We start from the raw sequence: 55,782 nt of genomic DNA, 5'->3' as shown, positions 1-55,782 counted from the left end.
CAGAGCCCGACGATGTTCAGCGCGACCTGCGCAGCGGCATACTGGCCAAGGTCGAGGAAGAAATAGGGATAGATCCCGTCGCTTTGCCCACGCGCCAGCGCGTAAAGGCAATAGGCCAGCGGCCAGATCAGCCAGAAAGGCAGCATCCGCAAGCTCAGCGCCTTGCCGCCCCAGATCAGCCACCATAGCACGGCACCCAAGGGCACCAGTGTGTGATAGCCCAGATCGGTCCAGAAGTCGGGTCCGGTCAGGGGGGCGTCGGGGACCAGCAGCGTGTGATAGACGCCGCCGACCATGGCGATGGACAGCACGATCCCCGCCAGCCAGCCGTCACCGGGACGCCACCCCAGCGCGATCAGCGCGAAGGCGATGCCGGTCAACCCATTGGTCAGAATGGTAAAGAACCGCACCAGCACCCACAGGCGGGCCAGCACGCCGCCCAGTTCGGGCTGCGCGCCCATGATCAGAAGCTGCCCGTAGATCGAAGCGAAAGCGATCAGCGCAATCAACGCGGCGGCAGCACGGGCGATGGGCGGTGTCATGGGGGCCTCCGGTATGGCGCTAAAAGAATAGCGCCTTTTCGGAGGAAATCACGTCAGGATTGCACGGCTCCAAAGATCGCGACAGACTGCGGGCAGCGCAGGGAGGGTTTGCATGGATATGGTGTCGATTTCAGTGTTTGCGCTGGCCTTGATGGTGGCGGCGGGCACACCCGGTCCCAGCATTGGCGCGCTGGTGTCGCGGGTACTGGCGCGTGGCTGGCGCGATGTGCTGCCCTTCGTGGCCGCGATGTGGCTGGGCGAGGTGGCGTGGCTGCTCGCCGCATTGGCCGGGCTGAGCACACTGGCGCAGAGCTTTCATCTGGCCTTTGTGGTGCTCAAATGGGCCGGTGTCGCTTATCTGGTCTGGATGGCGGTGCAGATGTGGCGCGCGCCGGGGCAGACGGGTGAGGGCGCGCTGCCGCGTCGAGGGTCGGCGTGGTCGATGTTCGGGGCGGGGCTGGCGGTGACGCTGGGCAACCCCAAGATCATGGTCTTCTATCTGGCGCTGTTGCCGACACTGGTGGATGTGCACCAGACCGGCTGGGGTGAGGCGGCGGTGCTGGCCGGGGTGACGCTGGTCACGCTGGCCGTGGTGGATCTGGCGTGGATCGCGCTGGCACAGCGGGCGCGGGCATTGCTGCGCACCGCGCGGGCGGTCAGGTTGACGAACCGGGCCAGCGCGCTGGTGATGGGTGGCGCGGCGGCGGCGATTGCGGCCAAGGCCTGAGCGCAGAGGAAAAAGGGCAGCCCCGGCGGGCTGCCCCTGAGACCTGTCAGCCGCGACCGCGACGCCCGCCGCGACGGCCCGAGGCGGCGGCAGAGGCGGCAGCCGAGGCTTCGGCGAAACTCGCGCCCTCTTTCATCGCTTCCAGCACCTTGGCCAGACGGATCCATTCACCCCCGTTGGAATCGTGGTTCATCAGCAGGTTGGCGGCGCGGATCGCCTCCATTTCCTGACTGCGGATCGGGTTCATGATGGCCGAGGTCATGCCCGCGCCCATCGCCATCGGCAGGAAGGCCGCGTTGATCCCGTGGCGGTTGGGCAGGCCGAACGAGATGTTCGACGCACCGCAGGTGGTGTTCACGCCCAGCTCATCGCGCAGACGGCGCACCAGCGAGAACACCTGATGCCCGGCGGTCGCCATAGCGCCGATCGGCATGACCAGCGGGTCGACGACGATGTCATGCGCGGGGATGCCGAAATCGGCGGCGCGCTCGACGATCTTCTTGGCGACGGCAAAGCGCACGTCGGGGTCGGTGGAAATCCCCGTGTCGTCGTTCGAGATCGCCACAACCGGCACGTTGTATTTCTTGACCAGCGGGAGCACCATCTCAAGCCGGTCTTCCTCGCCCGTGACCGAGTTCAAGAGCGGGCGACCGTTGCAGGCTTTCAGACCGGCTTCCAGCGCGCCGGGGACCGAGCTGTCGATGCACAGCGGCACGTCGGTGATCGCCTGCACGCGCTCGATCAGCAGTTTCATCAGCGGCGGCTCGACAAAATTGTTGTCGGCATAGCGCGGGTCGCTGGCCATCTTGTTGGTGAACACGGCACCCGAGTTGATGTCGAGCACCGTCGCGCCGCAGATCACCTGCTCGATCGCGTCACGCTCGACGGTCGAGAAATCGTCCAGCTCCAGCTCGGCGGCCAGCTTTTTGCGGCCCGTGGGGTTGATGCGCTCGCCGATCACGCAGAAGGGCTCGTCAAAGCCGATGATGACGGTCTTGGTCGCGGATTCGAGGACGGTGCGGGTCAAGGGGTAACTCCTTCAAGGCTCGCCAGCAGCGGGGCCAGCGTGGGATCGGTGAAATCGGAAATCGTGTGGTGAGCACCGGCCGCCCGCAATGCGGCGTCGGAAAGGGTCGAGCGCAGGCCAATCACCTGCGCGCCGGCGGCACGGGCGGCGCGGATGCCCGAGGGGCTGTCCTCGAACGCAAGGCAATCGGCGGGGGCGACGCCCAAAAGGGTCATCGCCTGCGCGTAAGGGTCAGGATGCGGCTTGCCGCGTGCGCATTCCTCGCCGATGACCAGCACCTCGAAGCGCGCCCGCTGGCCAATCGCGGCCAGCATCGCCTCGGCGTTGAGCCGGTTGGCGTTGGTGACAACGGCCAGCCCGTGACCGGCGCGCTCGGCGTGATCCAGCACCGCGCCCAGTCCCGGCATGGCGGGGAAGGGGCGGGGCAGGCGGCGGCGGAACTCGGCTTCCTTGGCGTCGGACAGCGCCTGGGGGTCGGCTTCACTGGGCAGAAATTCGGCGAAGATGTCGACGTTCAGGCGACCGTGGACATGGGCCATATAAAACGCCTCGTCCACCGCCAGCCCGCGCTGCGCCATCAGATCGGCAAAGACCGCGATATGGATCGGATCGGTGTGCAGCATCGTGCCGTCCAGATCGAAGAGCAAAGCCGCGCGCCGCATCCGGTCAGGCCGCCGCGCTGACGGGGGTCTGGCCGTGACGGTGGGTCCATTCGGCGTTGGTCTTGATCCCGCCCAGCGGGAAGAAATGCACCGATTCAATGCCAAAGCCGGGGTTTGCGGCCTTGTGCTCGGCCAGCTGGATCAGCAGCTCGTCCGGCTCATAGGGCAGGAGCAGCTTGGACACGTCCATCGCGCGTTTCTGCAAGACCTTCAGCGACGGGCCGACACCGCAGGCAATGGCGAACTTGATCAGCGTCTGCAGCTTGGCCGGGCCCGCGATGCCGATATGTACCGGCAGATCCACGCCCGCCTTCTGCAGGCTGTTGACCCAGTCGATCACCGGGCCGGCGTCAAAGCAGAATTGCGTCGCCATGGCCATTTTCGCATCGGTGCGCTGCGCAAAGGCGGTCTTCCAACGCGCGGCTTCCATCACCATGCGGTCCGAACCGTCGGGGTCGATGTCCTTGTTGCCCTCGGGGTGACCGGCGACGTGCAGCCGCTCGAACCCGTCAAAGCAGCCCGATTCCAGCAGCTGCATGGACGAGTCATACTCGCCCAGCTGCTTTTGCGGGTTGCCCGCCAGGATCAGGCCCTGCTTGACGCCTGCCTCACCCTGATAGCGCGCCACCCAGTCGGCCAGCATCGCCTTGTCGGCGATGATGCGCGCGGGGAAATGCGGCATCGGCTCGTAGCCCTCAGCGCGCAGGCGGGCGGCGGTCGCGACCATTTCCTCGATCGGCGTGCCCTCGATATGGGCGATGTAGACGCGGGTGCCAGCGGGCAACAGCGTGCGGAAATCGGGGATCTTTTCGGCGGTGCGCGGCATCACCTCGATCGAGTAGCCGTTCAGAAACGCGGTCAGCGCGGCAGAGCCGGTCGGGGCAGAAGCGGCCTTGCGGCCAAAGGGGAACAGAGCCATGAGAGCCTCCCAGAGGTTAGCCACGCGCCGCCCACCCGTCATTGGCGATCAGCGCCTTGATTGCCTCTGCGTCGTAGTCCTGTTCCAGCTTGGCAGCCTCGGCGCGGGCGACCTGTTCCTGCTCGCCAGCGACATCGTAGGGGTCGGCTTTGCGCCATGCCGCCATGTAGCTGTCAGCGTCGCGTGCGCCCACTTTCATCGCGCAGCGGTCGATGGCCTGTTCGAAGCGCTCGGGCAGTTGCACCTTGGCGGCGCGGCGGCCTTTGCCGACGATGACCTGCGCGGGAATATCGCGCCAGAAGACGATGGTGACCGGCTGCATCGGGGCGTCTGACATAGGGACTCCTGTAGGGGCGTTACGGCGCACTCTGGCCGGAACCGTGCGCAGCGGGCGCGCCGTTTTCGACCTTGCCGCACCAGTAAGCGACCTGCCCGTGATAGCAGGTGCTGCGTGACAGGGGCCAGCCGTCGGGATGTGAAAAATCCTCAGCATCTTGATGCGGAAAACAGCAAAAGGCCCGCTCTCCTGTGCCGGAGAGCGGGCCCGTTGTCAGCGCTGAAGCGTCAGATCAGAAGCGGCGCACCAGAGAGAAGCGCACCAGATCCAGATCGCCGTCGACCGTGGTCGCGCCGAAGGTCTCGTCGCCATAGAAGTAATGCTCGTAGTCGCCGCGAACGGTCCAGTCGTTGGACAGGGCATGCTCATAGCCCAGACCCAGCATGGCACCGCCAAAGCGCGCGCCGTCGCCCGCAACGGTGACACCGGCGTTATCGACAACGACACTGCGCGAATCCGTGCCGTAGCCGGCGGTCATGAAGACCAGCGAGCGGTCCATGGCATAGCCCAGACGACCACGGATCGAGGCCTGATGGTCAGAGGCGCTTGTACAGGTCAGCGTACCGCCGACACCACAATCGTTGGTGCCGTCGCGGTTCGATACGTCAAGCGCGATTTCCGCACCATAGACCATGTTGCCGTTCTGCCAGTTGTAACCGGCGATCCCGCTCAGACCCGCGCCTTGCACGTCGGGGTAGTTCGGCGTGGCAACACCGGTGGACATATCGCCCCGACCGTAGGTCACGCCAAGACCTGCATACGCGCCGGACCAGTCATACGAGGCAACCGGAGCGATGGTGACAGGGGGTTCATAGACGGGAGCAACGGGGCCCGACGCCAGGGCAGCGGTGCCGACGACAGAGGTGAGGGCTGCGATGACAAAGGTTTTCATGGCTCATTCCAATCGTTTCTTGATGTGCTGACCAGACAACGCGGTCTGGCGCACTTGGTTCCATTTGTGCCCGTGCGCGGTGCATTTTCGTTGCATTTTGCAAAGGCGTGTCCCGGCAGGGACATAACCGGGCACGCCCCGGACGGGGCGTGCCACGGAATTCGGTGAGAGCGGTCTGGTTAGAAGCGGAAGTTCGCACCCAGTCGGACTTGTCCGTAGGCGACGTCGGTAAAGCAGTCGGCGGAACAGCCGCCGCCCGGCAACTCCAGACGGCCGAGATCGGTGTGAAGATACTCGAGGTTGACCGAGAACGAATTCGTCAGGGCATGTTCGACGCCCAGGCCCGCGACCCAGCCGTTCAGGCGATCGCTGCCGGCTGTCGCCGTCGCCGTGCCCGTGGCGGCGCCGCTGGCAAAGCCGAGTGTCCCATAGACCAGAGTCCGGTCAAAGGCCCGGCCAATGCGGCCCCGCAGATTGTAAACGTCGCTGACCTCGGTCGAACAGTCGTTGCTCAGGCTGCAGCCAAAGGTGCCGCTGGTTGTGCCATGCGCTTCCAGCGTCGAGCCGGAATAGTCAAACGCAGCGCCATAGACCATCGGCCCGCTCTGCATGTCGTAGCCAAAAGTCACACCCCAGGGGTGGCCGCTCCAGTCATCCGGGTTTGCGGTGCCACCGACGCTGCGCTCGGCCCAGAAATTGTCGCCCGTCGGGCTGGCGATCGTTACACCCACGTAAGCGCCGCCCCAGTCATAGGTCGCAATGGGCGCAGCAACCGTCATCGGCGGTTGATAGACGGGTTCCGTTGGCCCCGATGCGAGCGCCGCTCCGGCGGAGAAAACCGCCAAAAGGGCCGGGATGGCGATGCTGGATGGAATGAAACGCGTCATGGTATCGCTCTCCGTTGAAAAAGGGGTGCCCGGTTGAAAAGGCGGGCGTGCAGGTTGGGGGCAGGTGTCACGCGTCGTTGTTCGGGATGCCCGGGCGTTCGAATCACCCTGAGCCTCGGATTTCGTTAAGCTGAAATATCCGCCTGCTGCCGACCGAAAGCCAATCACGCCGCTGTGCGCCCAGGATGTGCGTCGATTTTCGGCGTCTTCCCGCTTGGCGATAAGTTGCCGACACCGCAGGGCGCTCCTGCAACCGCGAACCTCGGTTGCAGGACGGATGCAAACCGTGAACGCGCTTGCGTGGGTTTCCGCCGCACTCTAAAGTAGCGGTAACACGAAATGGAGGGCGTACATGACGCCCGAGCGTCCCGCAGGCGCGGCGGCGCATCCGCAATCGTCGAGGCCGCCCAATCGCGCGCGGACTCCGGCCGGAATCGAGCCAAAGCGCCAGTCTGGTCCCAGTGATGGGGGGCTTTATGCCGCCCTCGATCTGGGAACCAACTCTTGTCGCATGCTGATTGCACGCCCCAAAGGCGCGCAGTTTGAGGTTGTCGACAGTTTTTCCCGAGCGGTTGAGCTCGGCACCGGGCTGGAAAGCACCGGGCGGCTGGGGCATGTGCCGATGGCCCGTACCGTACAAGCCTTGCGCATCTGCCGCCGCAAGCTCGATGAACACGCCGTCATCCGCATGCGGCTGGTCGCGACCGAGGCCTGCCGCCGCGCGCGCAATTCTGCCGAATTCATCCGCAAGATCCAGCGTGAGACCGGCCTGCGGCTGGAAATCATCCCGGCTGAGGAGGAAGCGCGGCTGGCGGTGATCTCCTGCGCGCCGCTGGTGGCGGGGGAAACCGAGCAGCTTCTGGTCATCGACATCGGCGGCGGCTCGACCGAACTGGTCTGGATTGACCTGTCGGATGTGCCCCCGGCCGAGCGCCGCGCCTCCATCCTCACCGTCAAGCTGGGCTTCGCCGCGCAGGGGCTGGCAGCACCCCTGCCGGGGCAGGCGCGGGTGGTCGACTGGATCAGCGTGCCGCTGGGTGTGGCGACGCTGCGCGAGCAGTTCAACGATGTCGAGGATGACGCGGCACGCTTTGCCCTGATGAGCTGGCATTTCGAGGAACAGCTGCACAATTTCTCGCCCTACCAGAACCCGGCCCCGCGCGAGGGTTTCCAGATCATCGGCACCTCGGGCACGGTGACGACGGTCGCGGCCTCGTATCTGGGGCTGCGGCGCTATGACCGCAACAAGGTCGACGGGCTGACCATGACCTCGGCGCAGATCGACCGGGTGATCCGCGACTATCTCGCGCTTGGCCCCGAAGGCCGGCGCACCGACCCGCGCATCGGGCGCGAGCGGCACGGGCTGATCATGTCCGGCGCCGCGATCCTTCAGGCCCTGATGCGCGTCTGGCCAACCGATGTTATGTCGGTCGCCGACCGCGGCCTGCGCGAAGGGTTGCTTTATGCACAGATGAGCCACGACGGCGTGCTGGCGGGGCTGTGAAAGGAAAGACGATGGCGACACCGCCCGGAAAACCACCAAGTACCAAAACGCCAAGTGGCAAGAACACCTCGGGGCGCGGGCAACGCGACCTCAAGGTCAAGGTCAAGACGGCCAAGGGACGCAAATTGTCGTCCACGCGCTGGCTTGAGCGCCAGCTCAATGACCCCTACGTCAGCCGCGCACAACGCGAGGGCTATCGCGGCCGCGCGGCGTTCAAGATCCTGGAACTGGATGACAAGTTCCGCTTCCTTGTACCCGGCGCGCGGGTGGTCGATCTGGGCTGCGCGCCCGGCGGCTGGCTGCAGGTGGCCGTGCCGCGCGTGAACGCCTTGGGTGAGAAACAGGGTAAACGGGTGGGCACCCTGCTGGGCGTCGATCTGCAAGAAGTCGAGCCGATCGCCGGGGCCGAGGTCCATGTGCTCGACTTTCTGGCCGACGGCGCAGACGAGCAGGTCAAGGTCTGGCTTAACGGGCAGGCCGATGTGGTCATGTCCGACATGGCCGCGTCCGCTTCCGGTCACAAACAGACCGACCACAACCGTATCATGGCCTTGTGCGAACACGCCGCCTATTTCGCCTTCGACGTCCTGGCCCCGGGCGGTACCTTTGTCGCCAAAGTGCTGGCCGGCGGGGCCGAGGGCGAGCTGCAACAACTGCTCAAGCAGCGGTTTACCAAGGTGGTGAACGTCAAGCCGCCGGCAAGCCGTGCGGATTCGTCAGAGAAATACGTGGTCGCGACGGGTTTCCGCGATGCCCCGGCGGTAACCGAGAGCGACGACTGACGGCGCGTCGGGGGGCTGCTCGCCCCCCGAACCCCCTCGCCAAAAAGGGGGAGCACGCTCCCCCTTCTGGACTTCCCCCGTGGATATTTTCAGACAGAAAATGGGCTTGGTTAACAGATCCCTATTTTCTGTCTTGAAATATCCTCGGGGGTGAATTTGCGCAGCAAAGAGGGGGCAGAAAGCCCCTTCGCGCGCCGCGTCAGCGGCGCGCCCGGCCCAACGAGGCGAATGGATCTTTGATCCGTTAGCCGAGGAGGGAGCCCGCCGGTCCCCTGCTAGCTGTCGCCGCGTCGATACCCGCCGCGCGCTCTTGTTTCGTTTGCATCGACAGAGTGCGATCGATGATCTCGTCATCGCAATCGTCAACGCGCACATCATGCGTGTCCAGTATACGCATGGGAACGGTCAGTTCGGGTATGCAGGCAAAACAGCAGGAATGGACCGGAATGACCGTCGCGTGTCCGCGCGTTTGCGATGTCGCGCCAGTCAGAACCTCTAGGTACCCAGCAATGGCGTGGCGTTCAACGATCTGCTGCCGCCTTTTCGCAGCCCAGTTCGCTGCGGTGTCGTTCACGAGCAACGATACGTCCGTCAAGTGACCATCCCGATCGGTGCGAGCCATTATCCATGGCACCGACCATCCCCAGGCGCCGGACGTCAGCGATTTGCTCAACTGCCCCTCCCGCAGCCGTCGGAAAAACCGGGGCTGTTCTTCCTGGTCTCCATCCTCACAACCACACGCTGCGCTTCCCCGATCCGGGCGCGCTGGTAGCAGGGATCCTGAAAGCCGGGCGCGACTGACGGGATTGCACGCAAAGCAGAGTGCGAAACGGGCGTCGATATGGACAAATCGCGGCTGCTGGTTCAAGACAGCGGCCAACAGGAGCATATCATGACCGTCACCCGTTTCGCCCCGTCGCCCACCGGCTACCTGCACATCGGCAACCTGCGCACGGCGCTGTTCAACTACCTCATCGCCCGCAAGACCGGCGGCAAGTTCATCCTGCGTCTGGATGACACCGACCGCGAGCGCTCGAAGCAAGAGTACATCGACGGGATCAAGACCGATCTTGAGTGGCTGGGTCTGGAATGGGATCAGGTCGAGCGGCAGTCGGAAAGGCTGGACCGCTATGCCGAGGTTGCCGACCAGCTGCGCGCGGCGGGCAAGTTCTATGAGTGCTTCGAGACCCCGACTGAGCTGGATCTCAAGCGCAAGAAACAGCTCAACATGGGCAAGCCGCCGGTCTATGACCGCGCCTCGCTGGCGCTGGACGAGGCGGGTCGCGAGAAGCTGCGCGCCGAAGGGCGCGAGGGGTACTGGCGCTTCCAACTGGACCTCGAGCGCATCGAATGGACCGACGGTATTCTGGGCGACATCTCCATCGATGCCGCCTCGGTCAGTGACCCGGTGCTGATCCGTGCCGATGGGCAGGTGCTCTATACCTTCGCCTCGTCGGTAGATGACACCGATATGGGCGTCACGCATATCGTGCGCGGTGGCGACCATGTCACCAACACCGCGACGCAGATCCAGATCATCAAGGCGATCGGCGGCACCCCGCCCGATTTCGCCCACCACAGCCTGCTGACCGGTCCGCAGGGCGAGGCGCTGTCCAAACGTCTGGGTACGCTCAGCCTTCGCGACCTGCGCGCGCAGGGCGTCGAGCGCATGGCGCTGCTCTCGCTTATGGCCCGGCTCGGCTCGTCGCAGCCGGTTGAGCTGCGCGCCAACCTTGACGAAATCGCCGAGGGTTTCGATCTCAGCCAGTTCGGCGCCGCACCCACCAAATTCGACGCCGAAGACCTCTGGCCGCTGACCCGCCAGCACGTGCAGGCGCTGCCGTATGAAACCGTCGCCGATCACCTGACCGCCCGCGGCGTGCCCGCTGATATCGCCCCGGCCTTCTGGGACGTGGCCAAGGCCAATGTCACCACGCTGGCCGATGTCGACGCCTGGTGGGTGCTCTGCCGCGACGGCGCGCAGCCGTTGGTCGCCGAGGAAGACACGGACTTCATCGCCGAGGCCTTCACCCTGCTGCCGCCGCCGCCTTACGGCCCGACCAGCTGGTCCGACTGGACCGGCGCCGTCAAAGCCGCCACGGGCCGCAAGGGCAAGGGCCTGTTCATGCCCTTGCGCCGTGCCGTCACCGGCATGGACCACGGCCCTGACATGGCCTCGCTGATGCCCTTGTTGCAAAAAGCGCCCGGCCGCAGCTGACCCGGGCGCGCATCATCTGTCCCTAAATATCCACGGGGTTTCCAAAGGGGGCCGTGGCCCCCTTTGGCGAGGAGGCCCGGGGGGCGAGCAGCCCCCCGCTTCATTTACTTCCCGTCCGACGGTGCCGCAGCGCCCGCCGCCACGCTCAGGGGGACCCGCGCCAGAATCTGCCGGTTCATGCGCATATCCTCAGCCACAAACCGCAACTCGTAGCTGCCTGCCTCGGTCGGCGCATAGAGCGTGACCTGCGGGCTGGCCGGGTCGAGATAGGCATAGGTCAGCTCGCCCGAGAACTCGGCATTGCCCGGCATGACGATGTCGATCCAGCTGCGCGGGTTTGCCGGTCCTGTCCATTGCACGCTGAACTCCGCCCCCGGCGCGACCGTCGCGGGCGCAGTCAGGGTGACCATCGGCGGCGTGACGGTCAGTGGGCGGGTCATCGCAACCACCCGGCCCTCAGGGCCTTCGGCGATATAGCGGATCTCGTAGGCACCCGGTGTCAGCGGCAGGATCAGTGGCAGCGGGTTGGCGGTCAGGTAGTCATCCGCGGCCGCCGAGTTGGTCCGCGTAGCGCCCGCCTCGATCACGTCGATATAGTCGCCTTGCGCGTTGGGGCCGGTCCAGCCGATGCTCAGCATGCTGCCTGCCATCGCCATTTCGGGCGCGGTCAGGGCATAGGTCAGCTCGGTCACTTCCAGCGGTTGCGAGGCCAGAATGCGCGGTGCGCGCCCCTCGACTTCTTCGACATAGCGCAGGGTGTAGCGCCCCGGCGCGACCGGTACGCGGATCTGCGCGGGCAGGCCGTCGCGCAGATAGGTGTAGCTGGGCACCGCATTGGTGCGGGTGCCGCCCTCTTCGATAATGTCGATGTAATCCAGCGGGTTCAGCGGACCGGTCACCTCGACCGTCAGAATGCTCTGCGCCGGTGCGGTCAGCGAGGCCGACAGGCTGGCCGGGGGCAGGGGCAGGGGGGCGGGTGGGGCAGCTGCGGGTTCGACAACCGGCGCGGGCACCGGCTCGACCGCCGGTGCGGCGGCGGGGGCGGCCAGCGTTTGCGTCAGCGCCCGGGTGAGGGCGGCGGCGTCATCGGCCTGAAAGTACTGCCCGCCGGTTTCGTCAGCCAGACAGGCGACCTGCGCGCCTTCCTCGGCGCTCAGCCCAAAGCCGACCACATGCGCGGTGAAGTTGACGCCCGAGGCTTCCAGCTCGCGCCCCAGCGCACAGGGGTCAGCCTCGCAGGTTTCGATCCCGTCGGTAACCAGAACCACGGTCGCGGGGTCTTCGGAATAGCGCAGCGCCTCGGCGGCACGGCGGACCGCATCGGTCAGCGGCGTGCGGCCCTGAAAGCGCATGGCGTTGACGGCTTGCGAAATCTGTCCGGCGGTCCCGGCAGCGGGTTCAACCATCACTTCGATGTCCGAGCAATCGCCACGGCGACGGTGGCCATAGCCGATCAGACCCAGCGTCGCATCAGGGGCCATCCCGGCCAGCACCTCACCCACCACCGAGCGGGCGATTTCCAGCTTGGGCACGCCGTCAATCTGGCCCCACATCGAGCCCGAGCCATCCATGACGATCATTGTGCGGGGGGTGATGGGGGTGGTTTGGGCCTGCGCCGAAACCGCACAGGCAAGGGCCAGCGAAGAAGCCGCGAAACGCAGCAGGGTCTTGGACATATGAAGAATCCCGATCTTGAAACAACGACGCTGACGATACACAGCGTTTTTGTTAGTGCAACCAAGACGGGAAATCGTTCAAATATTTATGGCGAACTGAGCCGAAAACATCCGGGCCATCCTTTCGGGGGCCGATCCGCCACGCGGACAGATCAGGCGATGCGGCGGAATGTCGAGTCAGCGCCCGAGTTGTCAAAGAACGGCACGCTGTCCTGACGCTGTTCGCGCAGGATCGCCTCGGCTTCAGCCAGCACAACCTCGGTGATGAACGGCAGGTCGAGTGAGCGCGCCTCGGACAGGGCGATCCAGTGCAGGTGGCTCAATTCATCCGTCGCGCGCGAGAAATCGTCGGGGTCGCCCGCGATATCCTCGGCCCGGGCCAGAAAGAAGCGCGCGTCAAAGCGGCGCGGCCGGCCCGGCGGCGTCACCGCGCGAAACAGGAACCGCAACGCATCGCCCGACGGGCGCAGCCCGGCGGCGGCGAACTCGGCCCAATCGGCGGGCACGTCGCCCTCCCATGTGCCGGGACGCCCCAGCATCAGACCGGCCTCTTCCCACAGCTCGCGGATCGCGGCGGCGGTCATCGCCTCAGGCGCCGGGGCGGTCGCGGTGACGGGCCGGTCGGCCAGTCGCGCGCGTTCAACCTCGGCCAACGGAGCGGGCAGGGCAACCAGCCGGTCATCGGCATCGACCGCACCGCCCGGAAACACATATTTCGACGGCATGAAGGCCGCAGCCGACCCGCGCTGCCCCATCAACACGCGGGGCGTCGCCGTGTCGGCATCGCGCACCAGAACGATGGTGGCAGCGTCCCGTATCGGGGGCGAGGCGACGGCGGCCAGCGTCATGCGTCGCTGCCAAAGCCATGCATGCGCCGTGACCATTGCAGCGCAACCAGTGCCCCCTTGAACCGGGGCAGCAGATACAGCGCCAGCGCCAAGGCCAGCGTCCAGCACAGGGTGATCATCACCCAGGGCGAGGGGCCCCAGGCCAGATACACCGCCAGATACAGCGCCATGATGGATTTGCCGACCACCAGAATTGTCAGATAGGCCGGGCCGTCATCGGCGCGCTGGTGATGCAGGTCTTCACCGCAATTGGGGCATTCGTCGACCACCTTCAGATAGCCGCGCATGATCTTGCCGGTGCCACAGGCCGGGCAACGCCCCGACCAGCCCTTGCGCAGCGCAGGCTTCAACGGGCGGTCGTCAACCATTTCGATGGGTTGGGCGATCATGGTCATGGCGGAACCTCTCTGCCGCGTCGCGGCGATGAAAGAAAGTCGTGTGCGGGGTCTTCTGGCACCGCAGCGATGTCGGAAGGGACGGACCGAGCCTTCGACGCGGGGGGCATCAAAGCCAGTTGATCCGTGTTGCCCTCAAGATGGTGCATGCAAAGAAACAGGTCAAGTTCAGGATAACGCGAAACGCTGCGACGGAATGTCCGACGCCCGCCGTTAGAGAGGTATCAACGCGCCAAAGGATGCCTCCGGCGGCGCACGATAGGAGAGAACCATGAACACCAAGACCCTCACCGCTATCGCCCTGCTGATCGCCGCCGTTCCGGCAGCAAGCTTTGCCCAGAGTGGCCCGATGGCTGGCATGACGCCGCCGACGCTCGATTTCGCGGCTGCGGATGCCGATGGCAGCGGCGGCATCTCGGCTGAAGAATGGACCGCCTACAGCGCAACGCTGCACAGCGAAATGCGCGCTCAGCGGACCGCCACCCGCGTCGATGCGCTGATTGCTGCGGCGGATGCTGACGGCGACGGCGCGCTGACCCGTGACGAGCTGATCACCGGCATGACCGCGATGGGCGACACCCGCCGTGAGAGCCGCGGCGGCATGCGGGGCGGCCATGGTGAGCGTCACGGCATGCGCGGCGACCACGGCGGCTGGGGCGGCCACCACATGCGCGGCGACGACGACCACGGTCGGCGGGGCGAGATGCGCGACGGGCAGCGTGGCGGCCAGCGCGGCGAGATGCGCGGTGAGCGCGGCGGCGACATGGCCTCGCGCAGCTTTGCCCGCATGGACCGCAACGACGATGGCAGCATCGACGCCACCGAACTGGGGCAGGCGCAGGAGTTCCTGAACTGGATGGCACAGCGCCCGCGCTTCAACTGAGATCCGTTGATCTGAGTTGCTAACCGGCGGGCCGGGCGTTACCCCTCAGCGGGAACCCGGCCCGTTCACCGCCCTCTCACGGCCCCGACGCGCCAGACGGATCCATGCCAAGGGACACCGCCCTCACGATGACCGCAGCCGAGACCGACAGCGATGACGCGCTGCTCGCCCGTTATGCAACGGGCGATGCACTGGCGGCGCGGCTGTTGGTGGACCGGCTGTCGCCGCGGGTCTTTCGGCTGGCGCAGCGCTTGTTGCAGGATCAGGCCGAGGCCGAGGATGTAACGCAAGAAGCCTTGCTGCGGCTGTGGAAGATCGCGCCGAAATGGGAACCGGGCGTCGCGCAACCGTCGACATGGTTGCACCGGGTGACCGTCAATCTGGCCACCGACCGGCTGCGGCGCAGGCGGGGGGTGGGGCTGGATACCATCGACGAGCCCGACGATCCTTCGCCCGGTGCTGTCGAAACGATGATCGACGACGACCGCAAGCGCGCGCTGGACGAGGCACTGGCGCTGTTGCCCGAACGCCAGCGTGTGGCGGTGGTGCTGCGCCATCTGGAAGGGATGACCAATCCCGACATCGGCGTGAGTATGGGACTTGGGGTCGAGGCTGTCGAAAGCCTGACCGCGCGCGGAAAACGGCGTCTTGCCCAGCTGTTGGCGGGCCGACGCGATGAACTGGGGTATGACCGATGAGCACTGACCGTTCAGACGATCCATTTGACGACACCGCCCTGGACGCCCTGTTTGCTCAGGCGCGCGCTGCGCCGCCTGCTGCCCTGTCCGAGGCCTTCACAGCCCGCCTCGTTGCGGCATCGCTTGACGCGCAGAGCGCCCTCGTGCTGCCGAAACCCGGTTGGCTGGCCCGCTTGCGCAGCGCGTTGGCGGAATTCGGCGGGGCGCCGTCGCTGGCGGGTGTCGGCGCTGCCGGGTTGGCGGGGGTCTGGATCGGCTTTGCCGCGCCCGGATCGACCGGTGATCTGATCAGTACCGTGCTGCAAACTGCCGCCAGTGTCAGCCCCACCGCGACGGAATGGGACGGAACCGAGACGTATGTATTGGCGACCTCGGCCAGCGACCTTCTGGCGCTGATCGACGGCGATATCGAATGAGGCGATCATGAGCGATCTGACACCCCCCCCTGCGACCCCGCGCCTGCGCAAACCCGGACGCGGTCTGCGCATCGCGCTTGTGCTGTCGTTGATGGTTAACCTGCTGGTTGTCGGCGTGCTGGTCGGCGGGGCGATGCGCGCCTCACGGATGGATGGCTTTGTGCCGGGCCAACCCGATATGCGCGCGCTCTGGTGGGCACTGCCCGATGACTCGCGCGATGCGCTGCGCGCCTCGGTCAACCAGCGGGGGATGCCGGGCGATCATGGCCATCGACCCAGCCGCGAAGAGCGCCGCGCCCGCAACGCCGAGCTGAACGCCCGCATGCTCGCCGGTCTGCGCGCTGATCCGTTCGATCCGCAGGCTTTTGCCACCGTGATGGCCGGGGATCGCGACGAGCGCGCGCGTCGGCTGGACGCCGTGCATGCAGACTTTGCAGCGCAGGTTGCACAGTTGACGCCAGAGCAACGCCGCGCGATGGCGGACCGGTTCGAAGAAGGTTTGCAGCGCCACGGGCGGTGAGTTCTGCTCAGGTCGGTGTGAGCGGGGCCTGTCGGGCCCCGTTTCGCTGTTCCGGTTCAGTTGCTTTGGGTCTGCGGGAAAAACTGGCGATGTCGCTCCCCGATTGACAGGCGTAACGGCTAAGGCCGCACAACCCTATTCGGCTGAAGCGGCTGCGCTCCCCCTTCACTGCGGTCTCTTTTGCACCCCGCCCCAGTCGGTCCGGCGATAGGTCCGGTCAGCCCGCAACCCTGCAAAGCCCCAAAGGTCGCGGTCCTGCGGTTGCCCGGATCCTGCGCCGTTCACGCCCCTTAGTCACGCCGCGCTATTGATGGTCACCTGATTGCGCCCGTCGGTTTTGGACCCCATCAGTGCTGCATCCGCCCGCGCAAGCGCCTCGCGCGCGGCGGACCGCGTCGGTGTGGGCGGCGGATTGGAGCACATCGCCAGCCCGACCGAGATGGTCACGGTGATGTTGCCACGTCCATCGGGCAGCGAGATCGGCGCGCCCCCGATCGCCTGGCACAGCGTTTCGGCGGTATGGCGAGCGTCGGCAAGGGTTGCCGTGGGGATCACCACCAGAAACTCCTCTCCGCCGATCCGGGCGAGCAGCGTGCCGGGGTCCAGCGCCCCGCTCAATCGGCGTGCGACGGTTTCCAGCACGGCGTCACCCGTGGCATGGCCATAGGTATCGTTGATCGCTTTGAACCGGTCCAGATCCAGCACCATCACGGCAAAGCGCCGCCCGGTTTCGCGCGACTCGGCGGCGATGCGGTCCAGATGCGCCAGTGCATAGCGACGGTTGTAGAGCCCGGTCAGCGGGTCAGTGATCGCCATTTTCAGCCCTGTGCTGACCGCACTGCGCAACCCGTCGGCGCGGCGCTTGCGCTGCACATGCAGGCTGATGCGCAGCGCGGTTTCCTGCGGATCCATCGGCATGGTGAACAGATCGCTTGCGCCGACATCCAGCGCCATCGCCGCCGTTTCCGGATCGGCCTGCGTCAGCACCAGTGCAATCGCCGAATGCCGGCTTGTCGTCCGTGACCGCAGATCCGAGACCAGCCGCTGGCCCGATCCATAGCGGCCCAGATCACTGGCAATCATATAGAAATCGGGTGCGGCGCCCGGCGGGGTGTCGGCCAGCGCTGCGGCCGGAGACAGCACCATCAGCCGTTCTCTCAGATAGGGGGACAGGGCGCTGCGCCACACCATCGAGATCGCCGTTTCCGCCGCGATCAGCCCGATCCGCCCCGGCAGCGCGAACACCGTCTCTCCCTCGGCCAGATCCATCCCGCCCCAGGTTTCCGACCGCAGCCGCAATTCGGTCTCGGTCTGATGCGCGCGCAGAAGGCTGCGGATCCGCGCCAGCAAGATCACCTCATTGAGCGGCTTGGCGAGAAATTCATCCACCCCGGCCTCAAGCGCCTGCAACCGGCTGGCCCGGTCGTTGATGCCGGTCACGATGACCACGGGGATATGCTGCGTGGCGGGAGACGCGCGCAGGCGGCGACATACATCGATGCCCGACATGTCAGGCAGTTGCATGTCCATCAAGATCAGCTTGGGCTGTTGGGCATGCGCGATTTCAAGCGCCTCGGCCCCTGTAGCGGCAAGCAACGTTTCGTGGCATGCAGCGTTCAGTTTCACTTTCAGAATGATCCGGTTGGTGGCCAGATCGTCAACGATGAGAATCCTACCGGTCATCACCCTATACCTTGCGCGGCCAGTCCATGGCACGTTACCCTTGAACCTGTTTGGTCGCGGACGTTGTTCATCTTACGCCCCAAATAGTTAATGAATTCTTTCCACTTCCCCGAAGGCACTCACAGCCATGGCCATGACGCGGCAATCCGCCGAAACCTTTGCCGCTCAGGTTCTAGCCTGGCTGGCTGATGATAACGCCCGGATCACCGGCTTTCTCAGCTGGTCTGGTGAAAGCCCCTCGACGCTGGCCGGGCGCCTGACCGATCCGGGCTTTTTGCTGGCGGTGATCGAGTTTCTGATGACAGACGAAGCTTTGCTGATCGATGCTTGCGCCGCTCTCGATTACCCGCCCGAAACGCCCCTGCAGGCGCGCTCAGCGCTGCCGGGCGGGGCCGATTTTCACTGGACCTGACAGATGCAGACAATTCGCGGTATTCTTTTCGACAAGGACGGCACGCTGTTCGATTTCCAGGCAACCTGGGGCGCCTGGGCGCGCGCGCTGATTGCCGAGCTTGCGCAGGGGGATCCGGTGCGCGAGCGGGCGATGGCACAGGCGATGGCCTTTGACCTTGAGTCCGGTCGGTTTCTGCCCGAGTCGCCGGTGATCGCGGGTACCGGGCGCGAGGTGGCTGAACTGCTCGCGCCGATCCTCGCGGTCTCTGCCGACACGCTCGAGGCGCGGATCGCCTCGGCAGCGGCCAGCGCGCCTCTGGCGCAGGCGGTGCCGCTGCGGCCCTTGCTCCAACGCCTGCGCGACGCGGGTTTGCAGCTCGGCGTAGCGACGAATGATTTCGAAGCCGTGGCGCGAAGCCATTTGCACGATGTGCTTGATCTCTTTGATTTTGTGGCCGGATTCGACAGCGGTCACGGCGGAAAGCCGGCGCCGGGCATGCTGCTGGCCTTTGCCCGCGCCTGCAATCTGGACCCGCAGACGGTGCTGATGGTGGGCGATTCGCGCCATGATTTGCAGGCCGGTCGCGCTGCGGGCATGGCCACGCTGGCGGTACTGACCGGGGTTGCCACGGCGGCGGATCTGGCCGATCTGGCCGATGCGGTGCGGCCTGACATCGGCCATCTGCCAGAGCTTCTGGCGCTGCTTTGAACGCGTTTGCACTTTCTTAGGGAGTTTGCCGCAATGTCGCCGCTGTGACCTCAAAGGGGCGGCGATGCACGGTCTTATCAACAAGGCGCTGCAGGCGTTCATCTGCGATGCATTCGGCGCGGATGCATGGGAAGAAATCCTCCACCGATCAGGTGCCGACGCTGTGCTGGGCAGCGACGGATTCGAGGCGATGCAGCTCTATGACGACGGCCTGACAGTGACCGTGCTGGCAACGGCCGCCCAGTTGCTGCGACGGTCCCGCGATGCGTTGCTTGAAGACTTGGGCACCTATCTGATTTCCGGTGAACGGCAGGAACCCCTGCGCCGCCTGCTGCGCTTTGGCGGCGTCAGTTTCACCGATTTTCTGTTTTCGCTCGATGACTTGCAGGGCCGCAGCCATCTGGCTGTGCCCGAACTGGGCCTGCCGGAACTGTCGATCAGTGAAGTTGAAACCGGTGGTTTCTCGCTGGCATGTCGCGACGGCTGGCCGGGGTTTGGCCATGTTCTGGTCGGCGCTCTCAGGGCACTGGCCGATGACTATGGGGCGCTGGTGGTGCTTGAGCACCATGGCACCGGTTCGGGCACGGAGGAGGTGATCGCCATCGAGGTTCATGATCCGGCCTATTACGCCGGGCGCCGTTTTGACCTTGCCGTCGAGGGGCGGTGATGCACGACGCTGCGCGCCAGCCCGGCTACGCGTTCAGCGACGCGACGTTGGGCGATCTGATGCCCCTGTTCCTGTGGCTGGACAGCGATTGCCTGATCCGGGGTGCCGGGCCGACGCTGCGCAAACTGCTGGGCGACGGGGTGATCGGGCAGGATCTTGAGAGCGTGTTCACGCTGCGCCGACCGCGCCGGTCGGGGGGCGCTTTGCGTCTGGTTCAGGCACAACGCGTGTCGATGACGCTGCGCGCGCCGCCGGGGACCCGTTTCAAGGGCGTCGCTGTGCCGCTTCAAGGTCAAGACGGGGCCTTGGTCAATCTGTCGTTCGGCTACGCGGTGCGCGATGCCGTGCGCGATCACGGGCTGTCGGCCACCGATTTCGCCGCCACCGATCTGGCGATCGAGCTGCTCTATTTGGCTGAGGCCAAGGCCGCGGTCATGGGTGAGGTGACCAAGATGGCAGCGCGGCTGAAAGGCGCGAAAGCCCGGGCCGAGGAAGAGGCGTTGACCGATGTCCTGACGGGCCTCGGCAACCGGCGCGCGCTTGAGGCGAGGATGGAGCGGTATCTGAATGCGGGGCAGGGGTTCGCGCTGCTGCATATTGACCTCGATCATTTCAAACAGGTCAATGACACCTTGGGCCACGCGGCTGGTGACCATGTTCTGGCCGAAATTGCGGTGAAACTCCGGGCCAGCGCACGGATCGGGGATCTGGTCGCGCGCATCGGCGGAGATGAGTTCGTCGTGCTTCTGGCCGGTGTGCAGGATCTTGGGCCGGTCCAGCGCGTCGGTGAGCGGATCTTCCACGAGATGCGCGATCCCATCCACTATCATGGCACGCCCTGTCGGATCAGCCTCTCCATCGGTGCCGTTTTCGCCGATCCGACCCACCCCTGTGCGCCAGCGTCGGTTCTGGCGATGGCCGACCGCGCACTCTATGCCTCAAAGGGCGCAGGGCGCGCGCGGATGACCTTGTTCAGCGAATCCGGTGTCGTGCAAGAGGTGCTCAGCGTGGCGCGCGTGGGGTAAGGCGCGCTCTACCCTTTGACGAACAGCGTTCCCGGCAGGGTGCACAGTTGCTCGACACCGCTGTCGGTGATCAGGATCGGCTCGGTGATTTCGATCCCGCCATCGTCCAGCCAAAGCGCGGGCATGAAATGGAACACCATGCCGGGCCGCAACTCGGTCGTGTCGCCCCGGCGCAGCGACAGGGTGCGCTCACCCCAGTCCGGCGGGTAGCTCAGCCCGATGGAATAGCCGACGCGGCTGTCCTTGTGAAACCCGCGCGCGTTGAGCGTGCTGTTGAACGCCTCGGCGACGTCCTCACACAGCGCACCCGGGCGTGCGACGGCCAGCGCGGCGCTTGTCGCCTCCTGCACCGCTTCTTCTGCGCGCCGGTAGGTCGCGGGCGGCTCGCCGAAGAACAAGGTGCGCGATTGCGGGCAGTGATAGCGCCGGTAAACCCCGGCGATCTCAAAGAAATGCGCCTCGCCGCGCTGCATCGGCCGGTCGTCCCAGGTCAGATGCGGTGCGGTGGCGTCCATGCCGGACGGGGTCATCGGCACGATCGCCGGGTAATCGCCCCAATGCCCGTCCGCGCCGATCGCCCCGGCGTGCAGGATCTCGGCGACTAGCTTGTGCTTGGCCAGCCCCGGCTCGGCAACCTCGACGATGCGGTGGTGCATCGCTTCGACGATCCGGGCAGCGCGGCGCAGCCGGGTGATCTCGGCCGGGGACTTCACCGCGCGCTGCCAGTTGACCAACCCGGTTGCATCACTCAGGCGCAGGGACTGCGCCAGCACGGCATGGGCTTTGGCGGAATAGTAATAGTTGTCCATCTCGACACCCACGCGGCCTGCCGCCCAGCCAAGATCGGCCAGCAGCGCGCAAAGCGTTTCCATCGGATGCTTGGCCGGGTTCTGGACATAGGTGTCGTCGTAGCCGTGGATCCGGTCGGCCTCCATCCACACCGTCCGCCGCGCCCCGGCGGTGTCCATGCTGCGGCCCCACCAGAGCGGCGGGCCGTCGGGGCCGATGATCACCGCCTGGTGGACATAGAAGGACCAGCCATCATAGCCGGTCAGCCAGGCCATGTTGGACGGGTCTGACACGATCAGCGAGTCGAGCCCGGCCTTCGCCATGGCAGCGCGGGTCTGGGCGAGCCGGGCGTCGTATTCGGTGCGGGTGAAATCACTGTCGTCCATCGGGCCCTCCTGTCGATGTGCCAAGCATGGCACGGCAGCGAAACAGACGCAAAGGCGCGATGTCCCCCGATGGGACAACAGGGTTTTCTCAAGAGATCCAACGCCCTACCTGTCCGAGGTAACCTTGTGTTAACCGTGGCGCGGACGGCTGGCCTCTCTTTGCTCGCCAAATATCCCTGGGGGTCCGGGGGGCAGCCCCCCCCGGCGGGTCGCCCGAGGAGCCTGCGCGTCAGCGCGGGGGACGAGGGCGAAACACCCCCCCGCTTTACAGATCCAGCCAGATCGTCATTGGCCCGTCGTTGACCAGCGCTAACTGCATCTCGGCGCCAAACTCCCCGCGCCCCACCACGATGCCCTGCGCACTGAGATTGTCGGCGAAAAGCTCATACAGTGCGCGCCCTTCATCCGGCGGCGCGGCCGCGGAAAACCCCGGCCGGTTCCCGCGTGAGGTATCCGCCGCCAGCGTGAACTGGCTGACCACCAGCGCCCCGCCGCCCACATCCGCCAGCGAGCGGTTGGTCTTGCCCGCCTCGTCGCGGAAAATGCGCAGTTTCAGGATCTTGTCGGCTAGCGCGCGGGCCTTGTCAGGCCCGTCGCCCTGCATCGCGCAGATCAGGATCATCAACCCCGGCCCGCAGGCCCCGACCACCGACCCGTCGACCGACACCGACGCCTCGGTCACCCGTTGTACAAGCGCGCGCATCAGCGGTTCTGCGTCACGTAGAAGATGACGCCCGCGACGATGATCGCGACGATCACCGCGCCGGTAATCTTCCAGGCGGACCACGGGCGTTCGCCCTGCACCTTGCCGGTCTGGCCGTTCACCACGAACCGATAGGATTTACCGCGATAGCGATAGGCCGCCATCCAGATCGGCAAGAGGACGTGCTTGAACCGCTCGTCCTGATGGTCGGTGTCGACGGAATGCACCCGCTGCTCGTCGCCGCCGATGTCGCGGCGCACGTCCTGACGGATCACCTCATCCATGCGCCCGACCGCCAGAACATGCCCGTCGGGCAGTTGCACCGTGTACCCCTCGGCGCGGAAACCGGACAGGAACTGCGGCGAATAGGGCGCCAGTTCGCCCAGCATCCACGGCTCAAGCGCGCGGACGTATTTGCGTGGCAGCGATTGCGAAGCCATGATCAGCATATCGTGGAAATGCCGCGCGACCCGACCTGACACGCGGTGCCAGCGGATCTTGCGCACCTGCTCGGTTTCCATCTTGCCGTTACGGTTCACCGTGCGGGTTTCGTAATAGGCGTCGCCCCGTTCGCCGGTATAGCGCGAGCGGGTGTCGCTGTCGAAGGACCAATAGGGCACATAGAGCCCGTCCAGCCGCGAGCCGTCCGAGCGCGCGTATTCCTTGAGCTTGTTGGGCGCGAACCACAGCCGCCCCAGCCATGACTTCATCGCGTCATGGGCCTCGCGCTCGGCCAGCTTGAAGGGCAGGACGGCGGCGGGTTTGATCTGGCGTTGGGTGCCGGTGTCCGTCACCACCGGCGAGCCGCAGAACGGGCATTGCGCAGCGTGCTGCGCGGGGTCGAAATCGACCTGCGCGCCGCAGTTCGAGCAGCTGAGGATGCGGTGTTCCTCGATCGCGTCGGCGGGCAGGTGATTGGCCAGTGCCTCGCGCAGATCCATGGTCTCGAGCGCGATATCGCGCTCGGCCTCGGAATGCGGGATGTCCTGTTCGTGGCCGCAATACTGGCAGGTGAGCCGTCGCTGGCCGGGCGAAAACCGCAGCTGCGCGCCGCAATTTTCGCACGGAAAACGGTGTTCATCACCCGCAACGGGCGGGGCGGGGGGGCTTGCGTCGCTCATGGCCCGTTACCCCGCGGGCGGCGGCGGGGGCGGCGGCATGGAGGCGAACACCTGTGCCAGCGCCGGCACGGCCCCGGCCTTTTCCCAGCCGGCCATGCCCTGCGTCCAGACCATCGTGTCACGGGTCAGCTGACCCTGTGCCAGCATCTGCTGCAGCTGCGCGGTGCCGAAGGGCCCGGTCGTCTGGCCATTCACCGCGACGTGGAACTGCGCGGCGGCGGGGGGCGGCGGCGGCGGGGGCGGCGCAGCGGCGGCAGGCTGGCTGTTGCCCTGATTGTTTCCGGCCATCGCATTGGCCATGGATTGCGCCATGCCCATGCCCATCCCCATGCCCATACCGGCACCCATCGCGTTGTCGCCCCCGGCCGAGGCCGCCTGCTGCATCGCCTGAGCCGCCGAAAACTGGGTGTATTTGTTCAGATCGCCCACGATCCCCATCGACGAGCGCTGGTCGAGCACCTTCTCGACTTCCGGCGGCAGCGAGATGTTTTCGATGTAGAGTTCCGGCATCGACAGGCCGTATTCGGTCAGCGTCGGCTCGATCGCTTCGCCGACGATCTTGGACAGATCTTGCGTGTTCGCCGCCATGTCCAGCGCCGGAATCCCCGAGGCCGCCAGCGATTGCGAGACCTTCTGCACAACGATATTGCGGATCTGCCCCGAGATTTCGTCCTGGGTGAATTCGCCATCAGTGCCGACGATCTCGGTCATGAACTTGGACGGATCGGTCACGCGGATCGTATAGCTGCCAAAGGCCCGCAGGCGCAGCGCGCCGAATTCCGGGTCGCGCAGCATGATCGGGTTCTGCGTGCCCCATTTCAGGCCCGGAAAGCGCCGGGTGTTGACGAAATACACCTCGGACTTGAAGGGCGAGTTGAAGCCGTGGCTCCAGCTGCGCAGCGCCGTCATGATCGGCATGTTGTTGGTTTCCAGCTCATAAAGGCCGGGACCAAAGATGTCGGCCATCTGGCCTTCGTGGATGAACACGGCCGCCTGTCCTTCACGGACCGTCAGCTTGGCGCCCATCATGATGTTGTTGCCGTAGCGTTCAAATCGGTAAACGAGTGTATCGCGGCTGTCGTCCAGCCATTCGATGACGTCGATGAACTGGCCCTTGAGGAAATTGAATACCATGGGTCACTCCTTAAGAAATCTAATCAAAAGATGGGGTCAACTTGCACCCGCCACAAGCTCGGAGGCAATTGAAAAAATCGTTCGGCGAGCCCGGGCCTCGGTCATGCCGGGGGTCAGGCGCGGGTCGTAGTGGATGCGCAGCAAGAGCAGATCCTGCTCGGTCAGCAGCGCGAATTCCTGATCATCGTTGAAAATCGACGGCCGCGCACCGTCGGAATCCGCCGCCAGCCCCAGCCCTTGGGTCAGTTCTTCGTGATAGCAGGCGAGGCGGGTCAGGTCGGGGTGTTCGGCGCGGATGATGGCGACGGCTTCGGTATAATTGGCCGACCCGTCGCGGGCAAAGGCCAGCACCATGCAGAAGGTCTCGCGCGGCATGTCGGTGATCAGGCGCACGGCGCCGTCGTCAATGCCGGGGATTAGGGCGCGCAGCCGGTCGCCTGCCCCCTGCCGTTCGCTTTCGGACAGGATCAGCACGTGGAAATTGCCGTCAGTCTGGCCCAGTGGGGTAACGCTGATCGGGTGGTCCGAGGCCGCCGCCAGCCGGGAGGCAAGCGCGCGGATGTGCTGGTAATCGGCCGCGCGGGTGGCCCTGCTGGTGGTTGCGCCGAACTCCAGCGAATAGCGCACCGGCACGGCCCAGCGACGCAGCACGCTGGAGCGGCCCGAGGCCGCGCCGCGCTCGGAATGCTCGTCACGCAGGGCGACGTCGATATAGGTTTCAGCCAGCCGACCGGCGGTCAGCCGCAGGTCGTCGGTGCCGGGATCGGTGCGCATCATCCGGTTCGAGACGCGCTGTGTCTCGATTTCGGTGTAATAGCGGCGCAGGTCGGCCGATTGCGGGTCGATGGCCAGCACCTCGGCGGGCCGGGCCGGCGCGGGGGCGGCCATCGGATTGGGCGCACTGCCGCCGAGCGACGTGCAACCAGCCGTCAGCGCGGCGCTGAACCCCAGCGCCGCGAGGGAGCGGACCGAAAGGTCGCCCGGTATGCGCATGTCAGGCCTGAGCGCCGTTTTCGCGCGCTTTGGCAGCCGAGAGCGAATCGCGCAGCTCGATCTCCATCTTGCGCAGTTCCTCTTCGGCGGCGGCGCGCTTGGCCTTGCCTTCGTCGGCGATCTGCAGGCTGTCCTGAATGGTCGCAACCAGCTGATCGTTGGCGTGCTTGACGGCCTCGATATCGAAGACGCCGCGCTCCATCTGCTCGCGCACCGTGCGGTTGGTTTCGCGCAGGTTGTCGGCGTTCTTGGTCAGCAGTTCGTTGGTCAGGTCATTGGCCGCCTTGATCGATTCCGCCGCCTCGCGCGAACGCTGGATGGTCAGCGCCTGCGCCAGCTGGGTTTCCCACAGCGGCACGGTGTTGACCAAGGTCGAGTTGATCTTGGTGACCAGCGACTTGTCGTTTTCCTGCACCAGACGGATTGAGGGCAGCGACTGCATGGTGACCTGACGGGTCAGCTTGAGGTCATGCACCCGGCGTTCCAGATCGTCGCGCGCGGCGCGCAGATCGCGCAACTCCTGCGCCATGATGATCTTCTGATCTTCGGGCGCGGCCTCGACCACGGCCTCCTGAGCCGGGATCGTGGTGGCGTCGAGTTCCTTCAGCTTTTCTTCACCAGCGGCGATGTAGAGTGCCAGCTCGTTGTAAAAATCGAGGGTCTTTTCATAGAGCACATCCAGCGACTTGATGTCTTTGAGCAGAACGGTCTCATGGCTGAGCAGGTTCTCCGTGATCTTGTCGATCTGGCCCTGCACGGTCTCATAACGGGCCATGAAATTGGCCAGCGGTGCGGCCTTGCCGGTCAGACGCTCCCACCAGCTGCGCTCGCGGCGGGTGTCGAGTTCGCTGACGGAAAAGCCACGGATGGTGGTGACGATCTGGCGCAGGCTGTCGCCGGCGGGACCAACATCCTTGTTGCGCACGTCGTTCAGCATGGCCTGGCTGATGGTCTGCAGCTCGACCTGCGCGCGGGCACCGAACCCGATGATGGAGGAGGTTTCCGCCATGTCGATTTCATTCATCCGGCTGCGGATCGCATCGGCGACGGGGGCCTCGGCCTGCTCCAGCGGGACAAGCTCGCCGACCGGCTCGGGCAGTCTCGTCAGCGCCGTTTCTTCAACGGCGGTCGCAAGTTGCGTGGCCTGCTGGCGGATCTCGTCGGACATCGGGGCTTCCTTTCAAGGGATAAGGTGCTGAAAACAGGGTCAACGGGGTTGCGGGTCGGGGATGCTGTCGGGGCCGGGAATACGCGGGCGCAGGCCCTCGCGTTCCAGCCGCTCGCGCAGCACGTCGATTTCGATGTCCAGCGCCTGACGGTCGTTGTCGCGCAGGGTTTCGGTGCGCAGCATGAAGTTTTGCTCAAGATCGTCCAGCAGGGCCACGTAATCGCTGCGCGCCTCGGCGTTGCGATCGCGCTCATAAATCTCGACAAACTTGACCGTCGCATCGCGCGCGCCTTCGAGGTAGACACTCAGATAGCGGCGCGCAGCGGTCAGGTTTTGCGGATCATCCTCGACCGCGCGCAACAGCTCGCGGACATGGGACTGAAAATCGGTCAGGCGGCTTTCCAGCGTGCGGTCGCGGGCGCGCAGCATCGCGTCGGTCATTGCGGCCAGATACGCCTCGGCAGTGTCGATGGCGCGGGCGACGCGGTCGGTCTGGAACTCGTCGATCCCCTCCATCCCCTTGTCGCGCAAGGGGTCGGGGCCGAAAGCGAAGAAATGCAGGCCCGCGCCGAACAGGCCGAAAATCACCGGACCGGCCATGCCATAGGCGCTGCCCAGCCCCGCCAGACCAAGGCCAAGACCCATCACCACCGAGCCGAAGATCTTGCGCGGGATGGCCGGGCGGCGGGCGACGCGGCGCTGCGCGTAGGCGTCCTGAGCGATCACGCCTTCGCGCGTCAGCCAGGCCGAGAGCATCAGCACCGCAAAAACGCCCAGATGCTGCGCCAACCCGGCGGGGTCGCGGAAGAACGCGCTGAACGCCCAGAGGAAAGGCAGCATAAACAGGATGTTGACCCGCGCGCCCACCGGGTTCACCCGTTTACGCCTGGTCTTCTTGCCGCGCTTGGGGCCGGTGCTGACCGCGTTCGAACTGCGTTCCGCGTCCGAGCGGGGATCGCCACCGGGGCTGTATTCGCCGCCGTATCGCCGTGCCATGCCTCAGCCCCCCACGAACCAGACGTAGACGATCAAGGCTACCAACAGCAGGTAGGAGGTCTTTTGCAGGCCCGTGGTGCTCACGTCACAATTCCCCGTCGCGTGCCCCAAGGCCGGGGCTTTGTGTCTTGCCCCCCCCAATAGCGGGAGAGTTCCCTCGATATAGGAGAGATTTATGAAACTATAAGACAGGTCCGGCGGGATTGGAAAGCACCGATGGGGTCCGTGCCGGGCTCAGCCGCGCGGTTTGGGGCGGCGGGGTGGCGCGCCGTCCTTGCTGCCGCTGGGGCTGGCCGATTTCTGGCCCCATGAGCGTGGCTTGACGGTTTCGCCATCCGGCCCCTTGCGCGGCCCGCCATGCGATTTGGCCCCCCAGGATTTGCGCCCGGTCATCTCGTCGGGCGCGATGGTGCCGGGTTTCGCAGGGCGCACCGGGCGCTTGGTAGCGGGCTTGCCGGTGGTGGGCTTGCCGGTGGCGGGTTTCCCGCCCATGGGCTTGCCCCCGGCGGGCGCGGGTTTTTCGGTCGGTCTGGACGGCGCGGCGCGGCCCGAGGCGACGTCATCGGCCCCAAGCCCCAATTGGTCGCGCAGCACGCGCGGACGCAGTTCCTCGACCGCTCCATCGGCCAGATCGCCCAGCTGGAACGGGCCATAAGCGGTGCGGATCAGGCGGTTGACGGTCAGGCCGACGGATTCCAGTGCGCGGCGGATCTCGCGGTTGCGGCCCTCACGGATGCCGACGCTCAGCCAGGCGTTCGCGCCTTGCTGGCGGTCAATCGAGACCATCATCGGCTGGAAGCGCTCGCCGTCGATGGTCACGCCCGCCTTGAGCGGGGCCAGCGTGGCGTCGGTCGGTCGACCGTTCACCCGGACGCGGTACTTGCGCAGCCACCCGGTCGAGGGCAGTTCGAGCCGGCGCTTGAGCTCGCCGTCGTTGGTGAGCAGCAGCAGGCCTTCCGAGTTCAGGTCAAGCCGGCCGATGGAGAGCACGCGCGGCATGTCCTCGGGCAGTTCGTCAAACACCGTGCGACGGCCTTTTTCGTCGCGCTCTGACGTCACCAGACCCAGCGGCTTGTTATAAAGCCAGACGCGCGTCGGCTCTTTGGACCCCAGGGGCACGCCATCGACGATGATCTTGTCGCGGTCGGTGACGTTCAGGGCGGGGCTATCGATCACCTCACCGTTCACGCGGACGCGGCCCTCGGCGATCATCGTCTCGGCAACGCGGCGCGAGGCGACGCCCAGCCGGGCCAGCACTTTGGCGATGCGGTCGCCGTCACGGACGGCACCGGTCTCCAGGGCTGTGGCTTTGGGGCGTTTCGGGGTCGAGGGTTTGGTCATCAGGTCAACGCGGGGCAGGGGAGGGGGACGGGCGGTTTTCCCGCGAAAACCCGGTGTGGCGACGCCAACCCATGCGGGCAGGCTTGCGCGGTCGGGCGGGGACGGGCATCTAGGCCCCATGAACCCGTTCCCGAGCCCCATGTCAATCAAGCCGATGGAGATCGCGCTGGACGAAGCCCGCGCCGCCGCCGCGCGCGGCGAGGTGCCGGTGGGAGCGGTGATCACCAATCCGCAGGGCGTTGTCGTGGCCCGCGCGGGCAACCGCACGCGCGAGTTGAGCGACCCTACCGCCCATGCCGAGATGCTGGCCCTGCGCGCGGCCTGTGCGGCGGCGGGCAGCGAGCGGCTGCCGGGCCACGCGCTATGGGTGACGCTGGAGCCCTGTCCGATGTGCGCCGCCGCGATCGGTTTTGCCCGGATCGCCCGGCTGTACTACGGCGCCAGCGATCCGAAATCGGGCGGCGTGGCGCAGGCGCCGCGGGTTTTTACCCATCCTCAATGTCATCATGCCCCTGAGGTTTACGACGGGATTGCCGAAGAGCCCGCCGCCGACCTGCTGCGCAGCTTCTTTTCCTCACTTCGGCGATAATCGCTGAAGAACCGCATTATTGTTGCCAAAAATAGGGGCGACGGGGGTGAATTGTGGCCACTCGCCCCGGCAATGTCACGGAAATGCCCGGTCTGAATCGCAGTCTGAGAAAGTGGATTGCGTGATTCGGACGAATTTCGTAAAGTTATCAGCAAAGAAAAACCGAGGCAGTGGCAGAAATTCGGTCAAAACGGGCGGTTGATCTGGGCGGTACAGCCCGGAAAACTGCGTCTGACCCGAGGCCTGTTGGTGTCGACGGCACAAACGGCAGAGCAGGCACCATGATCAATTCAGTCCAGGGACTTGTCCCTCAACGCTCCATTGCGTCCGTTGCACAGCGGATTTTCGCGGCACGCTCGACCATGGGTCGGGCTTTTCTGGCTCTGACGGCGTCGGTTGCGGTGCTCGCCGGTTGCTCGGAACAGGCCGGCAACCAGGCGGCCGGCGGCGTTTACGGGTTCTTCAACTCAAGCCGCAGCCCGGCCATGGAAACGCTGGAAAACACCGTTGAATTTGCCGTCGTCGCGCCCAACCGGGCGATGGTGAACGCGCCCGAGGCGCTGGTCGTGTTCGAGCGCAACCTTGGCGGCGCGATCGAGCAGCGGATCATCCTGCCCAACGCAACCGCGATGCGCGGCGACAACGCTATCCATATCCGGGCGCAGACCTCGGGCAGCGCCGATCTGAACCGGCTCGATTTCGCCCAGATGTCGGCGCGGTTCGGCGGCATGCCGTCGCCCTTCGAGACCGTTCAGGCCAGCAGCATGCAGACCGGCACGGATTCGCTGGGTGCGTATCTGTACGCAACGCAGAACGTCGGTACGGGCGGGGTTTGCGTTTTGGTGTTGCGCCGTCTTGGTGTCGGCGCGCGCCCCTTGCCGCGCGGCACGCAGGCCCTGGATGTGGTCATGCGCAACTGTGTGAACGGCTCGCTCGAGCAGGCTCTGGCCCCGATGAGCGGCGGTGCAATGGGTGTTGGCGGTGCGCAGGGCACGATTTACACGCTGTCTCCCCACGCGGCGCCACGTGGATAAGATCAATGATTTTCATAGACTTTATCGGGATGTACGAGTGATGCGGGGAAGTTTGCAATGAGGATCATCGGGACAAGGGCGCTGTCGCTTGGCGACAAGACGAACCTGTTGTTATGGATCGGTGTGATGGTCCTGGTTGCGGGCCTGGTCAGCGTGCCGACCTCCATTCAGGTGCAGGCGACGCTCGGCATTGCCTCGGTGATCGTGGTGGCCGTTCTCAAGCCGGTGGCGATGCAGAGCATGGTCGCGCGCTTTGCCATGATGGCCGTCGCCTCGACGCTGGTGATGCGCTACTGGGCCTGGCGGGTCACCGAAACGCTGCCGCCGCCCAGCGATATTGTCTCGTTCATCCCGGCGATTGTTCTGTTTATCGTGGAAACCTACGCCATTGGCGTGTTTTTCCTGTCGGCCTTCATGACCGCAGACCCCGCCACGCGCGACCTGCCGCCGCGGGTGGCAGCCAAGGATCTGCCGACCGTCGATATTCTGGTGCCCTCTTACAACGAGCCGGTCGAAATGCTGGCCGTCACGCTGTCGGCCGCCAAGAACATGCACTACCCGGTCGACAAGCGTACGGTTGTTCTGTGCGACGACGGCGGCACCGATCAGCGGTGCAACTCGGATGACCCCGAGCTGGCGGCCAAATCGCGCAAACGTCGGCGCGAGCTGATCCAGCTGTGCAGTGAGCTGGGCGTCATGTATTCGACCCGCGCGCGCAACGAGCACGCCAAAGCCGGCAACATGTCGGCGGCGCTGGAAAAACTGGACGGCGAGATCGTGGTCGTCTTCGACGCCGACCACGTCCCCAGCCGCGATTTTCTGGCCCGCACGATTGGGTACTTCGTTGAAGACCCCAAGCTTTTTCTGGTGCAGACGCCGCACTTCTTCCTGAACCCCGATCCCATCGACCGGAACGTCGGTCTGCGCAAGGATTGCCCGCCCGAGAACGAGATGTTCTATCACCTGTCGCACCGCGGTCTTGACCGGTGGGGCGGGGCGTTTTTCTGCGGCTCGGCGGCACTGCTGCGCCGCAAGGCGCTGGACGAGGCGGGCGGTTTCGCCGGTGACACCATCACCGAGGACGCCGAAACCGCGCTGGGGATTCACGCGCGGGGCTGGAAGTCGCTCTATGTCGATCACGCGATGATCGCCGGTCTGCAGCCTGAGACCTTCGTGTCCTTCATCGAACAGCGGGGCCGCTGGGCGACGGGGATGATGCAGCTGCTGATCCTGAAGAACCCGTTGAAATACGGCGGTCTCAGCATCACGCAAAAGCTGTGCTACCTGAACTCGATGACCTTCTGGCTGTTCCCGCTGGTGCGGATGACCTTCATCCTTGCGCCGCTGATGTATCTGTTCTTCGGCTTGCAGATCTTCGTGGCGACCATCGAGGAAGTCGCGGTTTACATGACCAGCTACATGGTCGTTAACCTTATGATCCAGAACGCCTTGTACGGCAAAGTGCGCTGGCCGCTGATTTCCGAGATCTATGAGACGGCGCAGGCGCCCTATCTGTCGGCGGCGATCTTCAAGACCTTCTGGAACCCGCGCGGCGCCAAGTTCAACGTGACCGCCAAGGACGAGGTTCTGATCGAGGATTTCGTCTCGCCGATCTACAAGCCGATGGTGTTCATCTTCACGCTGACCCTGCTGGGCGTCGTGGCGGCGGCGGCGCGTTGGGTCATGTTCCCGGGCGATCACAACATCATCATGGTTGTCGGCGGCTGGGCTGTTTACAACTTCCTGCTGGTCGGGGCCGCGCTGCGGGCTGTCGCCGAGCGTCAGCAGCGCCGGTCGGTGCCGCGGGTGCCGGTCAATGTGCCCGCAACGGTGGCCATCGGGGTCGACAACCCGTCGTTCCAGTCGGCCACGGTGGTTGATGCCTCGACCTCGGGTTGCCGGATCGTGCTGCGCACGCGGACCAACGCCGACGGCTCGTCCGCGCCGCTGCCGGTCAAGGGCGAGGCGTTCTACTTCACGCCCGAATTCCCCAAGTCGCCGCATCTGGAAAACGCTGTGCGCGCGCAGGTTCAGTCGGTCACGCGCGAAGGCGAAACCGTGGCGCTGGGGGTCCGGTTTGACCCCGATCAGCCGATGATCGTGCGCGAAACGGTGGCGCATATGATCTTTGGCGACTCGGCCTCGTGGGAAGCCGTGCGCGCCAGCCGTCACAAGCAGATGGGACTGGTACGCGGCATGGCCTATGTGCTGTCGCTGTCGTTTCAGGGCATTTACCACACACTGCGCGCCCTTGCGAACGAACCGGCCCGCCAAAAGCGCGCCCGTATCCGCGAGCGCACCGAAGAGATCAACGAGGCAACGCCGGCGCATCTGCTCGCCTTTGGCGAGGCTTTCGATCCTGCGGCACCGTCGCGTCCGGTCTCTCTGTTGCAGGCTGCGATCTCGCAGAATGCGGCGCGCGGCGCGGATGGACGCTCGCCCGATCTGCAAGGGGGGACGATCTGATGCTGATGCGTCGCGTCACCCTGCTGGCCGCGCTTGCGCTGGCCATGCCGGTCGGGATCGCCCCGGCCTTTGCCCAGTCCGACGGTATCATCCCGCTGCCCAGCACCGATGACGCGCTGATCGGCGGTATGTCCGAAGGCGATCTGGACCGCCTGAATGAGGAACGCTTCGACGCCGAGGCGCACCGCGGCAACTTTGTCGAGCCGGTGGCCTATGATCCGTCTGTGGTCAGCCCGCTGCGCCCGGTCGAGGCCCGCGGTCGTCCGGCGGGCAGCGCCATCCGTTTCGACGGTGAGCGGCGCACGTTGCAGTTCGCGCTGTTCGTGCCGCGCCCGGATCAGGTGCGCGCGATGCGCATCTCGACCCTGTCGTCGATCAACGTGCTGCCCGAGCGCTCGCATTACCGCGTTTTCGTCAACGACACGCTGGTGGGCGAGGGGCGGCTGGAGAATTTCACCGAATTCGGGGCGGTTGATTTCCCGATGGGGGCAGCCGTGGTGCTGGCCGGACAAAATAACGTGCGCATCGAGCTGATGCAGTATCACCGCATCTATTGCGGCCCCGATGCCAGTTTTGCCCTGTGGTCGGACATTGATCTGGCCAATTCGGGTGCGGTGCTGTCGTCGTCCGAGGGGATTTCGGGGCAAGAGGGTTTCCTGATGGGGCTCGCCGCCGCGTCGGCGACCGGCTCGGGCATCGAGATCCGCGGGGCCGACGGGCTGGGGGCCTATCAGGACGAGTGGGTCTCGACCATCACGCAGCGCATCAGCGCGGCGCTGGGGGGCGATCCGATTCCGTTCCGCTTTACGCCGTATTGGAGCGTGCAGAGCACGGGCCGTTCGGCCTCGCGCATCACGTTCCTGCCGTCGGCGGTCAACCGGCTGAGCTTTCGTGCGGCGGGTGACGGCGCGCAGGTGATGGTGGTGGAATACGTCCCCGATTCGCGCCCCGGCTCCTTGCCCGAGTTCGAGAACATCCTGCCCCGCGTCGCTGAACGCGCCGCGCCGACCCTGATCGACACCCAGCGCCCGGTGGCATTCTCGGAGTTCGGCTTCCGCACGACCGAAGTTTACGACCGCTATGCGCGCATCGATGCACGCTTTCGCTTGCCCGACGATTACGTGGTGCTGACCAACGCCAAGGCCGAGATCGCGCTGGACTACATCTATGTCGACGGTCTGCCCGAAGGCGCGGCGCTGCTGGTCAATGTCAACGGCACCAACATTCGCCTGTTGCCGCTGCGCGGCGAGGGCGGTCAGTTGATCGAGCAATTCCCGCTGCGGTTCGAGGCGCGCTACCTGCGCTCGGGCATCAACACCGTGAGCTTCGAGGCGATGATCCCCGGCTCGCCGCCCGATATGCCATGCCCGTTCACCGAAACGCCGTTTCTGGCGATCGGCCAAAGCTCGACCCTGACGATGCCCTACAGCCCGTCGATGTATCTGCCCGACATGCAAATCGGCTTTGCCGGTCTGACCCCGGCCAGCGTCCATGTGAACGAGATGTCCTCGCGGTCGTTCGACGCCAATGACGTGGTGACCCTGCGTGCCGCTCTCAGCGGTGGCGAGCGCAGCGATGCGGCGGCGCTGAACACACGGCTGACGCTGTTGTCGCTGGATGATCTTGGCTCGGTGCCGATGGGGGGCTATCAGCTGAGCCGCCGGTCGCTTGAGGCGGCCATGACAGACTACCCGTCGACGCTGACAGGCGCGCCCGCCGAGCAGCCCGCGCATGCGTTGCTGCGCGTGCAGGACCGTACCGACAGCACCGCTGCGCTGGCGCGGGGCTGGGACTGGATCCAGAACGGGTTCAGCACGGCGCTGCAATGGTTGCAGCCGCGGTCGGGTATGTTGCTGGAGCAATGGCTTGAACAACAGCACGCGCAGGCGGTGTTGATCCAGCTGGACGCGACGCATCCCAACAACCTGTGGATGGTGCGCGCGCCGGATTCGGACATCAGCGCGATCGCCTCGGCCATCGTCGCCGCCCGGACCAATGCCGAAGGCCCGCGCGGTCAGGTTTCGGTTCTGGATCAGGACGGCCAGTGGCAAAGCTGGGTCGCGCCTGACCGCCAGCCGGTGCTGCTGGAGGCCGTGACGCTGGGCAACGTCCGCCATGTGGTCGGCAATTTCGTGTCGGCCATGCCGATCCGTTACGTGGCCGGCCTGTTCTTCCTCGCCCTTATTTCGGCACTTTTCGCCCTCAGATTGGTGATTGCCACGCGGGAGCATGAGAAATGAATCGTCGCAATTTCCTGACGTTGCTGGGTGCCGCACCGGCTTTTGCCGCGGCTGGCGGTGCCTCGGCGCAGGGCTATCTGGCCACCGCCGATCTGTCGGTCAGCGCCGCCCCGGTGTGGGAAGCGTGGAAAGAGGCGTATCTGCGTGCCGATGGCCGGGTCGTGGACGGGCTGCAGCACAATGCCAGCCACTCTGAAGGGCAGGGGTACGGGGCGCTGCTGGCGACCGAGTTCAACGATCTGGACGCCTTCGCGCGCATCGTCGAGTGGAGCGAGATGAACCTTGCCGTGCGTGGCGACGGGTTGCTGGCCTGGCGCTATCTGCCCGAAGAAAGCAACCGGGTGCCGGATCTGAACAACGCCTCGGACGGCGATCTGTTCTATGCCTGGGCCATGGTGCGCGCCGCGACGCGGTTTGACGACCGCAGCTATCTGGGCCGCGCGCAGATCACGGCTGCGGCGCTGGTTGATCGCTGCGTTGTCGACAGCATGGCCAATCCCGCCGAGAAGATTTTCCTGCCCGCCGCGCAGGGCTTTGTTCATGCCGACCGGCAAGTGTTCAACCCGTGCTACATCATGCCACTGGCGCTGCGCGAGCTGGCGGCGGCGACCGGTGTTGTCGAGCTGGCGCAGGTGGCGCAGCACGCCGAAGCGATCATGCAGCGGGTGGCCGTATCCGGCCCGGTGCCCGACTGGTTGCAGGTAACCGCCAGCGGGATCGGACCGGCTGACGGGTTCTCGACCGCCGCCGGCTACGAGGCGATGCGCATTCCGCTGTATCTGATCTGGTCGGGGCTCAAGTCGCATCCGGCGGTGACGCAGATGATGCGCGTCTACGAGCAGACGGTTCTGCCCGGTGCCCCGGTGCCAACCCGGATCGAGCCGAGCACCGGCGCGGTGCTCGAGGCGTCCAACGATCCCGGCTACCGCGCCCTTGCCGCGCTGATCAATTGTACGGGCAATCCCGGCTCTGTCGGTTCCGATATGCCCGCGTTTGATCCCACCCAACCCTATTACCCGGCGACCTTGCAAATGTTCGCGATGATCGCTGCCAATCAGGTGAGTCCCGAATGCGTCCCGATTTGATCCAATCCGCCCTTCGCGCGTCCGCTGCCAGCTTCGGGCTGGCGCTGGCGCTGACTTTGGCGATGCCCGCTCCGGCGATGGCGCAGGCCCCCGGTGCCGAGGATCTGCGCGCGCTGATCTACTACCTCGACCATGACGATCAGCGAGCCGTGCAGGCCGAGATGCGCCGCCTGCGCTCGGCCTTTCCGCGCTGGACGCCGCCGACGGATGTGAACGACCTGCGCGCGCAGGCCTCGACCACCGGCGCATCGGTCGATGTTCAGCCGATCTGGGCGCGTATCCAGCGCAACGATTATGTCGGAGCGCGGGCGCTGATCGACGAAGCGCGCGCGCGTGTGCCGGGCTGGTCGCCCGATGCCGAGATGCTGCGCGTGCTGGAAACCAGCGAGTCGCAGATTGCCTTTGATGAGGCTTACGCCCGCCGCGACGCTGCTGCGGCGATTGCCGCCGTGCGCCGCACCCCGGCGCTGATGCGCTGCGACCGGATCAACAATGCGTGGCGTCTGGCCGAGCTTTATCAGGCGGCGGGGCAGAACGGCAACGCCGTGACCACCTATCGCGGCGTGGTGTCGTCGTGCACGCGGATCAGCGAAGTGACCCCGACGCTGGAAAAGGCCAATGACGTCACCACGCTGGAAGAACTGGCCGCACTGTTTGACGTCGCCCGTCAGGCCGCACCGGGCAACACCAACAGCCTGAACGAGCTGGAAACGCGGCTGCGCGCCGGTCGCGGGGGTGCTGCGCGCACGCCCGCGCGCACGGCGGCTCCGGCCGCTGCGGTGGCAGCCGCACCAAGCGCCGCCGCGCCGGTGGTCACGGGTGGTGCCGCGCCGGCAGCGCCGCAGGTTGCAACTGCGCCGGGCCGTCTGCCGCTGCGCGGCGACAACCGCGCCAGTCAGGTGCGCGGGCTGAAAGATCAGGGCAACTGGGCCGGCTGCCTTGCCGCATCGGCCAACCCGCGCTCGATCGAGGTGCTTTATGAGCGGTCGTGGTGCGCCTATAACCTCGACCGCGCCGGTGAGGCGCTGGCCGGGTTCACCGCCGCCTCGCAATCGGGCAGCGCCTTGGGCGGCGATGTGCCGCGTGATTCGCGCTTTGGCATGATCCTGTCCTATCTGTCGATGAACATGACGGAAGAGGGGGCACGACTGGCCGCCTCGACGCCGTTGACGCAAGAGCAGCGCGTGACGGTGGAATCGTCGATTCTGGATCAGCGCGGCGTGCGGGCCTATCATTCGGGCGATTTCGGCCAGTCGATTGCCTATCTCACCGCGCTGGAACAGTTGAGCGGCTCGCTGCGCCGCGATCTGGCGATGCTGCGCGGCTATGCCTATCTCAACAATGACCAGCCGCGCGAGGCCGTGGCCGAGTTCACCCGGCTGAATGACCAGCTGTCCACCGAAGAAACCCGTGGCGCGCTGCAATCGGCCCGGGGCATCATGAGCGGGGGTTAAAGACCCGTTGATGCATCTGGTCCTTCATATCGGCGCGCATGGCACCGACGGGGGCCAGATCGCCGACTGGATCGCGGGCAATCGCGGGGCGCTGAACGCCCAAGGCATCTGCGCCCCGCCGCCGCGCTTGTTTCTGACCCGGATCTCTGAGGCGCTGGATGCCGGGCGCGACACCGACCCGCAACAGCGCGAAGAGACCCTGTTGCGGGGTCTTGGGGCCTCGGGCGAGCAGCGGCGGATGGTGGTCAGCGCACCGGGACTGCTGGGGTCCACCGCCGATGTGCTGGATGCCGACGGTTTCTATGTGCATGACGTGTCGCGCAGGCTGTATGCGCTTCACACACTGTTTCCCCGCACCCGCCTGACCGTCCTGATGGCCGTGCGCACAGCCAGCGGCGTGATCCCGATGCTGTTGCCAGATGAGCCGGGCGCGGCCGAGGCGCTGCTGCCGTTGATCCCCGATGATACATTGCCGTGGTCGCGGCTTGGTGCCGCGATCCGCCGCCATTTGCCGCGCGCCGCGCTGGTGGCATGGCGGCACGAGGATCTGGGCACCGTCTGGCCGCGTGTGCTGGGGCAGGTTGTCGGTCCCGACGCGGTGCTGCCGCCCAATGGTCTGCTGGATTTCGCCCTGAATGGTCTCAGCGCCGAGGCCCGCCTGCGGGCGCAGCGCTACCTGACTGGCAAGCCGCTGGTCAGCACTGCCCAGCTGCGTCACGTCGCCCATGCCTTTGCCGAGCGCTTCGGGCGCGCCCCAGTGGCCGATCTGACCGCTCCGCTGCCGGGCTGGGTCCGCAACCGGCTGGCCGAGCTGGATGCTGGCTACACCACCGAATGGGCCGATCTGGCCGGGCTGGACGGCGTACAGGTTCTGATGCCGCGCTAAGGTTCGGCCGCCGCGATCCCGCTGAAACGCGCCGATGCGCGATTCCCCCTTGGACCATGCGGCGGAATTCCTCTAAATGTCGCGCGACACGCGTTTCACCTCAGGCAAGGGCCCCTTTCGCCGATGGCAAGCCTCAACGATATCCGCTCGACCTTCCTCGATTATTTCCGCCGCCAGGGTCATGCCGTGGTCGACAGCTCTCCGCTGGTGCCGCGCAATGATCCGACGCTGATGTTCACCAACTCGGGCATGGTCCAGTTCAAGAACGTCTTCACCGGGCTGGAGCACCGCGACTATTCGCGCGCCACCACCTCGCAGAAATGCGTGCGCGCGGGCGGCAAGCACAATGACCTCGACAACGTCGGCTACACGGCGCGCCACCACACGTTCTTTGAGATGCTGGGCAACTTCAGCTTTGGCGACTACTTCAAGTCCGACGCGATCCCGTTTGCATGGGAACTGCTGACCAAGGATTTCGGCATCGACAAAAGCCGGCTCCTGGTCACCGTTTACCACACCGACGACGAAGCGGCGAACATGTGGAAGAAGGTCGCCGGTCTGTCCGACGACCGCATCATCCGCATTCCGACCGATGACAACTTCTGGCGCATGGGGCCGACCGGGCCGTGTGGCCCCTGCACCGAGATCTTCTATGACCATGGCGATCACATCTGGGGCGGCCCTCCGGGCTCCAAGGATGAAGACGGCGACCGGTTCATCGAGATCTGGAACCTTGTGTTCATGCAGAATGAACAGCTGGAAAACGGCGATCTGATCGACCTGCCGCGTCAGTCGATCGACACCGGCATGGGGCTGGAGCGGATCGGCGCGCTGCTGCAAGGCAAGCACGACAACTACGACACCGACCTGATGCGCGGCCTGATCGAGGCCTCGGCCAACGTCACCGACGGCGCACCGGACGGGCCGGGCAAAACCCACCACCGGGTGATCGCGGATCACCTGCGTTCGACCTCGTTCCTGATCGCCGATGGCGTGATGCCGTCGAACGAGGGGCGCGGCTATGTGCTGCGCCGCATTATGCGCCGCGCCATGCGCCACGCGCATATGCTGGGCGCGCAAGACCCGGTGATGCACAAGCTGGTCCCGGCGCTGGTGCGCGCGATGGGTGGGCATTACACCGAGCTGAAACAGGCCGAGGCGCTGATCACCGAGACGCTGCGGCTGGAAGAGACCCGTTTCCGCACCACGCTGGACCGCGGGCTGAAGCTGCTGGATGCCGAGCTGGACAAGATCAGCGACGACAGCAACCTGCCGGGCGAAGCGGCGTTCAAACTGTATGACACCTACGGCTTCCCGCTCGATCTGACGCAGGACGCGCTGCGCGAGCGCGGGCGTGCAGTGGATGTCGCGGGCTTCGAGGCCGCGATGGGCGAGCAAAAAGCCAAGGCGCGCGCCAGCTGGTCGGGTTCGGGTGAGGCCGCCAATCTGGCGATCTGGTTCGAGCTGGCCGATGCCCATGGCGGCACCGAGTTCCTGGGCTATGACACCGAGACCGCCGAAGGGCAGGTGCTGGCGCTGGTTTCCGGCGACGCGTCGGTCAAGACGGCGACGGGCGAGGTTTCGGTCGTGGTCAACCAGACGCCGTTCTATGGCGAATCCGGCGGTCAGGTCGGCGATACCGGCTGGCTGCGCTGGGACGGCGGCGAGGCCGTGGTGCGCGACACCCGCAAGATAAACGGCGTCTTCGTGCATGTGGCCGAGGTCACGCAGGGCGCGCTGCGCGTCGGTCAGCCGGTGAAGCTGGAGGTGGATCATACCCGCCGCAGCGCGATCCGCGCCAACCACTCGGCGACGCACCTGCTGCACGAGGCTCTGCGCCGCGCTCTGGGCGACCATGTCGCGCAGCGCGGCTCGCTGAATGCGCCCGACCGGCTGCGGTTCGACTTCAGCCATGGCGCGGCGCTGAGTGCTGCGGATGTGGCGGGGGTTGAGGCCGAGGTGAACGCCTTCATCCGTCAGAACGCCCCCGTTGATACGCGGATCATGACGCCCGACGACGCGCGCGCTCTGGGTGCGCAGGCGCTGTTTGGCGAGAAATACGGCGACGAAGTGCGCGTGGTGTCGATGGGCCGCCTGCTGGATTCCGGCAAGGGGTCCGAGGGTAACACCTATTCGCTGGAGCTCTGCGGCGGCACGCATGTAGCGCGCACCGGCGACATCGGCGCCTTTGTGCTCCTGGGTGACAGCGCATCCTCGTCCGGCGTGCGCCGGATCGAGGCCCTGACCGGCGAGGCGGCGCTCAGCCACCTGCGCGCGCAGGACGCCCGGCTGGTCGAGGTGGCGGCGGTGCTGAAAACCTCGATGGCCGATGTGGTCGAGCGGGTGAAAGCGCTGGCAGATGAACGCCGGTCCCTGTCCAACGAGGTCGCACAATTGAAACGCGATCTGGCGATGGGCGGCACGGGCGGCGGCGGGGTTGACGCCGTGGACGTCAACGGCGTCAAGTTCATCGGCCAGGTGCTGAGCGGCGTCTCGGGCAAGGATCTGCCCGCGATGGTCGACGCGATGAAGGAAAAGCTCGGCTCGGGCGTGGTGCTGCTGATCGCGGATACCGGCGGCAAACCGGCGGTTTGCGCGGGCGTCACCGACGATCTGACGGCACAGCTGTCGGCGGTCGACGTGCTCAAGGCTGCGGTCGCGGCACTGGGCGGCAAGGGCGGCGGCGGCCGCGCGGCGCTGGCGCAGGGCGGCGGCGCGGATATGGCCGGGGCGGACGCAGCCCTCAAAGCGGCGCAAGCCGTCATCGGAGGATAACATGCCCAAAGCTCTGTGGATCGCCCATGTCGAAGTGACCGACGCCGAGGCGTATGGCCGCTATGCCAAGCTCGCTGGCCCGGCAATCGCTGCGTTCAACGGCAAGTTCATCGCCCGCGGTGGTCGCTATGAGACGCTCGAAGGCGCCGACCGTGCGCGGCACGTCGTGGCGGTTTTCCCCTCGCTGGAAGAAGGCGCGGCCTGCTACCGCTCGGAGGCGTATCAACAAGCGCTGAGCCACGCGCGCGGCGCGTCGGTGCGCGATCTGGTGGTGGTTGAACTGGTCGACGACGCGGAGCTCTGAAAAGCGAGGGGCTGCTCGCCCCTCGCGCTCCCCCGCCAAAGGGGGGAGCACGCTCCCCCCTTTGGAAACCCCCCGTGGATATTTTCAGACAGAAAATGGGGCGTGGTTAACGAAACCTTATCATCTGTCCTTAAATATCCTGGGGGGTGAATGCGCGGTACGCGCAGAGGGGGGCTAGCCCCCCTTGCCCGGCCTCACAGGGGCAGGGCGGTGGTGTCTTTCAGCTCTTCCATTACAAAGCTCGCCGAGACATCCGCCAAGTCCACCCGCCGGGTCAGTTGCTGATAGAGTGCGTCATAGGCTTTCACATCAGCCACGCGCGCGCGGATCAGGTAATCCAGATCGCCGGTCATCCGATAGGCCCCCAGGATCTCGGGCATGTCGCGGGTTGCCTTGGCGAAGCGGGCCAGCCAGTCGGGCCGGTGATCGTTGGTGCGCACCATCAGGAAGACGGTCAGGCCCAGACCCAGTTTCTCGGCATCCAGCAGCGCGACACGGGCGCGGATCACGCCCGCCTCTTCCAGCAGCCTGATCCGCCGCCACACCGCATTGCGCGACAGGTTCACGGCAGCGCCGATGTCATCCAGCGGCAACGAGGTGTCGCGTTGCAGAACGGCGAGGATGCGGCGGTCGGTGTCGTCCAGAATCATCGCATTAGACCAATTCTTGGGAAGCAGTCACGCGATCTTGGCATATCAGCCGAAGTTTTGCGACCCTTTCCCACCAGTCCCACGCTAAACTGTCTCTACCCCCAAACCGGAGACCCGTCATGATCCAGCGCCTGTTCCTTGATCACCCCGCCGCCGTCGACGAGAGCTATCTCGAGCACGCCCGCTTCGCGAGCGGCTTCAGCGGCTGGCTGTTGCTGGCGGGGCTGGCGGCGGCGGTTCATGCCGTGCTACCCTTTGCGTGTCAAACGACGGCGAGCCGCATTATCCGCCGTCTGCATGCACGGATCGAAAACCGGGGTCACTGAATGTGCCGTTGGGCTGCCTATGTCGGAACGCCGATCTTTCTGGAAGACATCGTCAGCCGGCCCGGCCATTCGCTGATCCAACAGAGCCAGCACGCAACGCAGGGCTCGACGGCGATCAACGCTGACGGGTTCGGCATCGCCTGGTACGGCGAGCGGCCTGAGCCGGGGCTTTACCGCGACACCTATCCGGCGTGGTCCGATCCCAACCTGCGTTCGATCACCGCGCAGGTGCGTTCGCCCTTGTTTCTGGCACATGTGCGCGCGTCGACCGGCACCGCGACCAGCCGCAACAATTGTCATCCGTTCACCGTCGGCCGGTGGAGCTTCATGCATAACGGTCAGATTGGCGGCTATGAGAGCTTTCGCCGCGACGCCGATATGATGATCCCCGAGGCGCTGTATCCCCACCGCAAGGGCGCCAGCGACAGCGAGGCGCTGTTTCTGATCGCGCTGGCCGAGGGTTTGGACCGCGATCCGCAAGGCGCATTGGAGCGCGCCGCCGCGCGTATGATGGCGCTGAGCCGAGCCAAGGGCGGCGCGCCGCATCTGCGCATGACCTGTGCGTTCAGCGATGGTGAGACGCTTTATGCCGCGCGTTATGCCTCAGACGATGCCGCGCCCAGCCTGTGGCACCGCTGGTCGGACAGCCGGGGCGGGCGGGCCGTCGTGTCCGAGCCGCTGGAGGCCGACGAATGCGGCTGGGAAGTGATCCCGCAAGCCTCGTTCTGTCTGTTCAAAGGCGCGGCGGTCGAGATCCGGCCGTTTTCGCCCTGTCCGCTGGTGCAGGCCGCTTGACAGTTGCGATGCCCGGGACGACGCCGGACCCTATGACCCACAGTGATTTCCTGACCGCTTTGACGCCGGCCACCCGCGCCGCGCTGACCCAACGCTCGCCCACGGCGGGCTTGTGGCATCTGGCCGGCCATGGCGGGGTGATCGTCGTGCTGGGGGCGCTGATTGCCGCCGGAGTGCCGGGGTGGTGGGTCTTGCTGCCCTTGCAGGGAATTGCGCTGGTGTTCCTGTTCACGCTGGAACATGAGTGCACGCACAAGACCCCCTTTGCCAGTGACAGCCTTTGCGACCGGGTGGGGGCGGTGACCGGGGCGCTGATCCTTAACCCTTTCACATGGTTTCGCTATTTCCATCTGGCGCATCACCGCTTCACCAATCAGCCGGGCGATCCCGAGCTGGACAGCCCCAAGCCCGAGACCCGCGCGCAATGGCTCTGGCATGTGTCGGGCCTGCCGTTGTGGGGGGCCTCGATCCGGCTGATCCTGCGGCTGGCCAGCGGGCGCGAGACGCCTGCCTATCTGCCCGCCCGTGCCCGCGCGCGGGCTGAACGGGAAGCGCGGTTGTTGCTCGGCGTCTATGCGCTGGCCGCGCTGACCCTGTTGTGGTCGCCTCTGATCCTGTGGCTCTGGGTCATCCCGCTGCTGCTGGGCCAGCCGTTCCTGCGGGTGTATCTGCTGGCCGAGCATGGCGATTGCCCGCAGGTCGCCGACATGTTCGCCAACACGCGCACCACCTTCACGACCGCTCTGGTGCGCTTTTTCGCCTGGAACATGCCGTATCACGCTGAACATCACGTCTTTCCCGCCGTGCCCTTTGACAAGCTGCCCGCCTTGCATCAACAGATGCGCGAGCATTTGCGGGTGACGGCGGCGGGCTATGTCGCGTTTTCGCAGGCCTATCTGGCGCGGCGTCGCTGACAAGGGGTTGAACCCTGCGGCCAAGACGGGCATGACTGGAACAAGTAGGGAACGTTGAATGAGCGACTCGAACCGGCCCAGCCTGTCGTCCATGGCCTTTGCAGGCGCCACCGCCTCGCGTCAGGCGGCGTATCTGGATGGGCTGAACAGCGAGCAGCGCGCCGCGGTTGAGGCGCTGAATGGTCCGGTGCTGATGCTGGCGGGCGCTGGAACCGGCAAGACCCGCGCCCTGACCGCCCGGATTGCGCATCTGATCTCGACCGGCACGGCGCGGCCGAATGAGATTCTGGCCGTTACCTTCACCAACAAAGCCGCGCGCGAGATGAAGCACCGGATCGGTGGCCTTTTGGGCGACGCGGTTGAGGGGATGCCATGGCTGGGCACCTTCCACTCGATCGGCGTGCGCTTCCTGCGCCGGCATGCGGAACTGGTGGGGCTGAAATCTAACTTCACCATCATTGACACCGATGACCAGCTGCGGCTGATGAAGCAGCTCATTCAGGCCGCCAATCTGGATGACAAACGCTGGCCCGCCCGCGCGCTGGCCAATCTGATCGACGGCTGGAAGAACCGCGCATGGCGCCCGGATATGGTGCCGGGGGCCGAAGCGGGCGCGTTCAACAACCGCGGGACCGAGCTGTATGAGGCCTATCAAGAGCGGCTGCGCACGCTGAACGCCTGCGATTTCGGTGACTTGCTGCTGCATGTGGTGACGATCTTCCAGCAGAACCCCGATGTGCTGGCGCAATACCAGCGCTGGCTGCGGTTCATTCTGGTGGACGAATATCAGGACACCAACGTCGCCCAGTACCTGCTGCTGCGGCTTCTTGCGCAGGGGCATCAGAATATCTGCTGCGTCGGTGATGATGACCAGTCGATCTATGGCTGGCGCGGGGCCGAGGTCGGCAACATCCTGCGGTTTGAACGGGATTTCCCGGGTGCCAAGGTGATCCGGCTTGAGCAGAACTACCGCTCGACCCCGCATATTCTGGCCGCGGCCTCGGGCGTGATCAGCGCCAATGAGGGGCGGCTGGGCAAGACCCTGTGGACCGAGGCGACCGAGGGCGAAAAGGTCCGCCTGATCGGCCATTGGGACGGCGAGGATGAGGCGCGCTGGATCGGCGATGAGGTCGAGGCGCTGGAGCGTGGCACGCGCGGGCTGGACCCGATCAGCCCCGATGACATGGCGATTCTGGTTCGCGCCAGCCACCAGATGCGCGCGTTCGAGGATCGGTTTCTGACCATCGGCCTGCCGTATCGCGTGGTCGGCGGCCCGCGATTCTATGAGCGTTTGGAAATTCGCGATGCGATGGCGTATTTCCGCCTCGCCGTCAGCCCGACCGATGATCTGGCGTTCGAGCGGGTGGTGAACAACCCCAAACGCGGCATTGGCGACAAAGCGCAGCAGACCATCCAGCGCGTCGCGCGCGAGGCCGAGGTGCCGCTGCTGATGGGCGCGGCGCTGGTGTTGCGCGACGGGCTCTTGGGCGGCAAGGCGGCAGGCAATCTGCGCGCGTTCATCGAAAGCATGGCGCGCTGGCACGATATGGTGCGCAGCCCGGTGGTGTCGGCCAATGATGATCTGGTGATCGAGGATGACGCGCCGCCGCCGGGCGTCTCGCATGTGCGGCTGGCCGAGATGATGCTGGACGAATCCGGCTATACCGCCATGTGGCAGGCGCAAAAAACGCCTGAGGCTGAGGGGCGGCTGGAGAACCTGAAAGAACTGATCAAGGCGCTGGAAGGCTTCGACAGCCTGCAAGGCTTTCTGGAGCATGTCGCGCTGATCATGGATAACGAGGCCGAGGAATCGCAGGAAAAGGTCACCATCATGACCCTGCACGCGGCCAAGGGTCTGGAATTCCCCGCCGTTTTCCTGCCCGGCTGGGAAGACGGGCTGTTCCCCAGCCAGCGCAGTCTGGATGAAAGCGGGCTCAAGGGCTTGGAAGAGGAACGCCGTCTGGCCTATGTCGGCATCACGCGGGCAGAGCGGCTGTGCATGATCTCGTTCGCGGCCAACCGCCGGGTGTTCGGGCAGTGGCAAAGCCAGTTGCCCAGCCGGTTCATCGACGAATTGCCGCCCGAGCATGTCGATGTGCTGACACCGCCGGGCATTCATGGCGGTTTCAGCGCGGGCAAAGCGCATCACGCGACGCCGGTCGATGATGACTCGCTCGAAGGCCGCGCCACGCGGGCCGATGTCTATAACGCGCCGGGCTGGAAACGGATGCGGTCGCGGGGCCGGGTTGCCCCGGCGGCGCCCAAGGCCCTGCGCGGCTCGGCCGAGCCGTCGGTGCATTTTTCGGCCGGTGAGCGGGTGTTCAACAAGAAATTCGGCACCGGCACGATCATCGCGGTCGATGGCGACAAGCTGGCCGTGGCCTTCGATCAGGCAGGGGAAAAGCACATCCTGTCGCAATATGTGCTGCCCGCTGACGGGATGGACGACGTTCCCTTCTGAGGGAAGTCGAGCGCTTAACTATAGCAGTTGAATGAAATGCCGCAGATGCGGGTTTTCCAGCGCCTTTCAGGGTGCCCTTAAGACATGAAAAAAGCGCGGTTGCCCAGGGAGGAGGAGGGGCAACCGCGCCGTTCGCGGGACAGGGGAGGAGGTCTGGCCCGCCGTCTATGGGGCGCAGCGCCTCAGGGAGGAGGAGGAGCCGCCGCGCCATAACGAAAACCGAGGGAGGAGGTTCGGTCGTCGTATCTGTTTTGGAGCCCTTCGGCCCCGGAATTCGGGGCGCGGTTCCCAGGGAGGAGGAGGGGAACCGCGCCGGAGTGCTGTCGGCCCAGGGAGGAGGAGGGGCCTAAGCTACTGGTCGGAACCTGCCGCTGGGAGGAGGTAGCAGCGGTTCCTTGCACGATCGGCCCAGGGAGGAGGAGGGGCCGTCGTTCTGGTCGCAGGCCCAAGGGCCTGGAATTCTTTGCCTTTTAGACGTCGCGGCCGTAGGCTGCTTCGTAAGCCAGGCGGGTGATCATGCTGCGGCTGATGCCCAGATCGGCCAGCTCGCGGGTGGTCAGTGCGTTCAGTTCGTTGTAGGTGCGAACATAGACGCGCGAGCGGGTCCAAGCGGCGCTCAGCGAACCGAAAGCCGAAGCGATCTGGCCAAAGAGGCCAAAGCCGCGGGTCTGCTGGGTTGATGCGTATGCCATGGTGTCTACTCTTTCGTTCATCTGGGGTTGGACAATTTTCTTTCCCCGTTGAAGCAAAGATGGACTTTATGCTGCACTTGCACAATCCCTCGAATGAGCAACGCTGCTATGCAGCGAAGTCATGGCGACGTAGGGTAACCTAAGCGCCTGAGTTTCCGGCGCGCGGCCCAATCCGCTCCGGGCCCGCCCTGAGGTTTCGCAGTTGCAGCATTTTTCGCCACAGGCTGCTTAATCGGGTGGGGGTTGCCTTGTGCGTAAACACACTCAGGTTAGGCGCAATGATTCGGAATAAAGGGGGGCTTTGCCCATGTCATCCAGCTCGGCGCCGACGCGCGAAGAGATTCTTGCAGCCCTGAAGGGCGTGGCGCTGCCGAAGGGCGGTGATCTGGTCAGTGCCGATTTGATTCGGGCTCTGGTCGTCGATGGCGGCGCGGTGCGCTTTGTGATCGAGGCTGAGACGGCTGACGAGGCCCGCGCGCTGGATCCGGTGCGCGCAGAGGCCGAGCGCGTCGTGGCGGCATTGCCCGGCGTCGCGCGGGTATCGGTGGCGATGACCGCGCATGGCCCGGCACCCAAGCAACAGGCGCCCAAGGGTGAGGCCCCGTCGCTCAGTATCGGTCGTCACCCGACGCCCGGTCCGTCGGTGGTGCCCGGCGTGAAGCGGATCATCGCGGTCGGCTCGGGCAAGGGCGGGGTGGGCAAATCCACCGTGTCCGCAAACCTTGCTGTCGCCATGGCGCGCGAGGGCTGGCGGGTGGGTCTGGTCGATGCCGACATCTATGGCCCCAGCCAGCCGCGCATGATGGGCGTATCCAAGCGCCCGGCCTCGCCCGATGGCAAGACGATCATCCCGCCGGTGGCGCATGGCGTGCGGGTGATCTCGATCGGGCTGATGCTGCCCGAGGATCAGGCACTGATCTGGCGCGGACCGATGCTGATGGGGGCGCTGCAACAGTTGATGACGCAGGTGGCCTGGGGCGATCTGGATGCGCTGATCATCGACATGCCGCCGGGTACGGGCGACGTGCAGATGACGCTGTGCCAGAAGTTCGACGTAACGGGTGCAATTGTGGTGTCGACGCCGCAGGACGTCGCGCTGCTGGATGCGCGCCGGGCGCTGAACGCGTTCTCGACGCTGAAGACGCCGGTGATCGGGCTGATCGAGAACATGTCGACCTTCATCTGCCCCAACTGCGGGCACGAGGAGCATATCTTCGGTGACGGTGGCGTTGCGCGCGAGGCCGAGAAGACCGGCATCCCGTTCCTCGGCTCGTTGCCGTTGACGCTGGAGGTCAGGCTGTCGGGGGATGGCGGTGTCCCAGTGGCGGCCACGGATAGCGCCGTTGCTGAGAGCTATCGGCGGATCGCGCGGGGGCTGATGGCGCAACTGGCCTGATCCGGCCCATCCTTTCCCAGTGATTTCCCAGAACGGCCCGGACCTGAGAGGTTCCGGGCCGTTTGCTGTTGGCGGTCTGGGAAATCAGGGGAGGGACGGACCGGGAAATCCCGGCACGCGCCGGGGTGTTTGCGGGCGGTAAGCCGGGGTGAACCGGGAAATCGTGGAAAATATCGGTCTAAGTCGTTGTTTTTACGTCTTAGCCCCTTCTGGCGGGCGCTTTGGGAAATCCAGGGACACGCTTTGGGAATTCATGGCACCTGGATGGGATCGGTGTGGGAAAGGTGCGGGCTGGCCGGGTGGCGGTGGGAGAGGGTGGACCGATTCGGGGCGGGTCCGGCATCCACTGGGAATCCATGGGAGCGCCGATTCAGCGCGAAAATCGATGGAATCGGGCCGATTTCACCCCAAAACGCGCGAATCTGTCGGCAAGAACTGGCCGAATCGGATCACAGCCCTGTGCACGCCGATTTCAGCCTGTGGATAAACATGTTAATAAAATGAGGATAAATTCTGTTGCGTCAGAGCAACAATTTTCGGGCGAGCTGGAGTTTCTTTCGGGAACAGCGCAGGCTTTGTCTTCTGCCCGATGTGGTGGCCTGCACGCCGATTAACCACAATATCTTGCTAACCAAAGGCTCCGAAAGCTTGATCTGGGGTCGTCATCCGCGCTGAGTATGTCGCCCAATCCCGCGAAAATCGTCGCGCGGACTGAAATGTACCGTTGCTTCCCATGATCTCCCATGGAATACCTTGTTTCACCGAGGCAAAGCAAAAATAGAAACCCGGGAAGTAGTACAGGCAAACACTACAAAGAAAGATCCAAAGCGAAGCGAGCAGCATCTCACATCCCCCCCCCAATGAGATGGTTTCGTATTTGGGCTCCCTGAAAAATGGGAACGAGGGCGGCGGTCCGGGTATGGCAGCACCCGGGCCGCCGTTTCAATTTCAGCCCTCCGTTGTGGCGGGCCCATAGAGAAGGCGGGCACAGTGTCGCTGAGATTTCGCGGCAACGAGACGCAAGGCATCGACGGGAAGGGGCGCGTCTCCATCCCGGCCGACTTTCGTCCCGTGATCGTGTCCGGCGACCACCGCATGGCACAGGGCGAGCGCCCGAGCTTTGTCATTGTGTACGGCACCCGCTCTCAGAACCATCTCAAATGCTACACGCTGCGCGAGATCGAGAAAATCGAAGCGCGCATCGAGCTGATGGATGATGGTAGCGATGACCGCGAGATTTTGGAAACGATTTTCCACGGCAGCGCCATGACGGTTCAGCTGGGCGACGATGGTCGCATCGTGCTGCCGGCAAAGCTGCGCACCAAGCTGGATCTGGGCGACAAGATTTTCTTCATCGCCGGTAACGACCACTTCAAGATGTGGAAGCCCGAGACCTACGACGACTTTGAGAATGACCGCACCGACGCGCTGCTGCGCGAGCGGGGCGACCGCTTCAACCCCACCTCCCTGTTGCCCAAATTGCCGCCGCAAGCGGCCGCTGCAGAGTGACGCAAGGACCGATGACGCCGAACACCCCAGACGCCCCGCATATCCCCGTGCTCCTTGGCCCCTTGCTGGCCGGGGTGGCGCCGGTCGCAGGCGTCTGGCTGGACGGAACGCTGGGTGCTGGCGGCTATACGCGCGGGCTGTTCGAGGCGGGCGCGGATACGGTGATCGGCATCGACCGCGACCCGCTGGCGCTGGAGTTGGCGCAGGAGTGGGCCGCGCCTTACGGCGAGCGGTTCCGGCCGGTGCAGGGCACGTTTTCCAACCTCGATAGGCTGGCCGGTGAGTTGCTGGACGGTGTGGTGCTGGATCTGGGCGTGTCCTCGATGCAGCTGGACCTGCCCGAGCGCGGGTTTTCGTTCAACCGCGACGGCCCTCTGGACATGCGGATGAGCCAGGAGGGGTTGTCGGCGGCGGATCTGGTCAATGACTGCGACGAGACCGAGCTGGCCGATATTCTCTATCATTACGGTGAAGAGCGCGCCTCGCGCCGGATCGCTCGCGCTATCGTGGCGGCGCGCGCGGTGGCACCGATCGAGACGACGCTGAAACTGGCCGAGATTGTTTCAGCCAATCTGCCCCGTCCCAAGCCGGGGCAGAGCCATCCCGCGACGCGCAGCTTTCAGGCGCTGCGCATCGCCGTGAACGCCGAGTTCCACGAGCTTGCCGACGGGCTGGAAGCCGCCGAGCGCGCGCTGAAGCCCGGCGGGATGCTGGCCGTTGTCAGCTTTCACTCGCTTGAAGACCGTATCGTCAAACGCTTCTTGCAGCAGCGCTCGGGCCGGATGGGGCAGGGCAGCCGCCACGCCCCGATGGTCGAGGTCGAGGCGGATCGCTTTGTCACCCTGACCCGCAAGGCCATCGCCGCCGATGATGCCGAATGCGCCGCCAACCCGCGCTCGCGCTCGGCGCTGTTGCGCATCGCGCGCCGCACCGATGCGCCGGCCAGTGGTGCCGACCGCTCGGCATTGGGTCTGCCAAGGTTAGCGTTGAAAGGAGAGCGTTGATGCGCGCGCTTTTCTACGTGCTGTCGGCATTCGCGGTGATGGGGCTGGCGATCTGGGCCTATGATCAGAACCAGAAAACCCAGACCGCCATGCGTGACGTGCGCAGCCTGCGCGCCGAGATCCACGCCCTGAACGAAGCGCTGAGTGTCCAGCGCGCCGAATGGGCGTATCTGAACCGGCCCCAACGCCTGCGGGCGCTGGTTGACATGAACTATGCCCGTCTGGGCCTGATGCCGCTGCAGGGCGCGCAATTCGGCCAGATCGGTGAAATCCCCTATCCGCTGATCGCCACCCAGACCGAGGGTTCGCTGTGACCGATCATTCCCACCAGCCGCCCCGTACGCCGCTCCGCCCCTTGCCGCGCATTCTGGATGCGCGGGCGCAGGGCGTGAACCCTGAGAACATCGAGCGCGAGAACCTGCGCGTCCGGCGCGAGCAGGTCCGTGATGTGGGCCGCAGGCGGGCGGAATGGCGCATCCTGTTTCTGGCGGCGGCGTTCTTTGCTGGATACGCCGCGATCGGGGCCAAGATGGGCATGCTCGCCGCCACCCCGGTGGTCGAGGCCGAGCCTTGGGTCGGTGAGGGTATCTCGGGCGAGCGGGCCGATATTCTGGACCGCAACGGTCGGGTGCTGGCGACCAATCTGGTGACGCATTCGCTCTATGCCGAGCTACGCTACATGATCGACGGCCGCCGCGCCGCGCATGAACTGGCGCGGATTTTCCCTGATATGGACGAAGAGCGGCTGGTCGGTCAGTTGACCGACCCGAACCGTCGCTTCGTCTGGCTGCGCTCGCGCTTGTCGCCCGAGCAAGAGCAGGCCGCGCATGACATCGGTGAGCCGGGGCTGCTGCTGGGCCAGCGCGACATGCGGCTTTACCCCAATGGCTCACTGGCAGCGCATTTGCTGGGCGGGACGGCATACGGCGAGCAAGGCGTGACCGCGGCGGAAATTCAAGGCGTTGCGGGTGTCGAGTACGACATGAACGAGCGGCTCAGTGACGCCGATCTGGCCGATGTGCCGGTTGCGCTGTCGATAGATCTGGGCGTTCAGGCCATCGTGGAAGAGGTGCTGGCAGGCGGCATCGACATGCTGAACGCCATCGGTGGTTCGGCCATTCTGATGGATGTGCACACCGGCGAAGTCGTCGCGCTGGCCTCGGCCCCGGTGTTTGATCCCAACGACCGCCCGGCGCCGCCTGTTTCGTTGGCCGAGCAGGAAACCTCGCCTCTGTTCAACCGCGGTGTGCAGGGTCTGTATGAGCTGGGCTCGGTGATGAAGGCCTTCGCGCTGGCGCAGGCGCTGGATATGGGCCTGATCACCCGCGAGACGATGATCGACACGCGCGGACCCATGCGGGTCGGCCGCTTCTCGATCCGCGACTACCACAATTACGGGGCGCAGATGTCGGTCGAGGATATCTTTATCCAATCGTCCAACATCGGCACCGCCCGTATTTCGCAATTGATCGGCGGCGAGCGTCAGCGCGAGTTCCTGCGGCAGTTCGGCTTTCTGGACCCGCTGCAACTGGAGCTGCCCGAAGCCCGCCGCCCGCAACCGCAATACGACCCGCGCTGGTCGGATCTGTCGGCGATGACCATCAGCTACGGTCATGGTCTGTCGATGACGCCGATGCATCTGGCCGCGGGCTATGCTGCGATTGTGAACGGCGGAACGCTGGTGCAACCGACCCTGCAACGCCGCGCCACGGTGATGCAGGGTCCGAGGGTGATCTCTGAGGAAACCTCGCGCATCATGCGCACGCTGATGCGCGAAGTGGTGACCGAAGGCACCGCCTCGATGGGCGAGGTCGAGGGCTATGTCGTCGGCGGCAAGACCGGCTCTGCCGACAAGCCGAACCCGCAAGGGGGCTATTACGACGACCGTCTGGTCGCCACCTTCGCCGGGGCTTTCCCGATGAACGATCCGCGTTACGTCATTGTCGTGACCATGGACGAACCTCAGGATACCTCGGGTCCGGTCGCGCGCCGCACTGCCGGTTGGACCGTGGTTCCGGTCGCGGCTGAGATCGTGCGCCGGGCCGCGCCGGTGCTGGGAATGCGCCCACAGGATCCGGCAGACGTTGAAGCGGCCCTGCGCCTGCGGTAGGCATCGCCCTAACCGGCGTTGGGGGATAGAATGCAAGAGACAAGCCTTGGCGATCTGGGATTGACCGCCCGCTCTGGCGACACGCGGGTGCGCATTCGCGCGCTGACGCTCGACAGCCGCACGGTAAAGCCCGGCACGTTGTTTGCAGCCCTTCCCGGGTCGCGCGTGCATGGGGCCGAGTTCATCGACCCGGCGCTGCGCATGGGCGCCAGTGCGGTGCTGACCGACCGCGACGGCGCGCGCATCGCGGCTGACACGCTGGCCCGTCACCCGGATGTCGCGCTGATCGTTGCCGAAGACCCGCGCGAGGCTTTGGCCCGCGCCGCCGCGCTGTTCTACGGTGCGCAGCCTGCGGTGATGGTGGCGGTGACCGGCACCAACGGCAAAACCTCGGTCGCCAGCTTTACCCGCCAGATCTGGGCCGCGATGGGTCATGCCGCGATCAACGTCGGCACCACCGGGGTCGAAGGCGTCTGGGGCCGTCCGCTGGCCCATACCACGCCCGACCCGCTAACCCTGCAGAGCCTGCTGGCCGACGCCGCCGAGGCGGGCGTGACCCATGCCGCGATGGAGGCCAGCTCGCACGGGCTGGACCAGCGGCGGCTGGACGGGGTGCGGCTCGCGGCAGCGGCGTTTACCAACCTGACGCAGGACCATCTCGATTATCACGCGACGATGGAGGAGTATTTTCAGGCCAAAGCGGGGCTCTTCACCCGTTTGCTGCCAGAAGATGGCGTCGCGGTGATCAACACCGATGACCGTTTCGGCGCGCGGCTGGTGCGGCTTGTGTCGCAGCCGGTGCTTGCTGTCGGCTCGGGCTCCAGCTGCGATCTGCAACTGATCGCGCAGCGCTTCCACGCGCAGGGCCAGACCCTGCGCTTTGGCCTCAAGGGCCGGTCGCATCAGGTCGAGCTGGGGCTGGTCGGCGGGTTTCAGGGGGCCAATGCGCTTTTGGCGCTGGGGCTGGTGATCGCCACCGGCGGCGATACCGCCGAGGCAATCACCGCCATGGCGCAGCTGCAAGGTGTGCGCGGGCGGATGCAACTGGCTGCGACGCGCGACAACGGCGCGCCGGTGTTCGTCGATTACGCGCATACCCCGGCGGCGGTCGAGACCGCGCTCAAGGCGCTGCGTCCGCATGTGATGGGGCGTCTGATCGTCGTGCTGGGGGCGGGGGGCGACCGTGACAAGACCAAGCGCCCACTGATGGGTAAAGCCGCGGCGGAAAATGCCGATGTTGTTTTTGTGACAGACGACAACCCGCGAAGCGAGGTTCCTGCCACAATCCGTGCAGAAATAGTGAAAGCCTGCCCCGACGCAATCGAGGTCGCAGACCGCGCCGAAGCCATCCTGCGCGCCGTCGATGCGCTCGAGCCGGGCGATGCCCTGCTCATCGCGGGCAAGGGCCATGAGACGGGCCAGACCATCGGCGATGTGGTCTATCCCTTTGACGATCTCGAACAGGCCAGCGTCGCGGTAGCGGCGCTTGATGGAAAGCTGTGACATGACCCTGTGGACCGATACCGACGCCGTTGCCGCGACCGGGGGCCGCGCCACCGCGCCCTTCGCCGTCTCGGGCCTGTCCATCGACACGCGTTCGATCAGGAAGGGCGATCTGTTCGTCGCCCTGAAAGCCGCGCGCGACGGCCATGACTTCGTGGCGCAGGCCTTTGAGAAGGGCGCCGGGGCCGCGCTGGTCAGCCATATTCCCGAGGGGGTGACCGGCCCCTGTCTGCTGGTCGATGACGTGCTGGCGGGCCTGACCGCGCTGGGGGCCGCAGGCCGGGCGCGGGCGACGGGCAAGGTGATTGCGGTGACCGGCTCGGTCGGCAAGACCTCGACCAAGGAAATGTTGCGCGAGATGCTGGACGAATTCGGCACCGTCCACGCCGCCGAGGCCAGCTTCAACAACCACTGGGGCGTGCCGATCACGCTGGCGCGCCTTCCGGCGGATGCCGATTTCGCCATCGTCGAGATCGGCATGAACCACCCCGGCGAAATCAAGCCGCTGGCCCTGCTTACCCGGCCCGATGTGGCGATGATCACCACGA

54 protein-coding genes (1 of these 54 cut by a window edge) are annotated in these 55,782 nt (G+C 65.6%); 32 read left to right on the top strand and 22 right to left on the bottom strand.

The annotated features are described in order from the left end of the window. Positions 1-542, bottom strand: the 5' portion of a protein-coding gene (locus EAE28_RS03650; RefSeq protein WP_127104446.1) for a Pr6Pr family membrane protein. It extends 100 nt beyond the left edge of the window; the window shows 542 of its 642 coding nt (coding positions 1-542); it begins with the start codon at positions 540-542; its stop codon lies off the left edge, out of view. Positions 543-654: 112 nt separating this feature from the next. On the opposite strand from EAE28_RS03650, the gene EAE28_RS03645 reads away from it, so the two are divergent. Next, entirely contained in the window at positions 655-1,269 is a 615-nt protein-coding gene (locus tag EAE28_RS03645) for a LysE family translocator (protein ID WP_127104445.1), read from the top strand. A gap of 46 nt (positions 1,270-1,315) precedes the next feature. Here the strand turns inward: EAE28_RS03645 and EAE28_RS03640 are convergent, their stop codons facing one another. The 6 genes from EAE28_RS03640 to EAE28_RS03615 form a co-directional block, all read right to left on the bottom strand. Further along, on the bottom strand, positions 1,316-2,296 hold the full coding sequence (locus EAE28_RS03640; protein ID WP_127104444.1) for a methyltetrahydrofolate cobalamin methyltransferase: 981 nt from the start codon (positions 2,294-2,296) through the stop codon (positions 1,316-1,318). Beyond that, positions 2,293-2,958, bottom strand: coding sequence for an HAD family hydrolase (locus EAE28_RS03635; RefSeq protein WP_127104443.1), 666 nt, complete (start codon positions 2,956-2,958; stop codon positions 2,293-2,295). Before EAE28_RS03635 ends, EAE28_RS03640 begins: the two co-directional genes overlap by 4 nt. Positions 2,959-2,962: 4 nt before the next feature. Continuing rightward, a complete protein-coding gene (locus EAE28_RS03630) occupies positions 2,963-3,877 on the bottom strand; it encodes a methylenetetrahydrofolate reductase (protein WP_127104442.1) in 915 nt (304 codons plus the stop codon). 16 nt (positions 3,878-3,893) lie between these two features. Then, the gene (locus EAE28_RS03625; RefSeq protein WP_127104662.1) at positions 3,894-4,199 is read right to left on the bottom strand and encodes a virulence factor; all 306 of its coding nucleotides are present in this window, start codon (positions 4,197-4,199) and stop codon (positions 3,894-3,896) included. 247 nt (positions 4,200-4,446) lie between these two features. Further along, complete coding sequence (locus tag EAE28_RS03620) at positions 4,447-5,106, bottom strand: outer membrane protein (RefSeq protein ID WP_127104441.1); 660 nt, start codon at positions 5,104-5,106, stop codon at positions 4,447-4,449. A gap of 179 nt (positions 5,107-5,285) precedes the next feature. After that, positions 5,286-5,993, bottom strand: coding sequence for an outer membrane protein (locus tag EAE28_RS03615; protein ID WP_127104440.1), 708 nt, complete (start codon positions 5,991-5,993; stop codon positions 5,286-5,288). 352 nt (positions 5,994-6,345) lie between these two features. Here EAE28_RS03615 and EAE28_RS03610 point away from each other — a divergent pair, with 352 nt between their 5' ends. Both EAE28_RS03610 and EAE28_RS03605 read left to right on the top strand, forming a co-directional pair. Continuing rightward, positions 6,346-7,497: a Ppx/GppA phosphatase family protein gene (locus tag EAE28_RS03610; RefSeq protein ID WP_127104439.1), complete on the top strand. Its 1,152-nt coding sequence runs from the start codon at positions 6,346-6,348 to the stop codon at positions 7,495-7,497. Between the two features lie 11 nt (positions 7,498-7,508). Continuing rightward, on the top strand, positions 7,509-8,279 hold the full coding sequence (locus EAE28_RS03605) for an RlmE family RNA methyltransferase (RefSeq protein WP_127104438.1): 771 nt from the start codon (positions 7,509-7,511) through the stop codon (positions 8,277-8,279). 244 nt (positions 8,280-8,523) lie between these two features. On the opposite strand, the gene EAE28_RS03600 is transcribed toward EAE28_RS03605, so the two are convergent. Further along, positions 8,524-8,952: a hypothetical protein gene (locus EAE28_RS03600; RefSeq protein ID WP_127104437.1), complete on the bottom strand. Its 429-nt coding sequence runs from the start codon at positions 8,950-8,952 to the stop codon at positions 8,524-8,526. Positions 8,953-9,171: 219 nt separating this feature from the next. On the opposite strand from EAE28_RS03600, the gene gltX reads away from it, so the two are divergent. Continuing rightward, a complete protein-coding gene (gene gltX / locus EAE28_RS03595) occupies positions 9,172-10,497 on the top strand; it encodes a glutamate--tRNA ligase (protein ID WP_164736543.1) in 1,326 nt (441 codons plus the stop codon). Between the two features lie 104 nt (positions 10,498-10,601). On the opposite strand, the gene EAE28_RS03590 is transcribed toward gltX, so the two are convergent. The 3 genes from EAE28_RS03590 to EAE28_RS03580 form a co-directional block, all read right to left on the bottom strand. Further along, entirely contained in the window at positions 10,602-12,173 is a 1,572-nt protein-coding gene (locus EAE28_RS03590; protein WP_127104436.1) for a VWA domain-containing protein, read from the bottom strand. 152 nt (positions 12,174-12,325) lie between these two features. Then, a complete protein-coding gene (locus EAE28_RS03585) occupies positions 12,326-13,021 on the bottom strand; it encodes an NUDIX hydrolase (protein ID WP_127104435.1) in 696 nt (231 codons plus the stop codon). Beyond that, positions 13,018-13,416 carry a DUF983 domain-containing protein gene (locus EAE28_RS03580; protein WP_127104434.1) on the bottom strand — a complete coding sequence of 133 codons (399 nt, stop codon included), beginning with the start codon at positions 13,414-13,416 and terminating at the stop codon, positions 13,018-13,020. Before EAE28_RS03580 ends, EAE28_RS03585 begins: the two co-directional genes overlap by 4 nt. A 271-nt stretch (positions 13,417-13,687) precedes the next feature. On the opposite strand from EAE28_RS03580, the gene EAE28_RS03575 reads away from it, so the two are divergent. The 4 genes from EAE28_RS03575 to EAE28_RS03560 all read left to right on the top strand — a co-directional run bounded on the left by EAE28_RS03575 (position 13,688) and on the right by EAE28_RS03560 (position 15,933). Continuing rightward, positions 13,688-14,299: an EF-hand domain-containing protein gene (locus tag EAE28_RS03575; RefSeq protein ID WP_127104433.1), complete on the top strand. Its 612-nt coding sequence runs from the start codon at positions 13,688-13,690 to the stop codon at positions 14,297-14,299. 104 nt (positions 14,300-14,403) lie between these two features. Further along, entirely contained in the window at positions 14,404-14,997 is a 594-nt protein-coding gene (locus EAE28_RS03570; RefSeq protein WP_127104432.1) for an RNA polymerase sigma factor, read from the top strand. Next, on the top strand, positions 14,994-15,413 hold the full coding sequence (locus EAE28_RS03565) for a hypothetical protein (RefSeq protein WP_127104431.1): 420 nt from the start codon (positions 14,994-14,996) through the stop codon (positions 15,411-15,413). The genes EAE28_RS03570 and EAE28_RS03565 overlap by 4 nt, the downstream gene beginning before the upstream one ends. 7 nt (positions 15,414-15,420) lie before the next feature. Continuing rightward, positions 15,421-15,933, top strand: coding sequence for a periplasmic heavy metal sensor (locus EAE28_RS03560; RefSeq protein WP_127104430.1), 513 nt, complete (start codon positions 15,421-15,423; stop codon positions 15,931-15,933). Positions 15,934-16,227: 294 nt separating this feature from the next. On the opposite strand, the gene EAE28_RS03555 is transcribed toward EAE28_RS03560, so the two are convergent. Beyond that, positions 16,228-17,616, bottom strand: coding sequence for a diguanylate cyclase domain-containing protein (locus EAE28_RS03555; RefSeq protein WP_127104429.1), 1,389 nt, complete (start codon positions 17,614-17,616; stop codon positions 16,228-16,230). 133 nt (positions 17,617-17,749) lie between these two features. Between EAE28_RS03555 and EAE28_RS03550 the strand changes: the two genes are divergently transcribed. The 4 genes from EAE28_RS03550 (at position 17,750) to EAE28_RS03535 (ending at position 20,410) form a co-directional block, all read left to right on the top strand. After that, positions 17,750-18,028, top strand: coding sequence for a DUF3572 domain-containing protein (locus EAE28_RS03550; RefSeq protein ID WP_164736542.1), 279 nt, complete (start codon positions 17,750-17,752; stop codon positions 18,026-18,028). 3 nt (positions 18,029-18,031) lie between these two features. Then, on the top strand, positions 18,032-18,718 hold the full coding sequence (locus tag EAE28_RS03545) for an HAD family hydrolase (protein WP_127104427.1): 687 nt from the start codon (positions 18,032-18,034) through the stop codon (positions 18,716-18,718). A 64-nt stretch (positions 18,719-18,782) separates the two neighbouring features. Next, positions 18,783-19,385: a heme NO-binding domain-containing protein gene (locus EAE28_RS03540; protein WP_127104426.1), complete on the top strand. Its 603-nt coding sequence runs from the start codon at positions 18,783-18,785 to the stop codon at positions 19,383-19,385. Further along, entirely contained in the window at positions 19,385-20,410 is a 1,026-nt protein-coding gene (locus EAE28_RS03535) for a diguanylate cyclase domain-containing protein (RefSeq protein ID WP_246022250.1), read from the top strand. Before EAE28_RS03540 ends, EAE28_RS03535 begins: the two co-directional genes overlap by 1 nt. 8 nt (positions 20,411-20,418) lie before the next feature. Here EAE28_RS03535 and EAE28_RS03530 read toward each other — a convergent pair whose 3' ends face one another. From EAE28_RS03530 to EAE28_RS03495, 8 genes are all read right to left on the bottom strand, one after another. Continuing rightward, positions 20,419-21,585 carry a M24 family metallopeptidase gene (locus EAE28_RS03530; protein ID WP_127104425.1) on the bottom strand — a complete coding sequence of 389 codons (1,167 nt, stop codon included), beginning with the start codon at positions 21,583-21,585 and terminating at the stop codon, positions 20,419-20,421. A gap of 265 nt (positions 21,586-21,850) precedes the next feature. Beyond that, a complete protein-coding gene (gene dtd / locus EAE28_RS03525; protein WP_127104424.1) occupies positions 21,851-22,288 on the bottom strand; it encodes a D-aminoacyl-tRNA deacylase in 438 nt (145 codons plus the stop codon). After that, positions 22,288-23,409 (bottom strand): TFIIB-type zinc ribbon-containing protein, encoded by a 1,122-nt coding sequence (locus EAE28_RS03520; RefSeq protein ID WP_127104423.1) that lies wholly within the window; start codon positions 23,407-23,409, stop codon positions 22,288-22,290. The genes dtd and EAE28_RS03520 overlap by 1 nt, the downstream gene beginning before the upstream one ends. Positions 23,410-23,415: 6 nt before the next feature. Beyond that, positions 23,416-24,543, bottom strand: a complete 1,128-nt coding sequence (locus EAE28_RS03515; RefSeq protein ID WP_127104422.1) for an SPFH domain-containing protein — start codon at positions 24,541-24,543, stop codon at positions 23,416-23,418. Positions 24,544-24,579: 36 nt separating this feature from the next. Further along, positions 24,580-25,536 carry a DUF2927 domain-containing protein gene (locus tag EAE28_RS03510; RefSeq protein WP_127104421.1) on the bottom strand — a complete coding sequence of 319 codons (957 nt, stop codon included), beginning with the start codon at positions 25,534-25,536 and terminating at the stop codon, positions 24,580-24,582. Position 25,537: 1 nt separating this feature from the next. Next, on the bottom strand, positions 25,538-26,704 hold the full coding sequence (locus tag EAE28_RS03505) for a toxic anion resistance protein (RefSeq protein ID WP_127104420.1): 1,167 nt from the start codon (positions 26,702-26,704) through the stop codon (positions 25,538-25,540). A gap of 39 nt (positions 26,705-26,743) precedes the next feature. Beyond that, positions 26,744-27,700, bottom strand: coding sequence for a 5-bromo-4-chloroindolyl phosphate hydrolysis family protein (locus EAE28_RS03500; RefSeq protein WP_127104419.1), 957 nt, complete (start codon positions 27,698-27,700; stop codon positions 26,744-26,746). Positions 27,701-27,934: 234 nt separating this feature from the next. Further along, entirely contained in the window at positions 27,935-29,041 is a 1,107-nt protein-coding gene (locus EAE28_RS03495) for a pseudouridine synthase (protein WP_127104418.1), read from the bottom strand. Between the two features lie 118 nt (positions 29,042-29,159). Here EAE28_RS03495 and EAE28_RS03490 point away from each other — a divergent pair, with 118 nt between their 5' ends. The 9 genes from EAE28_RS03490 (at position 29,160) to EAE28_RS03450 (ending at position 41,874) form a co-directional block, all read left to right on the top strand. After that, the gene (locus EAE28_RS03490; RefSeq protein WP_425466753.1) at positions 29,160-29,630 is read left to right on the top strand and encodes a nucleoside deaminase; all 471 of its coding nucleotides are present in this window, start codon (positions 29,160-29,162) and stop codon (positions 29,628-29,630) included. Positions 29,631-29,911: 281 nt separating this feature from the next. Then, complete coding sequence (locus tag EAE28_RS03485; protein ID WP_127104416.1) at positions 29,912-30,664, top strand: cellulose biosynthesis protein BcsN; 753 nt, start codon at positions 29,912-29,914, stop codon at positions 30,662-30,664. A 57-nt stretch (positions 30,665-30,721) separates the two neighbouring features. After that, positions 30,722-33,130: a UDP-forming cellulose synthase catalytic subunit gene (gene bcsA, locus EAE28_RS03480; protein ID WP_127104415.1), complete on the top strand. Its 2,409-nt coding sequence runs from the start codon at positions 30,722-30,724 to the stop codon at positions 33,128-33,130. Beyond that, positions 33,130-35,370 (top strand): cellulose biosynthesis cyclic di-GMP-binding regulatory protein BcsB, encoded by a 2,241-nt coding sequence (locus EAE28_RS03475; RefSeq protein ID WP_127104414.1) that lies wholly within the window; start codon positions 33,130-33,132, stop codon positions 35,368-35,370. Before bcsA ends, EAE28_RS03475 begins: the two co-directional genes overlap by 1 nt. Further along, complete coding sequence (locus EAE28_RS03470; protein WP_127104413.1) at positions 35,367-36,455, top strand: family 8 glycosyl hydrolase; 1,089 nt, start codon at positions 35,367-35,369, stop codon at positions 36,453-36,455. The genes EAE28_RS03475 and EAE28_RS03470 overlap by 4 nt, the downstream gene beginning before the upstream one ends. Beyond that, on the top strand, positions 36,440-37,909 hold the full coding sequence (locus EAE28_RS03465; RefSeq protein WP_127104412.1) for a hypothetical protein: 1,470 nt from the start codon (positions 36,440-36,442) through the stop codon (positions 37,907-37,909). The genes EAE28_RS03470 and EAE28_RS03465 overlap by 16 nt, the downstream gene beginning before the upstream one ends. A gap of 10 nt (positions 37,910-37,919) precedes the next feature. Beyond that, positions 37,920-38,795: a hypothetical protein gene (locus EAE28_RS03460; RefSeq protein WP_127104411.1), complete on the top strand. Its 876-nt coding sequence runs from the start codon at positions 37,920-37,922 to the stop codon at positions 38,793-38,795. A gap of 123 nt (positions 38,796-38,918) precedes the next feature. Beyond that, complete coding sequence (gene alaS, locus EAE28_RS03455) at positions 38,919-41,570, top strand: alanine--tRNA ligase (protein WP_127104410.1); 2,652 nt, start codon at positions 38,919-38,921, stop codon at positions 41,568-41,570. Between the two features lies 1 nt (position 41,571). Then, positions 41,572-41,874 (top strand): DUF1330 domain-containing protein, encoded by a 303-nt coding sequence (locus EAE28_RS03450; RefSeq protein ID WP_127104409.1) that lies wholly within the window; start codon positions 41,572-41,574, stop codon positions 41,872-41,874. A 194-nt stretch (positions 41,875-42,068) separates the two neighbouring features. Here the strand turns inward: EAE28_RS03450 and EAE28_RS03445 are convergent, their stop codons facing one another. Beyond that, positions 42,069-42,524, bottom strand: coding sequence for an Lrp/AsnC family transcriptional regulator (locus EAE28_RS03445; RefSeq protein ID WP_127104408.1), 456 nt, complete (start codon positions 42,522-42,524; stop codon positions 42,069-42,071). Positions 42,525-42,643: 119 nt separating this feature from the next. Here EAE28_RS03445 and EAE28_RS03440 point away from each other — a divergent pair, with 119 nt between their 5' ends. The 4 genes from EAE28_RS03440 to EAE28_RS03425 all read left to right on the top strand — a co-directional run bounded on the left by EAE28_RS03440 (position 42,644) and on the right by EAE28_RS03425 (position 47,020). Beyond that, positions 42,644-42,850, top strand: a complete 207-nt coding sequence (locus EAE28_RS03440; protein WP_127104407.1) for a DUF6356 family protein — start codon at positions 42,644-42,646, stop codon at positions 42,848-42,850. Continuing rightward, on the top strand, positions 42,851-43,645 hold the full coding sequence (locus EAE28_RS03435) for a class II glutamine amidotransferase (protein ID WP_127104406.1): 795 nt from the start codon (positions 42,851-42,853) through the stop codon (positions 43,643-43,645). A gap of 32 nt (positions 43,646-43,677) precedes the next feature. Continuing rightward, on the top strand, positions 43,678-44,559 hold the full coding sequence (locus EAE28_RS03430; protein WP_127104405.1) for a fatty acid desaturase: 882 nt from the start codon (positions 43,678-43,680) through the stop codon (positions 44,557-44,559). Positions 44,560-44,650: 91 nt separating this feature from the next. Continuing rightward, the gene (locus tag EAE28_RS03425) at positions 44,651-47,020 is read left to right on the top strand and encodes an ATP-dependent helicase (RefSeq protein ID WP_246022273.1); all 2,370 of its coding nucleotides are present in this window, start codon (positions 44,651-44,653) and stop codon (positions 47,018-47,020) included. 470 nt (positions 47,021-47,490) lie between these two features. Here the strand turns inward: EAE28_RS03425 and EAE28_RS03420 are convergent, their stop codons facing one another. After that, complete coding sequence (locus tag EAE28_RS03420; RefSeq protein ID WP_127104403.1) at positions 47,491-47,712, bottom strand: DUF1127 domain-containing protein; 222 nt, start codon at positions 47,710-47,712, stop codon at positions 47,491-47,493. Positions 47,713-48,019: 307 nt separating this feature from the next. Here EAE28_RS03420 and EAE28_RS03415 point away from each other — a divergent pair, with 307 nt between their 5' ends. The 7 genes from EAE28_RS03415 to EAE28_RS24145 form a co-directional block, all read left to right on the top strand. Then, positions 48,020-49,108: an Mrp/NBP35 family ATP-binding protein gene (locus EAE28_RS03415; RefSeq protein ID WP_127104402.1), complete on the top strand. Its 1,089-nt coding sequence runs from the start codon at positions 48,020-48,022 to the stop codon at positions 49,106-49,108. Positions 49,109-50,098: 990 nt separating this feature from the next. Further along, on the top strand, positions 50,099-50,617 hold the full coding sequence (locus tag EAE28_RS03410) for a division/cell wall cluster transcriptional repressor MraZ (protein ID WP_127104401.1): 519 nt from the start codon (positions 50,099-50,101) through the stop codon (positions 50,615-50,617). Between the two features lie 11 nt (positions 50,618-50,628). Then, positions 50,629-51,621: a 16S rRNA (cytosine(1402)-N(4))-methyltransferase RsmH gene (gene rsmH / locus EAE28_RS03405; protein WP_127104400.1), complete on the top strand. Its 993-nt coding sequence runs from the start codon at positions 50,629-50,631 to the stop codon at positions 51,619-51,621. Continuing rightward, positions 51,621-51,935 carry a cell division protein FtsL gene (ftsL, locus tag EAE28_RS03400; RefSeq protein ID WP_127104399.1) on the top strand — a complete coding sequence of 105 codons (315 nt, stop codon included), beginning with the start codon at positions 51,621-51,623 and terminating at the stop codon, positions 51,933-51,935. Before rsmH ends, ftsL begins: the two co-directional genes overlap by 1 nt. Then, positions 51,932-53,731, top strand: a complete 1,800-nt coding sequence (locus tag EAE28_RS03395) for a peptidoglycan D,D-transpeptidase FtsI family protein (RefSeq protein ID WP_127104398.1) — start codon at positions 51,932-51,934, stop codon at positions 53,729-53,731. The genes ftsL and EAE28_RS03395 overlap by 4 nt, the downstream gene beginning before the upstream one ends. A gap of 30 nt (positions 53,732-53,761) precedes the next feature. Further along, a complete protein-coding gene (locus tag EAE28_RS03390; protein WP_127104397.1) occupies positions 53,762-55,234 on the top strand; it encodes a UDP-N-acetylmuramoyl-L-alanyl-D-glutamate--2,6-diaminopimelate ligase in 1,473 nt (490 codons plus the stop codon). Between the two features lies 1 nt (position 55,235). Further along, positions 55,236-55,782, top strand: a 547-nt coding sequence (locus EAE28_RS24145; RefSeq protein WP_246022248.1) for a Mur ligase family protein, incomplete at its 3' end; no start/stop codon positions are given.

This window comes from Pararhodobacter zhoushanensis (genome assembly GCF_003990445.1).
Classification (GTDB): Bacteria; Pseudomonadota; Alphaproteobacteria; order Rhodobacterales; family Rhodobacteraceae; genus Pararhodobacter; species Pararhodobacter zhoushanensis.
Note: the sequence above shows the minus strand (reverse complement) of the source record. Positions and strands in the feature narration are given on the sequence as shown.

Excerpts from the sequence above, each read along its gene's own strand:
- alaS (WP_127104410.1), top strand. The coding sequence starts at position 38,919 with ATGGCAAGCCTCAACGATATCCGCTCGACCTTCCTCGATTATTTCCGC.
- EAE28_RS03415 (WP_127104402.1), top strand. The coding sequence starts at position 48,020 with ATGTCATCCAGCTCGGCGCCGACGCGCGAAGAGATTCTTGCAGCCCTG.
- EAE28_RS03430 (WP_127104405.1), top strand. The coding sequence starts at position 43,678 with ATGACCCACAGTGATTTCCTGACCGCTTTGACGCCGGCCACCCGCGCC.
- EAE28_RS03555 (WP_127104429.1), bottom strand. The coding sequence starts at position 17,616 with ATGACCGGTAGGATTCTCATCGTTGACGATCTGGCCACCAACCGGATC.
- dtd (WP_127104424.1), bottom strand. The coding sequence starts at position 22,288 with ATGCGCGCGCTTGTACAACGGGTGACCGAGGCGTCGGTGTCGGTCGAC.
- EAE28_RS03535 (WP_246022250.1), top strand. The coding sequence starts at position 19,385 with ATGCACGACGCTGCGCGCCAGCCCGGCTACGCGTTCAGCGACGCGACG.
- EAE28_RS03540 (WP_127104426.1), top strand. The coding sequence starts at position 18,783 with ATGCACGGTCTTATCAACAAGGCGCTGCAGGCGTTCATCTGCGATGCA.
- gltX (WP_164736543.1), top strand. The coding sequence starts at position 9,172 with ATGACCGTCACCCGTTTCGCCCCGTCGCCCACCGGCTACCTGCACATC.
- EAE28_RS03635 (WP_127104443.1), bottom strand. The coding sequence starts at position 2,958 with ATGCGGCGCGCGGCTTTGCTCTTCGATCTGGACGGCACGATGCTGCAC.
- EAE28_RS03470 (WP_127104413.1), top strand. The coding sequence starts at position 35,367 with ATGAATCGTCGCAATTTCCTGACGTTGCTGGGTGCCGCACCGGCTTTT.
- EAE28_RS03590 (WP_127104436.1), bottom strand. The coding sequence starts at position 12,173 with ATGTCCAAGACCCTGCTGCGTTTCGCGGCTTCTTCGCTGGCCCTTGCC.
- ftsL (WP_127104399.1), top strand. The coding sequence starts at position 51,621 with ATGCGCGCGCTTTTCTACGTGCTGTCGGCATTCGCGGTGATGGGGCTG.
- EAE28_RS03545 (WP_127104427.1), top strand. The coding sequence starts at position 18,032 with ATGCAGACAATTCGCGGTATTCTTTTCGACAAGGACGGCACGCTGTTC.
- EAE28_RS03505 (WP_127104420.1), bottom strand. The coding sequence starts at position 26,704 with ATGTCCGACGAGATCCGCCAGCAGGCCACGCAACTTGCGACCGCCGTT.
- EAE28_RS03485 (WP_127104416.1), top strand. The coding sequence starts at position 29,912 with ATGATCAATTCAGTCCAGGGACTTGTCCCTCAACGCTCCATTGCGTCC.
- EAE28_RS03450 (WP_127104409.1), top strand. The coding sequence starts at position 41,572 with ATGCCCAAAGCTCTGTGGATCGCCCATGTCGAAGTGACCGACGCCGAG.
- rsmH (WP_127104400.1), top strand. The coding sequence starts at position 50,629 with ATGACGCCGAACACCCCAGACGCCCCGCATATCCCCGTGCTCCTTGGC.
- EAE28_RS03560 (WP_127104430.1), top strand. The coding sequence starts at position 15,421 with ATGAGCGATCTGACACCCCCCCCTGCGACCCCGCGCCTGCGCAAACCC.
- EAE28_RS03465 (WP_127104412.1), top strand. The coding sequence starts at position 36,440 with ATGCGTCCCGATTTGATCCAATCCGCCCTTCGCGCGTCCGCTGCCAGC.
- EAE28_RS03515 (WP_127104422.1), bottom strand. The coding sequence starts at position 24,543 with ATGGTATTCAATTTCCTCAAGGGCCAGTTCATCGACGTCATCGAATGG.
- EAE28_RS03445 (WP_127104408.1), bottom strand. The coding sequence starts at position 42,524 with ATGATTCTGGACGACACCGACCGCCGCATCCTCGCCGTTCTGCAACGC.
- EAE28_RS03520 (WP_127104423.1), bottom strand. The coding sequence starts at position 23,409 with ATGAGCGACGCAAGCCCCCCCGCCCCGCCCGTTGCGGGTGATGAACAC.
- EAE28_RS03575 (WP_127104433.1), top strand. The coding sequence starts at position 13,688 with ATGAACACCAAGACCCTCACCGCTATCGCCCTGCTGATCGCCGCCGTT.
- EAE28_RS03580 (WP_127104434.1), bottom strand. The coding sequence starts at position 13,416 with ATGACCATGATCGCCCAACCCATCGAAATGGTTGACGACCGCCCGTTG.
- EAE28_RS03550 (WP_164736542.1), top strand. The coding sequence starts at position 17,750 with ATGACGCGGCAATCCGCCGAAACCTTTGCCGCTCAGGTTCTAGCCTGG.
- EAE28_RS03435 (WP_127104406.1), top strand. The coding sequence starts at position 42,851 with ATGTGCCGTTGGGCTGCCTATGTCGGAACGCCGATCTTTCTGGAAGAC.
- EAE28_RS03495 (WP_127104418.1), bottom strand. The coding sequence starts at position 29,041 with ATGACCAAACCCTCGACCCCGAAACGCCCCAAAGCCACAGCCCTGGAG.
- EAE28_RS03490 (WP_425466753.1), top strand. The coding sequence starts at position 29,160 with ATGAACCCGTTCCCGAGCCCCATGTCAATCAAGCCGATGGAGATCGCG.
- EAE28_RS03620 (WP_127104441.1), bottom strand. The coding sequence starts at position 5,106 with ATGAAAACCTTTGTCATCGCAGCCCTCACCTCTGTCGTCGGCACCGCT.
- EAE28_RS03390 (WP_127104397.1), top strand. The coding sequence starts at position 53,762 with ATGCAAGAGACAAGCCTTGGCGATCTGGGATTGACCGCCCGCTCTGGC.
- EAE28_RS03530 (WP_127104425.1), bottom strand. The coding sequence starts at position 21,585 with ATGGACGACAGTGATTTCACCCGCACCGAATACGACGCCCGGCTCGCC.
- EAE28_RS03615 (WP_127104440.1), bottom strand. The coding sequence starts at position 5,993 with ATGACGCGTTTCATTCCATCCAGCATCGCCATCCCGGCCCTTTTGGCG.
- EAE28_RS03475 (WP_127104414.1), top strand. The coding sequence starts at position 33,130 with ATGCTGATGCGTCGCGTCACCCTGCTGGCCGCGCTTGCGCTGGCCATG.
- EAE28_RS03605 (WP_127104438.1), top strand. The coding sequence starts at position 7,509 with ATGGCGACACCGCCCGGAAAACCACCAAGTACCAAAACGCCAAGTGGC.
- EAE28_RS03625 (WP_127104662.1), bottom strand. The coding sequence starts at position 4,199 with ATGCAGCCGGTCACCATCGTCTTCTGGCGCGATATTCCCGCGCAGGTC.
- EAE28_RS03510 (WP_127104421.1), bottom strand. The coding sequence starts at position 25,536 with ATGCGCATACCGGGCGACCTTTCGGTCCGCTCCCTCGCGGCGCTGGGG.
- EAE28_RS03460 (WP_127104411.1), top strand. The coding sequence starts at position 37,920 with ATGCATCTGGTCCTTCATATCGGCGCGCATGGCACCGACGGGGGCCAG.
- EAE28_RS03630 (WP_127104442.1), bottom strand. The coding sequence starts at position 3,877 with ATGGCTCTGTTCCCCTTTGGCCGCAAGGCCGCTTCTGCCCCGACCGGC.
- EAE28_RS03645 (WP_127104445.1), top strand. The coding sequence starts at position 655 with ATGGATATGGTGTCGATTTCAGTGTTTGCGCTGGCCTTGATGGTGGCG.
- EAE28_RS03440 (WP_127104407.1), top strand. The coding sequence starts at position 42,644 with ATGATCCAGCGCCTGTTCCTTGATCACCCCGCCGCCGTCGACGAGAGC.
- EAE28_RS03420 (WP_127104403.1), bottom strand. The coding sequence starts at position 47,712 with ATGGCATACGCATCAACCCAGCAGACCCGCGGCTTTGGCCTCTTTGGC.
- EAE28_RS03425 (WP_246022273.1), top strand. The coding sequence starts at position 44,651 with ATGGCCTTTGCAGGCGCCACCGCCTCGCGTCAGGCGGCGTATCTGGAT.
- EAE28_RS03610 (WP_127104439.1), top strand. The coding sequence starts at position 6,346 with ATGACGCCCGAGCGTCCCGCAGGCGCGGCGGCGCATCCGCAATCGTCG.
- bcsA (WP_127104415.1), top strand. The coding sequence starts at position 30,722 with ATGAGGATCATCGGGACAAGGGCGCTGTCGCTTGGCGACAAGACGAAC.
- EAE28_RS03565 (WP_127104431.1), top strand. The coding sequence starts at position 14,994 with ATGAGCACTGACCGTTCAGACGATCCATTTGACGACACCGCCCTGGAC.
- EAE28_RS03570 (WP_127104432.1), top strand. The coding sequence starts at position 14,404 with ATGCCAAGGGACACCGCCCTCACGATGACCGCAGCCGAGACCGACAGC.
- EAE28_RS03585 (WP_127104435.1), bottom strand. The coding sequence starts at position 13,021 with ATGACGCTGGCCGCCGTCGCCTCGCCCCCGATACGGGACGCTGCCACC.
- EAE28_RS03500 (WP_127104419.1), bottom strand. The coding sequence starts at position 27,700 with ATGGCACGGCGATACGGCGGCGAATACAGCCCCGGTGGCGATCCCCGC.